53 protein-coding genes and 1 tRNA gene (1 of these 54 running past the window's edge) are annotated in these 56,577 nt (G+C 66.8%); 34 read left to right on the top strand and 20 right to left on the bottom strand.

All coding sequences use genetic code 11. The features are described 5' to 3' along the window. Both ABIC78_RS01825 and ABIC78_RS01820 read left to right on the top strand, forming a co-directional pair. Positions 1-213 carry the final stretch of a TonB-dependent receptor gene (locus ABIC78_RS01825; protein WP_354487483.1) on the top strand. Its footprint begins 2,172 nt before the window's first position, so the window shows 213 of its 2,385 coding nt (coding positions 2,173-2,385); the start codon falls outside the window, past its left edge; its stop codon occupies positions 211-213. 107 nt (positions 214-320) lie between these two features. Continuing rightward, a complete protein-coding gene (locus tag ABIC78_RS01820) occupies positions 321-1,622 on the top strand; it encodes a serine hydrolase domain-containing protein (protein WP_354487481.1) in 1,302 nt (433 codons plus the stop codon). Positions 1,623-1,653: 31 nt separating this feature from the next. Here ABIC78_RS01820 and ABIC78_RS01815 read toward each other — a convergent pair whose 3' ends face one another. After that, positions 1,654-2,976 carry a sensor histidine kinase gene (locus tag ABIC78_RS01815; RefSeq protein ID WP_022674471.1) on the bottom strand — a complete coding sequence of 441 codons (1,323 nt, stop codon included), beginning with the start codon at positions 2,974-2,976 and terminating at the stop codon, positions 1,654-1,656. 202 nt (positions 2,977-3,178) lie between these two features. Here ABIC78_RS01815 and rpmH point away from each other — a divergent pair, with 202 nt between their 5' ends. The 7 genes from rpmH to dapE all read left to right on the top strand — a co-directional run bounded on the left by rpmH (position 3,179) and on the right by dapE (position 8,529). Beyond that, the gene (gene rpmH, locus ABIC78_RS01810) at positions 3,179-3,313 is read left to right on the top strand and encodes a 50S ribosomal protein L34 (protein WP_028657364.1); all 135 of its coding nucleotides are present in this window, start codon (positions 3,179-3,181) and stop codon (positions 3,311-3,313) included. A gap of 20 nt (positions 3,314-3,333) precedes the next feature. Next, positions 3,334-3,813 carry a ribonuclease P protein component gene (gene rnpA, locus ABIC78_RS01805; protein ID WP_502915607.1) on the top strand — a complete coding sequence of 160 codons (480 nt, stop codon included), beginning with the start codon at positions 3,334-3,336 and terminating at the stop codon, positions 3,811-3,813. A 4-nt stretch (positions 3,814-3,817) separates the two neighbouring features. Further along, entirely contained in the window at positions 3,818-4,027 is a 210-nt protein-coding gene (yidD, locus tag ABIC78_RS01800; protein WP_082208922.1) for a membrane protein insertion efficiency factor YidD, read from the top strand. Between the two features lie 43 nt (positions 4,028-4,070). Beyond that, positions 4,071-5,876 (top strand): membrane protein insertase YidC, encoded by a 1,806-nt coding sequence (gene yidC, locus ABIC78_RS01795; RefSeq protein ID WP_171793261.1) that lies wholly within the window; start codon positions 4,071-4,073, stop codon positions 5,874-5,876. A 35-nt stretch (positions 5,877-5,911) separates the two neighbouring features. After that, positions 5,912-6,538, top strand: coding sequence for a ribosome biogenesis GTP-binding protein YihA/YsxC (gene yihA / locus ABIC78_RS01790; RefSeq protein WP_107716539.1), 627 nt, complete (start codon positions 5,912-5,914; stop codon positions 6,536-6,538). 174 nt (positions 6,539-6,712) lie between these two features. Then, the gene (locus tag ABIC78_RS01785) at positions 6,713-7,381 is read left to right on the top strand and encodes a glutathione S-transferase family protein (protein WP_022676808.1); all 669 of its coding nucleotides are present in this window, start codon (positions 6,713-6,715) and stop codon (positions 7,379-7,381) included. Further along, complete coding sequence (gene dapE / locus ABIC78_RS01780) at positions 7,378-8,529, top strand: succinyl-diaminopimelate desuccinylase (protein ID WP_354487477.1); 1,152 nt, start codon at positions 7,378-7,380, stop codon at positions 8,527-8,529. The genes ABIC78_RS01785 and dapE overlap by 4 nt, the downstream gene beginning before the upstream one ends. 112 nt (positions 8,530-8,641) lie before the next feature. On the opposite strand, the gene ABIC78_RS01775 is transcribed toward dapE, so the two are convergent. From ABIC78_RS01775 to gluQRS, 5 genes are read right to left on the bottom strand one after another with little or no spacing between them, the layout of a single operon-like run. Next, positions 8,642-8,962 (bottom strand): hypothetical protein, encoded by a 321-nt coding sequence (locus ABIC78_RS01775; RefSeq protein WP_022676806.1) that lies wholly within the window; start codon positions 8,960-8,962, stop codon positions 8,642-8,644. A 59-nt stretch (positions 8,963-9,021) separates the two neighbouring features. Beyond that, positions 9,022-9,891 (bottom strand): 3-hydroxyacyl-CoA dehydrogenase NAD-binding domain-containing protein, encoded by an 870-nt coding sequence (locus tag ABIC78_RS01770; protein ID WP_354487475.1) that lies wholly within the window; start codon positions 9,889-9,891, stop codon positions 9,022-9,024. Between the two features lie 25 nt (positions 9,892-9,916). Next, entirely contained in the window at positions 9,917-10,477 is a 561-nt protein-coding gene (locus ABIC78_RS01765) for a cob(I)yrinic acid a,c-diamide adenosyltransferase (RefSeq protein WP_054131796.1), read from the bottom strand. An 18-nt stretch (positions 10,478-10,495) separates the two neighbouring features. After that, positions 10,496-10,729, bottom strand: a complete 234-nt coding sequence (locus ABIC78_RS01760; protein ID WP_169041590.1) for an HIG1 domain-containing protein — start codon at positions 10,727-10,729, stop codon at positions 10,496-10,498. Then, a complete protein-coding gene (gluQRS, locus tag ABIC78_RS01755) occupies positions 10,726-11,595 on the bottom strand; it encodes a tRNA glutamyl-Q(34) synthetase GluQRS (RefSeq protein ID WP_354487472.1) in 870 nt (289 codons plus the stop codon). Before gluQRS ends, ABIC78_RS01760 begins: the two co-directional genes overlap by 4 nt. 623 nt (positions 11,596-12,218) lie before the next feature. Here gluQRS and guaA point away from each other — a divergent pair. Then, entirely contained in the window at positions 12,219-13,790 is a 1,572-nt protein-coding gene (gene guaA / locus ABIC78_RS01750) for a glutamine-hydrolyzing GMP synthase (protein WP_354487470.1), read from the top strand. 58 nt (positions 13,791-13,848) lie between these two features. Here the strand turns inward: guaA and ABIC78_RS01745 are convergent, their stop codons facing one another. Next, on the bottom strand, positions 13,849-14,589 hold the full coding sequence (locus ABIC78_RS01745; RefSeq protein ID WP_054131793.1) for a MauE/DoxX family redox-associated membrane protein: 741 nt from the start codon (positions 14,587-14,589) through the stop codon (positions 13,849-13,851). Between the two features lie 88 nt (positions 14,590-14,677). On the opposite strand from ABIC78_RS01745, the gene ABIC78_RS01740 reads away from it, so the two are divergent. The 6 genes from ABIC78_RS01740 to ABIC78_RS01715 all read left to right on the top strand — a co-directional run bounded on the left by ABIC78_RS01740 (position 14,678) and on the right by ABIC78_RS01715 (position 20,606). Further along, positions 14,678-15,106: a MerR family DNA-binding protein gene (locus ABIC78_RS01740; protein ID WP_354487467.1), complete on the top strand. Its 429-nt coding sequence runs from the start codon at positions 14,678-14,680 to the stop codon at positions 15,104-15,106. A gap of 123 nt (positions 15,107-15,229) precedes the next feature. After that, on the top strand, positions 15,230-16,003 hold the full coding sequence (gene otsB, locus ABIC78_RS01735; protein ID WP_354487465.1) for a trehalose-phosphatase: 774 nt from the start codon (positions 15,230-15,232) through the stop codon (positions 16,001-16,003). Positions 16,004-16,029: 26 nt separating this feature from the next. Then, positions 16,030-17,844: a glycoside hydrolase family 15 protein gene (locus tag ABIC78_RS01730; RefSeq protein WP_354487463.1), complete on the top strand. Its 1,815-nt coding sequence runs from the start codon at positions 16,030-16,032 to the stop codon at positions 17,842-17,844. Next, a complete protein-coding gene (locus ABIC78_RS01725) occupies positions 17,841-19,244 on the top strand; it encodes an alpha,alpha-trehalose-phosphate synthase (UDP-forming) (protein ID WP_354487461.1) in 1,404 nt (467 codons plus the stop codon). The genes ABIC78_RS01730 and ABIC78_RS01725 overlap by 4 nt, the downstream gene beginning before the upstream one ends. Before the next feature lie 114 nt (positions 19,245-19,358). Next, complete coding sequence (locus ABIC78_RS01720; protein WP_354487459.1) at positions 19,359-20,174, top strand: siderophore-interacting protein; 816 nt, start codon at positions 19,359-19,361, stop codon at positions 20,172-20,174. Between the two features lie 6 nt (positions 20,175-20,180). After that, on the top strand, positions 20,181-20,606 hold the full coding sequence (locus tag ABIC78_RS01715) for a GNAT family acetyltransferase (protein WP_354487457.1): 426 nt from the start codon (positions 20,181-20,183) through the stop codon (positions 20,604-20,606). Positions 20,607-20,612: 6 nt separating this feature from the next. Here the strand turns inward: ABIC78_RS01715 and pgeF are convergent, their stop codons facing one another. Next, positions 20,613-21,374, bottom strand: a complete 762-nt coding sequence (gene pgeF / locus ABIC78_RS01710) for a peptidoglycan editing factor PgeF (protein ID WP_171793251.1) — start codon at positions 21,372-21,374, stop codon at positions 20,613-20,615. Beyond that, entirely contained in the window at positions 21,371-23,980 is a 2,610-nt protein-coding gene (gene pepN / locus ABIC78_RS01705; RefSeq protein WP_354487455.1) for an aminopeptidase N, read from the bottom strand. The genes pgeF and pepN overlap by 4 nt, the downstream gene beginning before the upstream one ends. Positions 23,981-24,204: 224 nt before the next feature. Here pepN and ABIC78_RS01700 point away from each other — a divergent pair, with 224 nt between their 5' ends. Next, complete coding sequence (locus ABIC78_RS01700; RefSeq protein ID WP_309804926.1) at positions 24,205-25,029, top strand: Rossmann-fold NAD(P)-binding domain-containing protein; 825 nt, start codon at positions 24,205-24,207, stop codon at positions 25,027-25,029. Here ABIC78_RS01700 and ABIC78_RS01695 read toward each other — a convergent pair. Together ABIC78_RS01695 and ABIC78_RS01690 are read right to left on the bottom strand one after the other, a co-directional pair. Continuing rightward, entirely contained in the window at positions 24,939-25,862 is a 924-nt protein-coding gene (locus ABIC78_RS01695) for a DMT family transporter (protein ID WP_062783556.1), read from the bottom strand. The genes ABIC78_RS01700 and ABIC78_RS01695 overlap by 91 nt on opposite strands. Continuing rightward, the gene (locus ABIC78_RS01690; RefSeq protein ID WP_354487452.1) at positions 25,859-26,875 is read right to left on the bottom strand and encodes a threonine aldolase family protein; all 1,017 of its coding nucleotides are present in this window, start codon (positions 26,873-26,875) and stop codon (positions 25,859-25,861) included. Before ABIC78_RS01690 ends, ABIC78_RS01695 begins: the two co-directional genes overlap by 4 nt. 72 nt (positions 26,876-26,947) lie before the next feature. On the opposite strand from ABIC78_RS01690, the gene ABIC78_RS01685 reads away from it, so the two are divergent. After that, complete coding sequence (locus ABIC78_RS01685) at positions 26,948-27,244, top strand: GNAT family N-acetyltransferase (RefSeq protein ID WP_022676789.1); 297 nt, start codon at positions 26,948-26,950, stop codon at positions 27,242-27,244. 37 nt (positions 27,245-27,281) lie between these two features. Here ABIC78_RS01685 and ABIC78_RS01680 read toward each other — a convergent pair. Beyond that, a tRNA-Thr gene (locus tag ABIC78_RS01680) sits at positions 27,282-27,356 on the bottom strand. Between the two features lie 150 nt (positions 27,357-27,506). Between ABIC78_RS01680 and ABIC78_RS01675 the strand changes: the two genes are divergently transcribed. The 11 genes from ABIC78_RS01675 (at position 27,507) to ABIC78_RS01625 (ending at position 38,938) form a co-directional block, all read left to right on the top strand. Then, positions 27,507-27,671, top strand: a complete 165-nt coding sequence (locus ABIC78_RS01675) for a hypothetical protein (protein WP_167542861.1) — start codon at positions 27,507-27,509, stop codon at positions 27,669-27,671. A gap of 75 nt (positions 27,672-27,746) precedes the next feature. Next, positions 27,747-28,433, top strand: a complete 687-nt coding sequence (gene gpmA / locus ABIC78_RS01670; protein ID WP_028657981.1) for a 2,3-diphosphoglycerate-dependent phosphoglycerate mutase — start codon at positions 27,747-27,749, stop codon at positions 28,431-28,433. 32 nt (positions 28,434-28,465) lie between these two features. Next, a complete protein-coding gene (gene purE / locus ABIC78_RS01665) occupies positions 28,466-28,963 on the top strand; it encodes a 5-(carboxyamino)imidazole ribonucleotide mutase (protein WP_054131784.1) in 498 nt (165 codons plus the stop codon). Beyond that, positions 28,960-30,030, top strand: coding sequence for a 5-(carboxyamino)imidazole ribonucleotide synthase (locus ABIC78_RS01660; protein WP_171793247.1), 1,071 nt, complete (start codon positions 28,960-28,962; stop codon positions 30,028-30,030). Before purE ends, ABIC78_RS01660 begins: the two co-directional genes overlap by 4 nt. 3 nt (positions 30,031-30,033) lie before the next feature. Beyond that, complete coding sequence (locus ABIC78_RS01655) at positions 30,034-30,546, top strand: dihydrofolate reductase (protein ID WP_354487448.1); 513 nt, start codon at positions 30,034-30,036, stop codon at positions 30,544-30,546. Further along, positions 30,543-31,472, top strand: a complete 930-nt coding sequence (locus ABIC78_RS01650) for a bifunctional riboflavin kinase/FAD synthetase (RefSeq protein WP_171799254.1) — start codon at positions 30,543-30,545, stop codon at positions 31,470-31,472. Before ABIC78_RS01655 ends, ABIC78_RS01650 begins: the two co-directional genes overlap by 4 nt. Positions 31,473-31,581: 109 nt before the next feature. Then, positions 31,582-32,634, top strand: a complete 1,053-nt coding sequence (locus ABIC78_RS01645) for a glycerophosphodiester phosphodiesterase family protein (protein ID WP_354487446.1) — start codon at positions 31,582-31,584, stop codon at positions 32,632-32,634. Positions 32,635-32,863: 229 nt separating this feature from the next. Continuing rightward, the gene (gene ileS / locus ABIC78_RS01640; protein ID WP_354487444.1) at positions 32,864-35,620 is read left to right on the top strand and encodes an isoleucine--tRNA ligase; all 2,757 of its coding nucleotides are present in this window, start codon (positions 32,864-32,866) and stop codon (positions 35,618-35,620) included. Next, positions 35,617-36,135 carry a signal peptidase II gene (gene lspA / locus ABIC78_RS01635; RefSeq protein WP_022676780.1) on the top strand — a complete coding sequence of 173 codons (519 nt, stop codon included), beginning with the start codon at positions 35,617-35,619 and terminating at the stop codon, positions 36,133-36,135. The genes ileS and lspA overlap by 4 nt, the downstream gene beginning before the upstream one ends. 3 nt (positions 36,136-36,138) lie before the next feature. Beyond that, positions 36,139-36,552 (top strand): DUF3035 domain-containing protein, encoded by a 414-nt coding sequence (locus tag ABIC78_RS01630; RefSeq protein WP_022676779.1) that lies wholly within the window; start codon positions 36,139-36,141, stop codon positions 36,550-36,552. A gap of 322 nt (positions 36,553-36,874) precedes the next feature. Further along, complete coding sequence (locus tag ABIC78_RS01625) at positions 36,875-38,938, top strand: TonB-dependent receptor (RefSeq protein ID WP_062783730.1); 2,064 nt, start codon at positions 36,875-36,877, stop codon at positions 38,936-38,938. 57 nt (positions 38,939-38,995) lie between these two features. On the opposite strand, the gene ABIC78_RS01620 is transcribed toward ABIC78_RS01625, so the two are convergent. Continuing rightward, positions 38,996-39,844, bottom strand: a complete 849-nt coding sequence (locus ABIC78_RS01620) for a DODA-type extradiol aromatic ring-opening family dioxygenase (protein WP_062783536.1) — start codon at positions 39,842-39,844, stop codon at positions 38,996-38,998. 423 nt (positions 39,845-40,267) lie between these two features. Here ABIC78_RS01620 and ABIC78_RS01615 point away from each other — a divergent pair, with 423 nt between their 5' ends. Then, entirely contained in the window at positions 40,268-43,663 is a 3,396-nt protein-coding gene (locus ABIC78_RS01615) for a trifunctional glycoside hydrolase family 18/polysaccharide deacetylase/glycosyltransferase family 2 protein (protein WP_354487441.1), read from the top strand. 108 nt (positions 43,664-43,771) lie between these two features. On the opposite strand, the gene ABIC78_RS01610 is transcribed toward ABIC78_RS01615, so the two are convergent. Both ABIC78_RS01610 and ABIC78_RS01605 read right to left on the bottom strand, forming a co-directional pair. Further along, on the bottom strand, positions 43,772-45,136 hold the full coding sequence (locus ABIC78_RS01610) for a sensor histidine kinase (RefSeq protein ID WP_354487439.1): 1,365 nt from the start codon (positions 45,134-45,136) through the stop codon (positions 43,772-43,774). 49 nt (positions 45,137-45,185) lie between these two features. Next, positions 45,186-45,872: a winged helix-turn-helix domain-containing protein gene (locus ABIC78_RS01605; protein ID WP_107716463.1), complete on the bottom strand. Its 687-nt coding sequence runs from the start codon at positions 45,870-45,872 to the stop codon at positions 45,186-45,188. A 66-nt stretch (positions 45,873-45,938) separates the two neighbouring features. Between ABIC78_RS01605 and ABIC78_RS01600 the strand changes: the two genes are divergently transcribed. Next, entirely contained in the window at positions 45,939-46,691 is a 753-nt protein-coding gene (locus tag ABIC78_RS01600; protein ID WP_354487437.1) for an AcvB/VirJ family lysyl-phosphatidylglycerol hydrolase, read from the top strand. Between the two features lie 23 nt (positions 46,692-46,714). Here ABIC78_RS01600 and ABIC78_RS01595 read toward each other — a convergent pair whose 3' ends face one another. Further along, the gene (locus ABIC78_RS01595) at positions 46,715-47,596 is read right to left on the bottom strand and encodes a hypothetical protein (RefSeq protein ID WP_354487435.1); all 882 of its coding nucleotides are present in this window, start codon (positions 47,594-47,596) and stop codon (positions 46,715-46,717) included. 50 nt (positions 47,597-47,646) lie between these two features. Further along, complete coding sequence (locus ABIC78_RS01590; RefSeq protein ID WP_231627661.1) at positions 47,647-48,213, bottom strand: RNA polymerase sigma factor; 567 nt, start codon at positions 48,211-48,213, stop codon at positions 47,647-47,649. Here ABIC78_RS01590 and ABIC78_RS01585 point away from each other — a divergent pair. The 3 genes from ABIC78_RS01585 to ABIC78_RS01575 all read left to right on the top strand — a co-directional run bounded on the left by ABIC78_RS01585 (position 48,196) and on the right by ABIC78_RS01575 (position 52,036). Beyond that, positions 48,196-48,555 carry a hypothetical protein gene (locus ABIC78_RS01585; protein ID WP_166643336.1) on the top strand — a complete coding sequence of 120 codons (360 nt, stop codon included), beginning with the start codon at positions 48,196-48,198 and terminating at the stop codon, positions 48,553-48,555. The genes ABIC78_RS01590 and ABIC78_RS01585 overlap by 18 nt on opposite strands. 144 nt (positions 48,556-48,699) lie before the next feature. Next, positions 48,700-51,837: an autotransporter domain-containing protein gene (locus tag ABIC78_RS01580; RefSeq protein ID WP_354487432.1), complete on the top strand. Its 3,138-nt coding sequence runs from the start codon at positions 48,700-48,702 to the stop codon at positions 51,835-51,837. Between the two features lie 55 nt (positions 51,838-51,892). Beyond that, entirely contained in the window at positions 51,893-52,036 is a 144-nt protein-coding gene (locus ABIC78_RS01575) for a hypothetical protein (RefSeq protein WP_354487430.1), read from the top strand. 12 nt (positions 52,037-52,048) lie between these two features. On the opposite strand, the gene ABIC78_RS01570 is transcribed toward ABIC78_RS01575, so the two are convergent. From ABIC78_RS01570 to ABIC78_RS01560, 3 genes are read right to left on the bottom strand one after another with little or no spacing between them, the layout of a single operon-like run. Then, the gene (locus ABIC78_RS01570) at positions 52,049-52,990 is read right to left on the bottom strand and encodes a prephenate/arogenate dehydrogenase family protein (protein ID WP_354487428.1); all 942 of its coding nucleotides are present in this window, start codon (positions 52,988-52,990) and stop codon (positions 52,049-52,051) included. After that, positions 52,987-54,144 (bottom strand): histidinol-phosphate transaminase, encoded by a 1,158-nt coding sequence (hisC, locus tag ABIC78_RS01565; RefSeq protein WP_354487426.1) that lies wholly within the window; start codon positions 54,142-54,144, stop codon positions 52,987-52,989. The genes ABIC78_RS01570 and hisC overlap by 4 nt, the downstream gene beginning before the upstream one ends. Positions 54,145-54,185: 41 nt before the next feature. Next, positions 54,186-56,438, bottom strand: coding sequence for a putative bifunctional diguanylate cyclase/phosphodiesterase (locus ABIC78_RS01560; RefSeq protein WP_245652445.1), 2,253 nt, complete (start codon positions 56,436-56,438; stop codon positions 54,186-54,188). Positions 56,439-56,577 lie beyond the last annotated feature (139 nt).

The following is a 56,577-nucleotide window of genomic DNA, read 5'->3' as shown; positions in this document are numbered from 1 at the left end:
GATCCCGGCGCCTATGCCCTGCCCCAGGTGCACTATGCCAGCCTGCGCGCCGGGCTGCGCAAGGGCGCCTATGATCTCTCGCTGTTTGTCGACAACCTGACCAACGAAACCACGATCCTGTCCCGCTCGATCGAGGTGAGCGGCGTTGGCACCTATCGCAACCTGTCACAGCGCCCGCGCACGTTCGGCCTCACCCTGCTGATGCGCCAGTAATGCCGGGTGCCCCGCCAAGGGGCACCCCCTGCACTGGGCCGGAAGCACCCTGATGCTTCCGGCCACTTTTCCCCTTGTTCCTTCCCTGCTGCAAAGGCTGCTTCCCCATGGTTTTCCCCCGCAAGAAGGCCGCGCTCGCGCTGGCCAGCGCCACCCTCGCCCTGGTCCAGGCATTCGCCACGCCCGCCCTGGCGCAAACCGCGCCGCCCCATGTCCTGCCCAATGGCCAGGTACCGCCCAACCTGGCCGCCGCGCGCACCCACATGCTCGAAGCGCCGGAAAACATGCTGACCTTCCACACCATGGATCAGCTGTTCCAGACCCGCCCGGTGCCGCGTTCCGGCCCGATCGCCGCGCTGCCCCGCGTGGACCAGGCCCTGCCCGATGCCGTGCTCGGCACCACGAAAATGACCGAGGACCAGTGGGAAGACCGCACTTTCACCAATGCCCTGCTGGTGATGCGCGACGGCAAGATCGTGCACGAAAGCTATCGCAACAACACCGATGCCAGCACGCACTACATCTCGTTCTCGATGGCCAAGTCGATCACCTCGATCATGGTCGGCATCGCCGTCAACCAGGGCTTCATCAAGTCGATCGACCAGCCCGCCACCGACTATGTCCCCGAACTCAAGGGGTCGGGCTATGACGGGGTGACGATCCGCCAGCTGCTCCAGATGCGTTCGGGCGTGGATTACGAGGAACGCTATGACTTTGGCGCAACGCCCAGCGTGGCCGCCAAGATCTTCCTCAACGCCATCGTTGCCAACACCGAACGCTTTGCCGACACCGCGCCGCGCCTGGGCCGCAAATGGAAGCCGGGCAGCCACTTCAACTATTCCACGCTCGATACCAGCGTGCTGGGCTGGATTCTCGAACGCGCGACCAAGCAGCCGCTGGCCACCTACATGACCAACAACCTGTGGCAGCCGATGGGCATGGAATCCTATGGCTTCTGGCTGGCCGATGGCGCGCCGGGCGTGGGGCGCGAGCTTAACGGCATGGGCTATAACGCCACGCTGCGCGATTTTGCCCGCCTGGGGCAGATGATGCTCGACGAAGGCAAGTTCAACGGCCGCCAGATCCTGCCAGCCGACTGGGTTCGCCAGGCCACAACGATGGTGCCCAATGCCGATCCCGGCACGCCGCCCCCGCCGGCCAGCGTGACCGATCCCTTCGCCCGCTCCGGCTATGGCTTCCAGTGGTGGAAGGTCGACGATACCGGCGCCTATACCGCGCTCGGCCTCCAGGGGCAGTTCATCTACGTCCACCCCGCCACGCGCACGGTGATCGTCAAGCTCAGCTTCTTCCCGCCCGAAGGATCGGACCTGGGCAATCGCGCGCTGGAAGAGACGCTGGCCTATTTCAAGACGCTGGTGAACTGGTCGGCCACCGCGCCCAAGCCGTAAGGCCAGGCGCCCAAGGGATGATCCGGCGGGATCATGCGTGGGGGAACGTAATCTCCACCATGATCCCCTCGGGCGAAAAGCGCCGCACGATGCGCCCGTCGAGCTGGCGTTCGGAACTGCGGATCAGCGCCGAGCCAAAGCCTTCGCGCGCCGGCACGCCGTCTTCGGGCAGCACCAGCGGCGCGGCGGCGCGTTCCTGCCACACCAGGCGCACGGTCTTGTCTGCCGCATGGTGTTCCCAGCGCACCTCGAGCAGTCCGCCCGGGGCCGACCAGGCACCATACTTGACGGCATTGGTCACCAACTCGTGCAGCACCAGGCCCAGCGGCACGGCGTGGCGGCCCGACACCACCAGTGTCCCGCCCGAAAGGTTGCAGCGTTCGCTGTCAGAGCGGTAGGGCGCGATCGCCTTGGTCACCAGATCGGCCAGGTCCACCTCGCCATCGCCATCGTGGCGCCCCTGCGTCACATCGTGCGCGGTGACCAGGGCGTGGATGCGCTTGGCAATGCGGTCCACCGCCGGGGCCGCGGCGGTATCGCCCCGGGCCGACATCTTCACGATCGCCAGGATCACCGCGAACAGGTTCTTCACGCGATGATTAAGCTCGCGCGCCAGCAGGTCGGCGCGGTCGCGCGCCTCGGCGATCAGCGCGGCATTGGCAGCCGCTGCCTGCGCCTGGGCAGTGCGGATCACCTGCCACAGCCCCAGGATCAGCGCGATCGTGATGATCACTGCCAGCAGGCCCAGCGAGGGTATGACGCGCGCCTCGGCCATGGCAGCACTGTCGGTCGCGGCATCCAGCCGCGCGCGCTCGGTACGTTCCAGCCGGCCCACGGCCTGGCGCAGGGCCTCCATCGCCAGTTGCCCCTCGTCAGACAGGGTGCGCACCCGCGCCTCGACCAGTTCGCCACGCCGCACCAGTTCCACCGTGCCGGCCATTTCGGCCCACTTGGCATCGCCCAGGCGCTCGATCTCATCCACCAGGGCGGCCTGCTGCGGATCGATGCCCTGGCCCAGGCGCCGGCGCAGCGCGCGGATTTCCGCCTCATAGGCGGCATGGCCCTGCGTATAAGGCACCAGATAGCGGCGGTCATAGGTGATGTAATAGCCGCGCTGCCCGGTTTCGCCGTTGAGCGTGGCCGCCACGATGCCATCGAGCGCGGCCAGCACCGCGCTGGTGCGCGCCGCCTGCTCGCGCTGCACGCGCTCGGCATCGACCGTGGTAAAGATCAGGGCAAAGGTGCCCAGCAGCGCCAGGGCCAGCACGGCAAACAGCGCCAGTGTCAGCCAGGCCGGCTTGCGGCGCCATATGCGGCCCCAGCTTTGGGCCTGCCCGGTTTCGTCGGCAACCATGCCTTTGCCCTAGAACCTTGTGGGAATTTCGCCAATGGCATTTTCATTGCGGGTTTGCGCCCGCGTGGCACAATCGCGCCTCGGCAAATGCTTGACGGATGGCGCGCCCTCGCTTATCGGCGCACCCCTGATTTCGGCTCGGCGTCGGTTGCGGCGGCGTGCCTGTTATACCGATTCGCCAGACAAGAAGAAGAGCTGAACCATGAAGCGCACTTTCCAGCCCAGCAACCTCGTGCGTGCCCGCCGCCACGGCTTCCGCGCCCGCATGGCCACCGTCGGTGGTCGCAAGGTGCTGCGCGCTCGTCGCGCCCGCGGCCGCAAGAACCTCTCGGCCTGATCGCGCGCCCTTCGGGCACCATGTCGGTTGAGACCGGGGCCGATCCGGCCCGCTCTCCTCGGCGCAGTGCCCGCTTGGCGACGATGGCCCGGCGTGCGGATTTTCTCGCCGCCAATCGCGGAATCCGGGTCGCAAGGCCCGGATTCGTGCTTTTGGTGAACCCTTTGTCGCGCGCCGATGGCTCGCTGCGATTCGGGGTGACCGTCACCAAGAAGATCGGCAACGCCGTGGCGCGCAACCGCATGAAGCGGCGCTTTCGCGCGCTGCTGCGCGAATTGCTGCCCGCCCACGGCATTGCCGGCGCCGATCATGTGTTGATCGGCCGCGAAAACGGGGTGGAGCGCGATTTCGCCCTGCTGCGCAACGAACTGGGCCAGGCCCTGTCGCGCGCTGCTGCCGGCAAGGGCGATCCGCCCCGAAAGCCTGGCGGCAAATCGGGCGGAAAGCCCGGTACCAGGCGCGGGCCACCGCGCGAACCCAAGCCCGCCTACGGCCGCTGACACCATGAAGCGCCTGCTCATCCTCATCGCCCGGGGCTGGCAGCTTGGCCCATCCCGTGTCTTGCCGCCTTCGTGCCGCTTTGCCCCCTCGTGCTCGCAATATGCGATCGAGGCGTGGACCAAGCATGGTGCGATTAAGGGTAGCTGGCTTGCCGCCTTGCGGCTATTGCGCTGCCATCCCTGGGGTGGCTGCGGGTACGATCCCGTCCCCTGAACACCCCTTCCCAAACAGCTTGATTCAACGAACGCGAGGCACAGTGGAGAAACAGCGCAACCTGATCCTGGCGGTGGTCCTGATGGGCCTGCTGCTGATCGGCTGGGATTATGGCATCGCCTATTTCTATCCGCAGCCCAAGGGCAAGCCGGCCGCCACGGCGAGCCAGGCGCCCGTGGCCGCGCCCGCCAGCAGCGGCCCGCCGGCCAAGCCCACCCGCGAAGGCGGGCTGCAGGCCCCGGCCGACGTGGCGCTGGAGCAAAAGGATCTGGCCCAGGAACTGGCCGCAGGCAACCGCGTGCCGATCGATGCGCCGGGCCTCAAGGGCTCGATCAACCTGGTCGGCGGCGTGGTCGATGACCTGACGCTGGTGCGCCATCGCGAAACGATCGACAAGAACAGCCCGCCGGTGCGCCTGTTCTCGCCCGCCGGCACCCCGGCGCAGCATTTTGCCCAGGTCGGCTGGCTGGGGCAGAACGGCGTGGCCGCGCCCAACGGGCAGACCGTGTTCACCGCGCAAGGCACCAAGCTGACGCCGGCCACCCCGGTTACGCTGACCTGGCGCAACCCCACCGGGCAAACCTTCAGCCTGCGTTATGCGATCGACCAGAACTACATGCTGACCGTGACGCAGAGCGTGACCAACGCCGCGCCCACGGCCGCCTCGGTCGCGCCGTTTGCCCGCATCAACCGCACCGACAAGACGATGAGCCAGGATACCTGGCAGGTCCATTCCGGCCCGATCGGCGCGTTCGATGGCTCGGTCAATTTCTCCAACAACTATACCGATGTCGCCAAGGTCGGCTCGATCACGCCGGCAGGCGCTGCCAACTGGATCGGCTTTACCGACATCTACTGGCTTTCGGCGCTGATCCCGGCCGATGGCGCGGCCAAGCCCGCCGCCGATTTCCGCGCGCTGGGCAACAACCTGTTCGCGGCCGACCTGATCTGGCCGGCCGCCAGCGTGGCTCCTGGCCAGACGCAGAGCCAGACCCTGCGCCTGTTTGCCGGCGCCAAGGAAAACAATGTCCTTGAGGCTTATGAAAACCAGGGCGTGACGCACCTGTCGCTGTCGATCGACTGGGGCTGGTTCCGCTGGTTCGAAAAGCCGATCTTCTGGCTGCTCGATTCGCTGTTCCATGGCGTCAAGAACTTCGGCCTCGCCATCATCCTGCTCACCCTGCTGGTGCGCGGCATGATGTTCCCGGTGGCGCAGCGCCAGTTCGCCTCGATGGCAGCGATGCGCGCGCTCCAGCCCAAGATGAAGGCGATCCAGGAACGCTACAAGGACGACAAGGCCCAGGCCCAGCAGGAAATCATGAAGCTCTACAAGGAAGAGCGCGTGAACCCGCTGGCCGGCTGCCTGCCGATCTTCCTGCAGATCCCGGTGTTCTTTGCGCTGTACAAGGTGCTGGTGCTGACCATCGAAATGCGCCACCAGCCCTTCGTGCTGTGGATCAAGGACTTGTCCGCGCCCGATCCGCTCCACGTGCTTAACCTGTTCGGCCTGCTGCCGTTCACCCCGCCGGCCTATCTTGGCATCGGCGTGCTGGCGATCATCCTGGGCGTGACGATGTGGGCGCAGTTCAAGCTGCAACCCGCCGCGATGGACCCTGCGCAGCAGCAGATCATGGGCCTGATGCCGTGGATGATGATGTTCGTCATGGCGCCGTTTGCCTCGGGCCTGCTGCTCTACTGGATCACCTCGAACCTGCTCACCATCGGCCAGCAGCGCTATCTCTATAGCCGCCATCCGCAGTTGAAGGCGCAGGCGGCCAAGGACCAGCAGAACCTCGATCGCGCCGCCGCGCGCGACGCCACCATTACAGCAAAGCCGAAAAAGAAGTGAGCGTCACTGGTCCCGACGAGGAAGGCCTGCGCCTGATGGCCCTGGAAGAGCGCGCCCGCGCGCTCTTCTCCGGCCGCGTGGAATTCCTCAAATCCGCCCCTGAACTCAAATTCCTGCCTGAGCCGGACTTCCCCGAGATCGCGTTTTGCGGCCGCTCCAACGTCGGCAAGTCCTCGCTGCTCAATGCCCTCACCGGGCGCAAGTCGCTGGCGCGTACCTCGGTCACGCCGGGCCGCACGCAGGAGTTGAACTATTTCGAGGTGGGCACCCCCACCCTGTTCCGCCTGGTCGACATGCCTGGCTATGGCTTTGCCAAGGCGCCGCCCAAAGTGGTGGAACAGTGGCGCCGCCTGGTGCGCGACTATCTGCGCGGCCGCGTGGTGCTCAAGCGCACGCTGCTGCTGGTTGACAGCCGCCACGGCATCAAGACGGTCGATACCGAAATGATGCAGATGCTCGACGAAGCGGCCGTGGGCTATCGCGTCGTCCTGACCAAGGCAGACAAGATCAAGGCCAGCGAACTGGCCGACGTGGTGGCCGAGACCCAGACCATCGCGCGCAAGCACATCGCCGCCCACCCCGAAGTCAGCGTGACCTCGTCGGAAAAGGGCCTGGGCATCGCCGCCCTGCGCGGCGCCGTGCTGGACGACGCGGCGGTCTGACCCCTCCACCACCGCTTCGCGGCGGTCCCCCTCCCCGCCGGCGGCAGGGAGGATCACGATCCTCCCCATCCCTGATGGGGAGGTGGCAGCCCGCAGGGCTGACGGAGGGGCCACTCGACAGCCCGTCCCCCAGGCTTTAGGCGGAAAGGCCACGCCCCACGCGAAAGGCCCCGCATGAAGCTGGTCATCGGCAACAAGAATTATTCCAGCTGGTCGTTGCGCGGCTGGCTGGCCGCCAAGCAATCGGGCCTGGCTTTCGAGGAAATCACCGTTCCGCTCTATGGCGATGATTGGGACGAGGCCAAGCGCCGCGATGCCAACCTGGCGCCGTCATCGGGCAAAGTGCCGATCCTGTGGGACGGCGATGCTGTGGTGTGGGACAGCCTGGCGATCATCGACTATCTGGCCGACAAGGTGGGCCGCGATCGCTTCTGGCCCAAGGACGATGCCGCCCGCGCCATGGCGCGATCGATGGTGGCGGAAATGCATTCGGGCTATTTCGCGCTGCGCGGCCACATGCCGATGAACATCCGCCGCCGGCAGGCCCAGCCCGAGGTGCGCGACGATGTGCGCGCCGATATCGTGCGCATCCTGCAACTCTGGGCCGAAGCGCGCGCCCGCTTTGGCCAGGGTGGCCCGTTCCTGTTCGGCACGTTCAGCGCGGCCGACATCATCTATGCCCCGGTGGTCTCGCGCTTCGTCACCTATGGCGTGGGCGTGCCCGGCTTTGCCGTCGCCTATATGCAGGCGCTGTGGGAGCATCCGTGGATGCAGGCCTGGATCGAGGCAGCGGAAGACGAAGAATGGACCATCGAACAGTTCGAGGAAGCCAGCCACACATGAGCGCCGATCCCGTTGCCCTGACCGAACGCCTGATCGACTGCCCCAGCGTGACGCCGGCCACCGGCAGCGTGTTCGATGTGCTGCAAGCCATGGTCGTGCCCATGGGCTTTGCCGTGCACCGCTATATTGAGGGCGAAGCGCCCGATGGGCCGGTGGAGAACCTGTTCGCCATTCGCCAGGGCCCGGCCGGCAGCCGCCACTTCGCCTTTGCCGGGCACCTTGACGTGGTGCCGCCGGGCCAGGGCTGGAGCAGCGCGCCGTTCACCGCCGAGCGGCGCGGCGAACTGCTCTATGGCCGTGGCGCGGTGGACATGAAGGGCGCGATCGCCGCGTTCGTGGCCGCCTTGGCCGATATTCCGCAAGATGCCGGCACGATCAGCCTGATCATCACCGGCGACGAGGAAGGCCCGGCCCGCTATGGCACAGCCGCCCTGATCGAGCGCATGCGCGCGCTGGCTGATGCAGGAGAGGGTAGCCTGCCCGACCTTTGCCTCGTGGGAGAGCCTACCTCGGTCAACCGGCTGGGTGACATGATGAAGATCGGCCGGCGCGGCTCGGTCAATATCTGGCTCACCGTCGATGGCGCGCAGGGCCATGTCGCCTATCCGCACCTCGCGGACAATCCCATTCCCCGGCTGATTGCCATGCTTGGCGAACTCGATGCCCTGGTGCTGGACGAAGGCAGCGACTGGTTTCAGCCATCGAACCTGGAAATCACCGATATCGAGGTGGGCAACCCCGCCACCAACGTGATCCCTGCCCAGGCCCGCGCCCGGCTGTCGATCCGTTTCAATGATCTGCATACCGGCCAGGGGCTGGTCGATCGCGTCAGCGCCATTGCCAGCCGCCATGGCGGCACGGCGCGGGCGGTGATTTCGGGCGAAAGCTTCATCACCCTGCCCGGCGATTTTTCCACGCTGATCGCGCAGGCAGTGCAGACAGAAACCGGCGTCACGCCGGAACTGTCGACCACCGGCGGTACATCGGATGCGCGCTTTCTGCGCGCACTGTGCCCGGTGGTGGAATTCGGCCTGTGCAATGCGACGATGCACAAGAAGGACGAGGCCGTGGCGATGGAAGACCTGCGCGTACTGGCGCGAATCTATCGCCGCATTGCCTTGGCGGCGCTCCAACAACCATCGGCCTGAATTGTAAGCCTCAAGGCTTCGACAAGCTCAGCCTGAACGGAACCAGGGTTGTCCCTATGGTTCCGTTCACCCTGAGCTTGTCGAAGGGCGCTATCACAGCGCCCGGCAAGCCTTATTCCGCGCCGCGCGGGGTATCGTCGTCGATGCCCGCTTCGCCCAGGCCGCCTTCCTCGTCGTCGTCGTTGCGCTCGCCGCGATAGGCGCCCATGTCGATCCGGCCCGAAGAGACCATCTGCTTCATGTGATCGACCAGATCGGGGGTTGAGCCGGGCTCGTCGCCATCGCCAGACACGCGTTCGCTGTCTTCGGCGGCGCCCAGCACGGCGGTGGCACGGCCCAGCGCTTCATCGGCCAGGGTCTGGGCCTGGGACGACGAATCGTCCTGTTCCTGGTTGTGCGCCTCGGGGGCGAGATCGGGGATTGCCTTGCTCATGCGCGTCACTCCTTTGCCGGAACTACGCGCCGCGCGGCACCCCGTTCCCCCGCGCTTACCTATCGCGTGGGGACAGGCACCTCGCCGCTATAGTCATAGAACCCGCGCCCGGTCTTGCGGCCGTGCCAGCCGGCCTCGACATATTTCACCAATAGCGGCGCGGGGCGATACTTGCTGTCACCCGTGCTGGAATGCAGCACGCGGATGATTTCCACGCAGGTATCCAGCCCGATGAAATCGGCCAGTTCCAGCGGCCCCATCGGATGGTTGAGGCCAAGGCGACAGGCCTTGTCGATATCGACGATGCTGGCGGTGCCGCTGCCCAGCACGAAGGCCGCTTCGTTGAGCATCGGCATCAGCACACGGTTGACGATGAAGCCGGCCTCGTCCTGCGAGAGCACCAGCTCCTTGTTGAGCCGCCCGACCAGCGCGCGCATCGTATCGAGCGTGGCGGCCGAGGTGGCGAGGCCCGGGATCACCTCGACCAGGTTCATCACCGGCACGGGGTTGAAGAAATGCAGCCCGATGAAACGCGCCGGATCGGGCGAGGCCGCTGCCATGCGGGTGATCGGGATCGAGCTGGTATTGCTCGCCAGGATCGCGTGCGGCGCAAGGATCGCGCCAGCCGCGGCAAAGATCTTCTGCTTGATATCTTCCCGCTCGGTCGCAGCTTCCACGATCAGGTCGGCCGCGGCCATCGGCGCAAAGTCACCCACCGGGGTGATGCGCGCCACGATCGCATCGGCATCGGCGGCGGCGATCTTGTCCTTGGCTACCAGGCGCGCGAGCGCCTTGGCGATCTTGTCACGCCCCATTTCGGCAGCAGCCAGGTTCACGTCGGCCAGCAGCACGGCCAGCCCGGCCTGGGCCATGACCTGCGCGATGCCTGCGCCCATCTGCCCGGCCCCGATCACCGCAACGGTCTGCATGCCCACTATCCTTCCACACGGTTGATCAGCGGCTGGCGCCCGGCACCCACAACGGATCGCGCCCGGCATTGAGCGCGCGGGCCAGCACGAACAGATAATCCGACAGCCGGTTGAGATAGGCAAGCGCCGCCGGGTTGACCGGCTCCTGCGCGGCGAGCGCCACGGCGGCGCGTTCGGCGCGGCGGGTGATGGCGCGGGCCAGGTGCACGCGCGCGGCGGCCTCGCTGCCGCCCGGCAGGATGAAGCTGGTGAGTGGCGGCAGCGCGGCATTGCGCGCGTCGATCATCGCCTCCAGCCAGGCAACCTGCCCCGGCACCACGCGCAGCGTCATCTCGCCGGGGGCGAAATCGCTGCCGGGCGTGGCCAGATCGGCGCCCAGGTCGAACAGGTCGTTCTGGATGCGCGTCAATTCCGCGCCAGCGTCGGGCGGCACGACCAGTGCGGCCAGGCCGAGCGCGCTGTTGGCCTCGTCCACTTCGCCGATCGCGGCCATGCGCGGTTCGTGCTTGCCCCGGCGCGAGCCATCGACCAGCCCGGTCGTGCCATCGTCACCCGTGCGGGTGTAGATCTTGTTCAGCTTTACCATAAAATGGAACGAACCCGTTCAGTTCTTGCCAGCGACCATCAGCAGCACGATCACCACGACGATGGCCAGCCCCTGGAACTTGATGCGGTTGAACATCATGCGGTTCTGCAGCAGCTGCATCTCGCGCACGCCTTCCTCGCCCCGCTCCAGGCCTTCGCGCGTGGTGCGCAGAAACGCGACCACGCCGCGCAGCAGCGACCAGACGGTCAGCGCCATGAGCACGATCAACAGGGGCACGAGCACATAGGTCATGGCAGCAGGTCTATGGTGTCTGCCAGGCAAATGCCAGTGTCAAAAAGGCCAGCGCGCAATGCAGCGGCCAGCGCCACGCCATCCTCTCCGGCCAGGCGCCGCTCTGCCAGGCCCGGTGCATCGCGACGCTTGGCGAGCTTGCGGCCATCCGCGCCGATCAGCACGGCATGGTGGTGCCAGCGCGGCACCGGCAGGCCAAGCAGCGCCTGCAGCAGCCGGTGCACGTGGCTGGCCCGGAACAGGTCGATCCCGCGCGTGACCACGCTCACCCCGTCAGCGGCATCGTCCACCGTGGCGGCGAGGTGATAGGATGCCGGCGCATCCTTGCGCCATAGCACGACATCGCCGAACATCTCGGGCGTGGCGCGCTGCTCTCCGCGCCGCTCATCCACCCACGACAGCGGGCCGGCCAGTGCAGCGGCCTTGGCCATGTCCAGCCGCCAGGCCACATCCGGGCCGGGCGCCACCGGGTGCTGGCGGCAGGTGCCGGGATAGATCGGCCCGTCCGGCCCCTGGGTCGTGGCGGCAGCGGCAATCTCTGCCCGGGTGCAGCGGCACGGATAGAGCAGCCCCGCTGCGCGCAGGGCATCGGCGGCTTGGCGGTAATGCGCCACGCGCTGCGACTGCGGCAAGACTTCGTGCCATGACAGGCCGAGCCAGGCGAGGTCGGCGCGGAACGCCGCGGCCAGTTCGGGCCGGCTGCGCGCGCCGTCGATATCCTCGATCCGCAGCAGGAACGTGCCGCCATCGGCATGCGCGCGATCGTGCGCCACGAGCGCGGCCCAGGCGTGCCCGAGATGCAGCGGACCATTGGGGCTGGGGGCGAAACGCGTGACGGCAGAAGGCATGGCGGAAGCAGCGATCATCGCCGGATGGGTAGAAGGTTTCCCCAGAGGAACAAGTGTATCCCATAAGACACAATTGTCCGAAACGCAAAACGGCGGCCCCACCGGACCGCCGCTTTAAGACCCGCCGCGATGCGGTGACATCGCGCTGCGGGGCTTTACTTACTATCTTAAAGATATGCCATGGTCGCTTGAGAGGACCGACCAGACATATATCAGTGCTGCCGCCAGCGCTTAGACAAGCGTGGCAGTGAACATCGCGCCGCTGAGACCAGCGGCGAGGATGAGCGGCAGCACAACGGTTGCGATCTTGCGCATGGTGTGCTCCTGATTTCCTGCGAATTGCAAAGTTTATTGTTAAACCTTGCAGGATCCTCTCAGTCCGTCGCGCCGGCAGGGTAAGGCTCGGAGCCGCGAACTGACGCCCACATAAGACGAGGCGGTTTTGTTACAAGTGCGATCCTGGCGCCAGCAGTTGCGCAAAACGCAATCCACATCGTGCAACCGTAGTTATCGTGGCATATGCGCAACAGTTTTGCCACATTACGCGGCCATGACGCCACACTGTGGGGCGCGGCGCAGAATTTACGCCTGCGGCTGGCCAAGTGCTGGACAGTCTGGCCCGCCTTCCTTATCGGCCAGCCATGACTATCCAGCCCGAAGAATCGGCCCCCGAATCGATCCTCATCGTCGATTTTGGCAGCCAGGTGACGCAGCTGATCGCACGCCGCGTGCGCGAGGCCGGCGTCTATTCCGAAATCGCCCCGTTCACCCAGGCCGAGGCGGCATTCCACCGCATGAAGCCCAAGGGCATCATCCTGTCGGGCTCGCCCGCCAGCGTGCCCGCCGATGGCAGCCCGCGCGCGCCGCAGGTGCTATTCGACAGCGGCTTGCCGATCCTGGGCATCTGCTATGGCCAGCAGGTGATGAGCCATCAGTTGGGCGGCGAAGTGCAGCCCGGCGATTCGGGCGAATTCGGCCGCGCGTTCCTGACTGTGACCGAGCCTTGCGTGCTGTTCGATGGGCTGTGGACCGTGGGCGAACGCCACCAGGTGTGGATGAGCCACGGCGACAAGGTGACGCAGTTTGCACCGGGCTTCCGCATCGTGGCAGTGTCCGATGGCGCGCCCTTTGCCGTGATCGCCAACGACGAGAAGAAGTATTACGGTACGCAGTTCCACCCCGAGGTGGTCCACACCCCCGATGGTGGCAAGCTGATCGCCAATTTCGTGCGCCACGTCTGCGGCTGTGCCGGCGATTGGACCATGGCCGAATTCCGCAAGACCAAGATCGCCGAAATCCGCGCACAGGTGGGCGATGCCCGCGTGATCTGCGGCCTTTCCGGCGGGGTCGATTCAGCCGTTGCCGCCGTGCTGATCCACGAGGCGATCGGTGACCAGTTGACCTGCGTGTTCGTCGACCATGGCCTGATGCGCCTGGGCGAGGCGGAGCAGGTCGTCTCGCTGTTCCGCAACCACTACCACATCCCGCTGGTCCACGTGGATGTGTCGACGCTGTTCCTCAAGGGCCTGGAAGGGGTGACCGACCCCGAGGCCAAGCGCAAGTTCATCGGCAAGACCTTCATCGACGTGTTCGAGGCCGAGGCGCGCAAGGTCGGCGGCGCCGATTTCCTCGCGCAGGGCACGCTCTATCCCGACGTGATCGAAAGCGTGTCGTTCACCGGCGGTCCTTCGGTGACGATCAAGAGCCACCACAACGTGGGCGGCCTGCCCGAGCGCATGAACATGAAGCTGGTCGAACCCTTGCGCGAACTGTTCAAGGACGAAGTGCGCGCACTGGGCCGCGAACTGGGCCTGCCCGATATCTTCGTGGGCCGCCACCCGTTCCCCGGGCCAGGCCTGGCCATCCGCATCCCCGGCGAAGTGACGCGCGAACGCTGCGACATCCTGCGCAAGGCCGACGCGATCTATCTGGAAGAGATCCGCAACGCCGGGCTCTATGACGCGATCTGGCAGGCCTTTGCCGTGTTGCTGCCGGTGCGCACCGTGGGCGTGATGGGCGACCATCGCACCTACGATTCGGTGTGCGCCCTGCGCGCGGTTACCTCGACCGATGGCATGACCGCCGATATCTATCCCTTCGACGCCAGCTTCCTCAGCCGCGTGGCGACGCGCATCGTCAACGAGGTCAAGGGCATCAACCGCGTGGTCTATGACTATACGTCAAAGCCGCCCGGCACGATCGAGTGGGAATGATCTGATCCACACCAAAGGGTGCCGCGAACCATAGGTTCCGGCACCCTTTTTCGTGGCGTCAGTGCAGCAACATCCACAGCGCCATGGCCACCATGGCGAGGTTTTCGGTCAGCGAGACGAAGCCCAACGGCACGTTGCTCGATCCGCCGACGCAGGCGCATTTCAGCTCGCGGCGGTCGACATAGACGGCCTTGAAGACCGAGACCGCGCCGATCGTGCCGATGAACAGCGCCACTGGCACCGACAGCCAGGTCCACACCCCGGCGATCATCAGCACGCCGGCCAGCGCCTCGGCAAAGGGATAGATGCTGGCATAGGGCACCCAGCGCTGGGCGAGCAGGTCATAGCCCAGGAACATCGTGGCGAAGCGATCGAGATCCTGCAGCTTTAGCAGGGCCAGCACGGCCATGCTCATGCCGACGAACCATTCCCCCGCGCGCAGGGTGAACGGCGTGCCGAACGCGGCCTGGCTGGCGGCCAGCGCCATCAGCGCGGTAATGGCAAAGAGCACCGCGACGGGCGTATAGCTGGTGGCCTTGGGATCGGGCACCGAAAGGCCGAAATGCCGGCGCAGATCATCATAGCCGCCGATCCGCTCGCCATCGATGAAGACCTGCGGCGTGGTGCGCACATCGTGCGCCGCCTTGAACGCGTCGGTTTCCGCGCGCGTGCGCAGCCAGTGGTCTTCCACCGCAAAGCCGCGCTGGCGCAGCAAGTGCCTGGCCTTGAGGCCAAACGGACAAATGTGCTTGTCCATCACCATGCGATAGAGAACGGCGCGGGGGGCGGAAGTGGTCATGGCAGCGGCCTTTTTTACAACGGACACCGGCTGGAAACAGCGCAGCTGCGCCCCATATAGGATCCGTACCATGGTACGGAGTCAAGGGATGCCTGCGCAAAATGCTGCTTCTTCACCGCCCGGCCGCCTGACGATCGCCGGCCTGGCCAGCGCGGCAGAAGTGGGCGTGGAAACCGTGCGCTATTACCAGCGGCGCGGGATACTCGAAACGCCCGAGCGCGGGGATGGTGCCGGCGGCGCTATCCGCCGTTATGACGAAAGCCACGTGCGCCGCTTGCGGTTCATCCGCGCCGCCCAGACCGCCGGCTTTACCTTGGAGCAGATCAGCGAACTGCTCGCGCTGGATGCCACGAGCGATCGCGCCCGCGTGCGGGCATTGGCGGCGCAGCAGATCGCCACGCTCGATGCCAGGATCGCCGCGCTGGAAGAAGCACGCGCCGCGCTGCAACACCTGGCGCAGGCATGCCATGCTGACGAAGCTGGCCCGTGCCCTATCCTGACGGCATTCGATCTTTAAAAAACAATTACTTGCCGATCACGTCGGGTGACAAACGGGAACCAAAGGGGGTTTTGGCGATTGATAAGGCGCGTCAGCCGACAGCCACAGCCAAGGAGCGCCCCCATTCCATTCGCCGCCACCATGCCCGCCACACTCCCTGCCCCGCGCCCCGGTTTGCTGGACGGCGCGACCGTGTTTCTCGATATCGATGGCACCCTGCTGGAGCTGGCCGACGACCCCGAAGCCGTGCGCGCCGATGGCCAGACCCGGGCTTTGCTGCGCGATCTGGCCGAGTGCCTGGACGGGCGCCTGTCGATGGTCAGCGGGCGTTCGCTCGAACAGATCGACCGCATTCTCGGCCCGATTGCCCAGGCCCTCCCCGTCACCGGCAGTCACGGCCTCGAATACCGCTGGAACGAAGTATGGGCGCGGCCCGAACGCCTGGCCGTGTTGAATGACGTGGCCAGCGCGTTTCATAGCCTGGCGCAAACCTGGCCGGGCTGCCTGGTCGAGGAAAAGTCATACGGCGTGGCGTTTCACTGGCGCCTGGCGCCGCAAGCGCGCCAGCAGGCCGAAACCATGGCGGTGCAACTGGCCGATAGCCACGCTCTCAAGATCCAGCACGGCAAGGACCTGGTGGAACTGCGCATGCCCGGCGGCGACAAGGGGCAGGCGGTACGCCGCCTGATGGCGCGCAAGGGCATGATCGGCACGCGGCCGGTGTTCTTTGGCGATGACCTGACCGACGAGGCCGGGTTTGCCGCTGCCCGCGCGCTGGGCGGCCATGGCGTGCTGGTGGGCGAACGGGCGCTCAACGGCAGCAGCACGGCCGCCACCCTGGCCTTGCCCTCGCCGCATGCGGTGCGCGCGTTCCTGCGCGCCTTTGCCGATGGCACGGCGGAGGTGCCGGAATGACCCAGGCACGCATGCAAGAGACGGAAATGACCGAAGACAACAGCCACGCCGCCAGCGTCGATCTTTGGCCGATCGGCAATTGCCAGGTGGCCGGGATGATCGATCGCAGCGGCAACCTGGTCTGGGGCTGCGTGCCGCGGCTCGATGGCGACCCGACGTTTTGCGCACTGCTCGATGACAAGGCGCCGGACGATCCGGCGGCCAAGGGCTTCTGGTCGATCACCCTGGACGATGTGGTGGCCACCCGGCAGCACTATATCCGCAATACCCCGGTGCTGATCACCACGCACACCGATGCCCAGGGCGGCGCGATTGAGGTGGTCGATTTCTGCCCGCGCTACAAGAACCACGGGCGCATGTACCGGCCGGTGGCATTTGCCCGCATCGTGCGGCGCCTGGCAGGTAGCCCGCGCATCCGCGTGGCACTGCGCCCGGCCAGCGAATGGGGCGCCACCGTCCCGGCGCGCACCAGCGGTTCGCATCATATCCGCTATCTGTTGCAAGACCTGACCCTGCGCCTGTCCACCGATGCGCCGATCGGCTGGGTGAATGACGAGCGATCGTTCCGGGTGGAGCGCACGCTGCATTTCTTCCTGGGGCCGGACGAAAGTTTTGCCAACGATCTGGGCCATGGCCTTGAAGAAATGCTGGCGCGCACGATTGCCGAATGGCGGCACTGGACCCGGGGCCTGGCCACCCCGCTGGAGTGGCAGGACGCGGTGATCCGCAGCGCGATCACGCTCAAGCTGTGCCAGTTCGAGGAAACCGGCGCGATCGTGGCGGCACTGACCACCTCGATCCCCGAGCACGCCGATTCCGGGCGCAACTGGGACTATCGCTTCTGCTGGATTCGCGATGCCTATTACACGATCCAGGCGCTCAATCGCCTGGGCGCACTCGATGTGCTGGAAGGCTATCTGGAATACTTACGCAACGTGGTGGAAGGCGCGCGGGGCGGCCATATCCAGCCGCTCTATGGCCTGGGCGGCGAGGACAAGCTGACCGAGTGGGAGGCAAAGGGCCTGCCCGGCTATCGCGGCATGGGGCCGGTGCGCGTGGGCAACCAGGCCTATGAACAGATCCAGCACGATGCCTATGGCCAGATCGTGCTGTGCAACACCCAGGCGTTTATCGATCGCCGGCTCTATCGCATGGCCGGCATGGCCGATTTCGAAGCGCTGGAAGCGGTAGGCGAGCGCGCCTTCCAGGTGCATGACCAGCCCGACGCGGGCCTGTGGGAGTTTCGCACCCGCGCCGATGTACACACCTATTCGGCGGCGATGTGCTGGGCCGCCTGCGACCGGCTGGCCAACATCGCCGCCGAACTGGGCCTGTCCGACCGCGCCGATTTCTGGCAGAACCGCGCCGATGCCATCCGCGCCACCATCGAGGCGCGCGCCTGGCGCCCGGAAACGCAGCGCTTTTCCGCCACGTTTGGTGGGGACGATCTCGACGCCAGCCTGATCCAGCTGCTCGACATGCGCTTCCTGCCGCCCGATGATCCGCGCTTCCAGGGCACCTTGCGCGCGGTGGAAGAAGGCCTGCGCCGTGGCAGCCATATGCTGCGCTATGCCAGCGAGGATGATTTCGGTCTGCCGACGACCGCCTTCAACGTCTGCACGTTCTGGCTGATCGAAGCGCTCCATGCCACCGGGCGGGCGCCGGAAGGGCGCGAACTGTTTGAGGAAATGCTCGCCCGCCGCACCGCGGCCGGGCTGCTGTCAGAAGATATCGACCCCGTTTCCGGGGAGCTGTGGGGCAATTACCCGCAGACCTACTCGCTCGTTGGCATGATCAACTGTGCCGGCCTGCTGAGCAAGCCATGGAGTGCCATAAGGTGAAGCGCCTGATCGTCGTCTCGAACCGTGTCCAGCCGCCCAGCGAGGATGAGCCGGGCAACCAGGGCGGACTGACCGTCGCATTGTCCACCGTGCTGCGCGAAAGCGACGGCATCTGGTTCGGCTGGTCGGGCGGGGAGACCGAAAGCTTTACCGGCCATATCAATTTCCAGAAATCGGCCGGCGTCACCACCGCCACGGTCGATCTGGAGCCGCAGGACATCCACGAATACTATGATGGCTTTGCCAACCGCACGCTGTGGCCGCTGTTCCACTATCGCGTGAGCCTGGCCGAGTTCGAGCGTGGGTTCGTCGATGGCTATGAACGCGTCAACACCCGCTTTGCCGATACGCTGCTGCCGCTGATCGCCAAGGACGATCTGGTGTGGGTGCACGATTACCACCTGATCCCGCTGGGCCAGCGCCTGCGCGAACGGGGCGTGGCCAACCGCATCGGCTTTTTCCTGCACATCCCCTGGCCGCCGATGCGGCTGATGGTGTCGCTGCCCAATCACCAGGAACTGGTCGAATCGCTGTTCGCCTATGACGTGGTGGGCTTTCACACCCACGATTGGCTGGAAAGCTTCATCGATTATGTCCGCGCGCAGATGGACGCCACCATCGGCGAGGACAATACCGTCACCTGGAATGGCCGCACCCTGCGCGCAGTGGTCTGCCCGATCGGCATCGACGCCCAGGAATTTGCCGACACCGCCAATGGCCCGGTGGCAGAAGCAATGCGCCAGCGCATGGAGGAAAGTGCCGGCGGCCGCGCGATGATCGTGGGCGTGGACCGGCTCGACTATTCCAAGGGCCTGCAGGAACGCTTCATCGGCTATGAACGCCTGCTCTCGCAACGCGAAGACCTGCACGAAAAGGTTTTCCTGCTGCAGATCGCCCCGCCCAGCCGCGAAAGCGTGCAGACCTACCAGGAAATCCGCGCCAGCCTGGATTCGCTTTCCGGGCGGATCAATGGCGAGTTTTCCAGCGTGGAATGGGTGCCGCTGCGCTATGTCAACAAGGGCTATCCGCGCGATGTGCTCGCCGGGGTCTATCGCGCCGCCAAGGTGGGCCTGGTCACCCCCTTGCGCGACGGGATGAACCTCGTGGCCAAGGAATTCGTGGCGGCGCAAGACCCGGCCGATCCGGGCGTGCTGGTGCTGTCGAACTTTGCCGGGGCGGCCGCGCAGATGAGCCAGGCGGTGCTGGTCAATCCCTATAGCCCCGAAGAGATTGCCGATGCCCTGGGCCAGGCGCTGAGCATGCCGCTGGCCGAACGCCAGGAACGCTGGCGCGCGCTGATGGATACCGTGCTTGAGCAGGACGTGATGTGGTGGCTTGCCCAGTTCATGGCCGCGCTTGATCCTGATGAGGCGCCCGAACCAGCGTTGAGCGCGGCGTGATGGTGACCCTCGCGGCCTGACATGCGGGTAGGGCTTGCCAAAGAGCGATCAAAGATATATCTTAGAACTCGTTCACAGCAATTCCCTGCTCCACTCCGCACAGACAGGCCCCCGATGACCAGCCAAGCCAGCCAGACCACCACCCCGCACTCCGATCCTGCCGACGCGCCGGTGCTGCGCCGCATGCGCCACGAAACCACGCTGCGCACCCTGCGTATCGCGCGGCACGAGCGGCTGACCCCCAACATGATCCGCATCGTGGCCGAAGGGCCCGAACTGGCCGGCTTTGTCAGCGGCGCACCCGATGATCACATCAAGGTTTTCGTCGAAGGCGGGCCGGATGAGCGTATCATGCGCGATTATACGCCGCGCCACCACGATGCCGCCGCCGGCACCCTGACCATCGATTTCTTCGACCATGAAGGCGGCCCGGTGTCTGACTGGGCGCGCGCGGCCCAGGTGGGCGATCCCATCCGCATCGGCGGCCCGCGCGGTTCGCAGGTGATCGAGGGGCCGATTGCCCATTGGCTGCTGGTGGGCGACGAAACCGCGCTGCCGGCGATCGGCCGCCGCGTGGAGGAACTGCCCGCCGGGGTGCGTGCCACGGTGATCGGCGCCGTGCCCGGCGCCGCCGACGAGCAGACCTTTGCCACCGCCGCCACGCTGGAAACGCACTGGCTGCATCGCGACGCTGCGGCCGCCACCGATCCTGCGCCGATCATCGCCGCGCTGGCGCAGATCGATCTGCCGCCCGCCACCTTCGTGTGGATTGCGGCCGAAGCCGGCGTGGCGCGCGCCGCCCGCGAATACCTGGTGGAAACGCGCGGCCTCGACAAGCGGTGGATCAAGGCGGCCGGCTATTGGGTGGCGGGCGAGGCGGATTCCTCGGCCAAGAACCTGGGCGAGGCTGACGCGGCCGGCGGGCACTGACCACCCATGGCCCAGCCTGTCTTGCGCGAAACCGGCCCTGCCGATGCCCCTGCCGTGATCGCCTTGTGGCAGGCGGCGGGGCTGACCCGGCCGTGGAACGATCCGGCCACCGACTATCACCTGGCGATGGCAAACCCGGCCTGCACCGTGATCCTGGCCGAGCAGGAGGGGACGCCTGCGGCCACGATCATGGTCGGCTATGACGGCCATCGCGGTTGGGTCTATTATCTGGGCGTCGCCCCGGCGTTTCAGCGCCAGGGGCTAGGCCGCGCGTTGATGCAGGCGGCCGAACAGTGGCTTGCCGCGCGCGACTGCCCCAAGGTGATGCTGATGATCCGTGCCGACAACCTGGCGACCAAGGCATTCTATGCCGCGCTGGGATACGAACCCCAGGCGGTGGAAACCCTGGGCCGCCGCCTCGACGGGCGGTAGGGTGCCCTACTTCAGCCCGATCAGCGAAATCTCGCGGCCATAGCCCGGCTCTCCGGCATGGGTGGCGCGGCGGAACGAGAAGAAGCGGTCGGGCTGGGCGTAGGTATCTTCGTCCAGCATGCCGATCACGCCCACGCCAAACGCGTGGAGCCGATGCGCGACATAGCCAGGCAGGTCGAACCAGGCGTGGCCGGCCTTGCCAGCGCGGAAAAAGCGTTCGTTTTCGGCTGACTGGGCCAGGAAACGGTCTTCGAACCCGGCGTCCACCTCATAGCTTTTCTGGCCGATGCACGGGCCGACCACCGCCACGATCGCCGCGCGATCGGCGCCCAGCGCCTCCATCGCCGCAACGGTGCGATCGGTGACGCCATCGAACGCGCCGCGCCAGCCGGCATGCGCCGCGCCGATTACCCCGGCATGGGGATCGTGAAACAGCACCGGCGCGCAATCGGCGGTCAAAATGCCCAGCAGCACGCCACGCTGGCGGGTGACGAGAGCGTCGCCGCGCGGGCGGTCCGCTTCGTCCCACGGCTGGTCCACGGTGATGACATCGGCCGAATGCACCTGATAGGCGCAGACCAGCGTGGCGCCCGGCAGCACGGCAGCACAGGCGCGGCGGCGGTTTTCGGCCGTGGCGGCCGGATCATCCTCGCTGCCCCAGCCCACGTTGAGCCCGGCATGAATGCCGGCCGAAACCCCGCCGCGCCGCCCGAGGAAGCCATGGGCGGCACCGTCCAGCGCGGGATGGGTGAGAACCTCTACGCTCATCCGTCGAGGCTCTTGCTCACCTGTTCGCGCACATCGCGCGACAGGCGCGGTGCGGCCGCGATCCGCTCCAGCTGCGCACGCATCAGAGAGGCGCGCACCGGCTCGATCCGCCGCCAGCGGCCCAGCGGCGCCACGAACCGCGCCGCCACGTTGCCGTTGATCGGATCAAGCGCCAGGATCAGATCGGCAATCAGCGCATAGCCGGCGCCATCGGCCGCATGGAACGCCTGGGGATTGGCGGCAAACGCCATGTAGAGCGCCCGTACGCGGTTGGGATTGGTCAGAGTAAAATCGGCATGCTGCGCCAGGGCGCGCACATGATCGAGCGCGCGCGGGTGCAGCGAGCCGGACTGAAGCGAGAACCACTTGTCGATCACCAGCCGGTTATCGGCAAAGCGAGCGTGGAAATGCGCCAGCGCGTCGGCGCGCGCGGGCACGTCCAGCCCGCACAGCACCATCAGCGCGCCCTGGCGATCGGTCATGTTGTCGGCCGCATCATACTGCGCCTTGGCGCGCTGCGCCGCCTCGACCGGATCGGCAGCAGCGAGATAGACCAGCGCCTGGGTCTTGAGCTTGCGCGCGCCGCGCGCTGCGGCATCAAGGCCATAGGGCACCGCCGTGCAGCGATCGTGCAGGCCGCGCCAAGCGTCGCCCAGTTCACGGCCCAGCCAGGCCTTGAGCGCTTCGCGTTCGGCATGAACGCGTGCCGGATCGACTGGATTGATCTGCTCGGCCAGATAGGCCTCGCCCGGCAGCATGACCAGTTCGCCGCGCATCAGGTCATCCAGCGCGGCATCGGCCAGGATCGCGCCCAGCGCCCCACCGATCGCGGCGCGACCGGCCTCGCGCGATGCATCATCGAGCCGCCCTTCGACCGCTGCCACCAGATGCTGCACCACCAGTTGCTGCATCGCTTCATAGCGGGCAAAGGCATCGTCATCGTGGCCGGCGAGGAACACCAGGTCTTCCACGCTTTGCGGCGCATTGATCGCCACCGGCGCCGAAAAGCCGCGGTTGATCGACAGCACCGGCGCCTCGGCAAAGCCGTCGAAGGTAAAAGTCTGCGCCGCGTCGGCCAGCACGATGAGGTGTTCGCCGCCATGGCGGCCGGTGGCGCGATCGAACAGCGCCGTGCGCAGCGGGATGACCATCGGCTGCTTGACCGGCTGGCCCGGCGTGGGTGGCACGGTCTGCTTGAACGCCAGGGTCACCGTGCCGCTGGCGGCATCGTGGGTCATGCCCACGTCCACCTGCGGCGTACCGGCCTGCTCGTACCAGCGGCGGAACTGCTTGAGGTCGAGCCCGGCGCCATCCTCGATCGCGGTGACGAAATCCTCGCAGGTCGCGGCCTCGCCATCATGGCGCTCGAAATAAAGGTCCGTCCCCGCGCGGAACCTTTCCGAGCCGGCCAGCACGGTCATCATGCGGATGACCTCGGCCCCCTTGTTATAGACGGTTGCCGTGTAGAAATTGCTGATTTCCTGATAGGAATCGGGGCGGATCGGGTGCGCCAGCGGTCCCGAATCCTCAGGGAACTGGGCGCTGCGCAACACGCGCACATCCTCGATCCGCTTGACCGGGGCAGAGCCCTGATCAGCCGAGAACTGCTGGTCGCGCAGCACGGTGAAGCCTTCCTTCAGGGAAAGCTGGAACCAGTCGCGGCAGGTCACGCGGTTGCCCGACCAGTTGTGGAAATACTCGTGCGCCACCACGCCTTCCACGCCGTCGTAATCGGCGTCGGTCGCGGTTTCCGGGTCGGCCAGGATATAGCGGGTGTTGAAGATGTTCAGCCCCTTGTTCTCCATCGCCCCGGCGTTGAAATCGGAAACAGCCACGATGTTGAACAGGTCGAGATCGTATTCCCGGCCATAGACCTTTTCGTCCCAGTCCATCGAGGCGATCAGCGCGCGCATGGCGTGGGCGGTGCGGGTTTCATCGCCGGCCCGCACCCAGATCGCCAGATCGACATCGCGCCCCGACATGGTGGTGAAGCGGTCGCGCGTGGCAATCAGATCACCGGCGACCAGGGCAAAAAGGTACGACGGCTTGGGCCAGGGATCGTGCCAGATCGCCCAGTGCGTGCCATCGTCTTCCTCGCCGCTGTCCATCGGATTGCCGTTCGACAGCAGCACCGGGAACGCCGCCTTGTCCGCCGTGAGCGTGACGGTATAGCGGCTGAGCACGTCGGGCCGATCAGGGAAGAACGTGATGCGGCGAAAGCCCTCGGCCTCGCACTGCGTGCACAGCAGCCCACCCGAGGCATAAAGGCCGGAAAGCTGGGTATTGGCGGTGGGATCGATCGTGGTCTCGATTGTCACCTGGTGCGCATCGCCCGGCAGTTCCACCACCAGATCGTCGCCATCCATGGCCCAGGCACTGTGCGGCTCGCCATCCACAGAGACGCTCTGCGCCACCAGGCCATCGCCATTGAGGCGCAGCGGCCCGCCATCGCCAGCCGCGTTGCGCTCGACATCGAGCGTCGCCGTCACCTGCGTGGCGGCAAGATCGAGCAGGAAATCGAGCGCGATATCGGGCACCAGCCAGGCGGGCGGGCGATAATCGGCGCGCTGGATCACGACGGGCGGCTGGCTGGCTGAATCCTTCATGGCACAGACTTAGGAAGCCGCAGGCCTTGGGGCAATTGAGCAAATCGGAAACAGGGGATAATTGCCGGTTTTAAGCCCTCTCTGCTTCGTAAGAAGGGGCTGGGGTGGTGGAGGCCTCGCGCAACCAAATGACCGATAGCAAACACAGCGGAACCCCGGATCAAGTCCGGGGTGACGAGGAACAAGCAGATACAGCGCAAGAAGGCCACCTGTTCATCTTCGGCATGGGCTATGCCGCGCAAGTCCTGGCCAAGGCCCTGCGCGCGCAAGGCTGGCAGGTCAGCGGCACTGGCCGCGCCGGCACGATCGACTTTGCCGATAGCGCCGCCGTCCACGCCGCCCTGGCGCAGGCCAGCCATGTGCTGTCTTCGGTCCCGCCTGCGCGCGAAGGCGGCGATCCGGTGCTGGGAACCTATGGCGCGGCACTAGCCAACTGGCCGGGCGCGTGGATCGGCTATTGGTCGTCCACCGGGGTCTATGGCGATGCGCGCGGCGCCTGGGTGGATGAAACCGCACCGATCGGCGGCGGGCGGCGTTCCGCGCGTGTGGCGGCAGACCTGGCTTGGCAGGCGCTCGATCCTCGCGTGCGCGTGCTGCGCCTGCCCGGCATCTATGGCCCGGGGCGCAGCGTGATCGACAAGCTGCGCGAAGGCACCGCGCATCGCATCATCGCCCGCGACCAGGTGTTCAGCCGCATCCATGTGGACGATATCGCCGGCGCCACGATCGCCGCCTTTGCCGGGCCGCCCGGCGTCTATAATCTGGCCGACGACGAACCGGCCAGCCAGAACGCCGTGGTGGAAGAGGCCGCGCGGCTCACCGGCTTGCCCCTGCCGCCGCTGCTCACCGCCGATGAAGCGCAGCTTTCGCCCATGGCGCGGGGGTTTTATGCCGAAAGCCGCCGCGTTGCCGCGGGCAAGGCGCGCCGCGTGCTGGGCTGGCGCCCGGCCTATCCCACCTATCGCGAAGGGTTGCGCGCCTTGAGCGCCATGACCAGCCCGACCATCGCCAGCGCAGAGCCACCTGCCGCCAGCAGCGACCAGCGATAATCCTCGAACACGGTCGACAGCGCCATGGCCACCACCGGCACCAGCACGCCATTATACGCCGCGCGGCCCGCGCCCATGTCTTTCAGCAGCTGGAAATAGAGCGGGAAGGTGATCACCGAACCCACGATCGCCAGATAGAGCACGCCCGAGACATAGGACCAGGTCCAGTCGACCGTCGGCGGCCCGGCCAGCGCCAGCGCCACCAGTCCGTCGATCAGCGCGCCGATGGTCATGGCCCAGGCCAGGATCGGCACCACCGGTCGCGCCCGCGCCGGGCCCGAGGCCTGGATGACGTTGGCCACCGATGCCGCCAGGATGGAAACCGTCACCATGGCGATGCCCAGCCACGGCGTGGTGGTAGCCGGCGCCACGCGCACTTCGTGCAGGACCAGCAGGGCGATCCCCGCCAGCGCCACGGCCGAACCGGCCCAGAACCCGCGTGGCACGCGTTGCCCCAGGAAGACGTGGGCCAGCACGGCATTGGGCACCATGAGCAGGGCATAGAGCACTGCCACCAGGCCCGATGTCAGGTGCTGTTCGGCGGGATAAAGGAACTGGTAATTGATCGTGAAGTGAAAGAAGCCGATGCCCAGGGCCAGGGTCCAGCCCTGGCGATCGAGCGCGAGGCGATCCCTGCGCAGCACGGCCAGCACAAAGGTGCCCAGCGCCGCCAAGGCAAAGCGATAGCACACAGACCAGCTTGGCGGCACGCTGCCGGCCTGTCCCTTGATCACCAGCCAGGTGGAGCCCCAGATCAGCGCCACGGCCAGGAACGGGATAACCACGCGCGGCCGCCACAGGCTTTCCGGCGGGGCGGGAGAGGCTGCGCTCACAGCGTGCGAATCGCGCGGGCCAGCGCGGCAACATGGGCCGGATCGCTGTTCCAGGCCGTCACCAGCCGGGCCGCACCCGGCGTGCCGACTGGCGCGGGCCAATCATAGAAATCAAACCCCATGCCGCGCAGCGTGGTCTTTTCCACATCGCTCAGCGTCACGAACAGCTCGTTCGCCTCTACCGCGTGCAGCAGGCGTCCGGCGCAGGCCGTGGCCAGTTCCTGCGTGGCGGCATTGGCGGCACGGGCATTGGCCAGCCACAGGTCATGCTCCAGCATGGCCAGGATCTGCGCCGCCAGATAGCGGCCCTTGGATTGCAGATGCCCGGCGCGCTTGCGGCGGAAGCGGATCACATCGGCCAGATCCTCGTCGAACAGCACGATCGCCTCTGCCCCCAGGCCGCCGTTCTTGACGAAGCCAAAGCTCAAGGCATCGACGCCCGCCTGCGCGGTGAGCGCGGCAGGATCGCAATCGAGGAACGCCACGGCATTGGCAAAGCGCGCGCCATCCATGTGCAGCATCAGGCCGCGCGTGCGTGCCAGCGAGCCGATCGCGGCCACTTCGTGCGGGCGATAGGCGCGGCCATATTCGCTGGCCTGGGTGATCGAGATGGCATGCGGCTGCACCTGGTGCACACCGGGGCGAATCGGATCGATCGCGGCGGCAATGCTTTCGGGCGTCAACAGCGCGCCATCGCCCTGGGCCAGGATCAGCTTGGCGCCATGGGTGAAAAAGCCCGGCGCGCCGCCCTCGTCCATCTCGATATGCGCCTCGCGGTGGCAGACCACGGCGCCGTGCGGCGGCACCATCGCGCTCAGTGCCAGGCAATTGGCCGCCGTGCCGGTGGCCACCCACAGCGCGGCGCAGGGCGTGCCGAACAGCGCGGAAAACGCCTCGTCCAGCGCGCGGCTCTGCGCATCGGCATCATAGGGAAAGTCGGGCGCGTCGGCGGCCTGCATCGCGGCCCAGACGCGGGGGTGGACGGACGCGGCGTTGTCAGAGAAGAAATGCATGGAAACCGCACTGCCTGCGAAGGCGTTGTGCGGTCAAGCCACCCGTTGTTGCAGGGTGCAGGGAGAACTGCCGTGGACCAGACCGTTTCCATCACCCACGACAACCAGGGCAGCCACGGCGCCTATCATGCCAGCGTGGCCAATGAATCCGCCCAAGGCGTGCTGACCTGGCGCGAGGCGGCGCCCGGCGTGGTCGTGGCCGATCACACCCTGGTGCCCAGCGCCATCGGTGGGCGCGGCGTGGCCGCACGGCTGGTGGACGCGCTCATTGCCGATGCGCGCGAGCAAGGCTGGAAAGTGGTGCCGGCGTGCAGCTATGTTGCCGCGCAGTTCCGCCGCCATCCCGAATGGGCCGACCTGCAGGCCTGAGCGCGAACGTTCTGATCTGGCTGGGTTTGCCGGGAAATGGTGCTGCTGGGGAGGATTGAACTCCCGACCTCAGCCTTACCAAGGATGCGCTCTACCACTGAGCTACAGCAGCACACCATTTCCGCGAAAGCCGGGGCGCCGGGCGCCTGGGCTTCGTGCCATCGGGGCCTTGCCGCCGGTGGAGGCGCGCTATTGGCCGCACGGGTTGGCAAAGTCAAGCGGGGTTGCCGGCAAAAAATTCGCGCGGCAAAGAACCATGGCCATGAACCTGTCGAAAACCCCATCGCCTGCCGCCCGCCGCGAAGAGCGCCTTGCCCAGCGCCTGCGCGAGAACCTGCGCCGCCGCAAAGCACAGGCGCGCGCGCTTTCAGAGACCCAAGAAGAAATGGCGCCGCAGCGCGGGGAGAATGGCGGCGAATCGGCGTGACTCGCCTTTCCAAATCGCCCCCGGCCCGCTAGGGGCCGCGTTCTCTTGTCTCCTTTCTTGCAGCAGGAAGCCTCGATGCCCCGTTTGATCCTGATTCGTCACGGCCAGTCGCAATGGAACCTGGAAAACCGCTTCACCGGCTGGTGGGACGTGGACGTGACCGAAAAGGGCGCGGCCGAAGCCTTTGCCGCCGGCCAGCTGCTGAAAGACAAGGGCGTGCTGCCCACGGTGGCGTTCACCTCGCTCCAGACCCGCGCGATCAAGACGCTGCACCTGGCGCTGGAAGCCGCCGGCCGCCTGTGGGTGCCCGAAACCAAGGACTGGCGCCTCAACGAGCGGCACTATGGCGGGCTGACTGGCCTCGACAAGGCGGAAACCGCCGCCAAGCATGGTGACGAGCAGGTCAAGGTGTGGCGCCGCAGCTTCGACATTCCGCCGCCGGTGCTCGAAGCGGGCAGCGCGTTCGATCTGGCCAGCGATCCGCGCTATGCCGGCATTCCTGTGCCCGCCACCGAAAGCCTCAAGGACACCATCGCCCGCGTACTGCCGGCCTATGAAGAGCTGATCGTGCCCGCCCTCAAGGCCGGGGAAACCGTGATCGTTTCGGCCCATGGCAATTCGCTGCGCGCGCTGGTCAAGCACCTGTCGGGCATTTCCGATGCCGATATCACCGGCCTGGAAATCCCCACCGGCCAGCCGATCGTCTATGAACTGGACGACAACCTGGCCGAAGTGGAACGCTATTACCTGTCGGAGCGCTGAGGAGCGCACCGACACCCGATGGGGGATTTGGGATGAGTGAAAGTGCGCAAGTCGGCGCGCAGGTTGCCATCATCATGGGCAGCCAGTCCGACTGGGAGACGATGAAGAACGCCGCCGCCGTGCTGGAAAAGCTGGGGGTGGCCCACGAATGCCGCATCGTTTCGGCCCATCGCACGCCTGATCGGCTGGTGGACTTTGCCAAGACCGCGCACACCGCCGGCTTCAAGGTGGTGATCGCCGGGGCCGGCGGCGCAGCGCACCTGCCGGGCATGGTCGCGTCGATGACGCATCTGCCCGTGCTGGGCGTGCCGGTGGAATCCAAGGCGCTCAAGGGCATGGATAGCCTGCTCTCGATCGTGCAGATGCCCGGCGGCATTCCGGTGGGCACCCTGGCGATCGGGGCGCCGGGCGCCACCAACGCCGGCATTCTGGCGGCATCGATCCTGGCCACCACCGACGCGGCACTGGCGCAGCGCCTGATCGCGTTCCGCCAGGCGCAGACGGATGCCGTAGCCGAGCGTCCGCAATGAAGACCTTTGGCCCTGGCGCGACGATCGGCATCCTGGGCGGCGGGCAACTGGGCCGGATGATGGCCCTGGCCGCCGCGCAGCTGGGCTATTGCGCGCATGTCTATGCCCCCGAACCGCGCGCGGAATCCGTCGCGGCGCAGGTGAGCGCGGCCTATACCCAGGGCACGTATGACGATGAAGCCGCGCTGGCTGCCTTTGCCGCGCAAGTCGCCGTCGTCACTTATGAATTCGAGAACGTGGCCGCCGCGCCACTGGCAGCGATCCTGCCCCATGCCGCGCTGTTCCCGCCCGCGCGCGCGCTGGAAGTGGCGCAGGACCGGGTGAACGAGAAATCATTCGTGGAAACGCTCGGCGGCCGCCCGGCACCGTGGATGCAGGTGGACGGGGCGGAGGATCTTGCCCGCGCCGTGGCAACGATCGGTGCTCCCGGCATTCTCAAGACCCGACGCGATGGCTATGACGGCAAGGGCCAGTGGCGCATCATGACCCCGGCCGACGCCGCCGGGCTGGACTTGCCCGCCGTGCCGCTGATCTACGAAGGCTTTGTCGAGTTCTTCGGCGAATTTTCGGTAATCCTGGTGCGCGCGCAGGATGGCAGCGTGCAGTTCTGGGACAGCGCCCGCAACGAGCACGAAGACGGCATCCTGGCGCGCTCCACCGTGCCCGCCCCAGCCGAGATCGCCGCGCAAGTGCCCACCGCGCGCGCGCTGGCCAAGCAAGTGGCCGCCGCGCTGGACTATGTCGGCGTGCTGACGCTGGAATTCTTTGCCACCCGCGATGGCCCGGTGTTCAACGAAATGGCGCCGCGCGTGCACAATTCCGGGCACTGGAGCATCGAAGGCGCCATCGCCAGCCAGTTCGAGAATCACGTGCGCGCGATCCTGGGCCTGCCGCTGGGCAGCACCGAACTCGTCACCCAGGGCGCGGTGATGGACAACCTGATCGGCGAAGCGGCCGATGCCTGGCCGCAACTGCTGGCCGATCCGGCCAATCACCTGCACCTCTATGGCAAGGCGGAAACGCGCCCGGGCCGCAAGATGGGCCATGTTACCCGGCTGGTGCAGTAAGCCATGGGCGCGGCGTTGTTCCTGATCGTGGCGCGGGCCCAGGACGGCACGATCGGCGACAAGGGCAAGCTCGCCTGGCACATTCCCGCCGATCTCAAGCGGTTCAAGGCCCTGACCATGGGCAAGCCGATGATCATGGGCCGCAAGACCTTCGAATCGCTGCCCGGCCTGCTGCCCGGCCGCCGCCATGTGGTGCTGACCCGCGATGCCGCCTGGTCGGCGCCGGGCGCGCAGGTGGTACACAGCCTGGACGAAGCGCTGGCGAGCGTGGCCGACGAGGCGGAAGCGGCAGTGATCGGCGGGGCGGAAATGCTGGCGCTGTTTGCGCCGCTGGCCAGCCGCTTTGAACTGACCGAAGTGCATGGCGCGTTTGGCGGCGATACGACGATGCCCTATCCCGATGCCGCCTGGCACGAGATTGCCCGCAGCGAGCATGATGCCGGCCCCGGCCACCCGGCCTTTGCCTTTGTCACGCTGGAACGGGCCGATGCACAACAAGAAGGCAGCACGCCATGATCCGGCTCTATGCACGCGAGCGCGTGCCTGAAAACTGGCGCGGCGCCATCGTGGCGCTGGGCAATTTCGACGGGTTCCACCTGGGCCACCAGGCCGTGGTGGCCGAAGCGGTGCGCTGGGCGCGGGCCGAAGGCCGCCTGGTGATGATCGCCACCTTCGATCCCCATCCGGTCTGCCATTTCGATCCCAAGGCGCCGCCGTTCCGCCTCACCTCGCTTGACCAGCGGCAGGAACTGTTCGCCGCCGCTGGCGCCGATGCCATGCTGGTGTTCGAATTCGACGCCACCCTGGCCCAGACCAGCGCGCAGGATTTCGTGGGCCAGTTGCTGGCCGATCGCATCGGCGCCGCCGGCGTGGTGACCGGCGAGGATTTCACCTTTGGCAAGCAGCGCGGCGGCAACATCTCCGTGCTGCGCGAACTGGGCGCGCAATACGGGCTTTCCGCCCGCGCGGTGGGCCCGGTGCAGCGCGACGGCGTGGTGGTGTCATCCAGCCGCGTGCGCGAAGCGCTCAAGGCCGGCGATTGCGCCACGGCGGCGGCGCTGCTGACGCGGCCCTTTGCCATTCGCGGCATTGTCCAGCATGGCGACAAAGTGGGCCGAACGATCAATTTCCCCACCGCCAACCTGGCCATGGGCAAGTATCTGCGCCCGGCCTATGGCATCTATGCCGTCAAGGGCCGCCTGTGCGACGGGCGCGAACTGCTGGGTGCGGCCAACGTGGGCATCCGCCCCACGTTCGATCCGCCCAAGGAACTGCTGGAGCCGCACTTCTTCGATTTCACCGGCGATCTCTATGGCCAGGAAATCGAAGTCAGCTTCCACCACTTCCTGCGCCCCGAGGCCAAGTTCGACAGCCTGGATGCGCTGGTGGCGCAAATGGCGCGCGATTGCCTGGAAGCGCGCCGGCTGCTGGAAAACGCCTGATTTTTCCTCCGTTTCGACGCGATTGGCGGCTGCCTGGTTGACAGGCCAGCCCGCCACGGCTTGATCGCGCGGGGCCCGATCTTATCGGGCTGGGTGGAAAGGACATGGCATGGTGTGGTTGCGGGGCGCTCTGTTTACCGGGGCGCTGGCCTTTCTGGTGCTCACCTTCGTCAATGCCAGCTGGATCGTCACCGCCGCGCCCGGGCGGCCGCGCCTGATCGCCAACGGCGGCATCACCCAGGATTACAAGCCGGGCGGGCGCAATGCCCCTTGCCCGGCGCGGGAAATCCTGCCCCCACTCCATGCCATTCTCGAAGATACCGCCCGCTCCGTCTTTACCGCGCGGCGCATGGGCGCCGATTACGTGGCGATCGACGTGGTGCGCACGGCCGACAACCACCTTGCGCTCTATCCCGACGCCGATCTGGGCTGCCGCACCGAGGCGACCGGCCCGGTCACGCAGATGACCATGGCCGGGCTGGCCCGGCTCGACGCGGCCTATGGCTATAGCGCCGATGGCGGCAAGACCTTTCCCCTGCGCGGCAAGGGGCGCGGGCTGATCCCCTCGCTCGACGAGATCCTGGCCGCCAGCGCGAGCGGCCGCTTTATCTATCGCTTTCCCGGCAACGACGTGGCCGCCGTGCCGCTGCTGGTCGACGCGCTCAAGCGCAATGGCCATGATGCACGCGCGCTGGGCGAGGGCTTTGTCGGCAATGCCGCGCTGGTGGCAGCGGTGAACCAGGCGCTGCCCGGCGCCTGGACGATCGACCCTGTCCAAAGCCGCACCTGCACCACTGACTATCGCTGGAAAGGCTGGACCTCGCTGGTGCCGGCCAGCTGCCAGGGCGCCACGATGATCGCGGCGCTCGAAGACAGTTTTCCCAAGGGCGCCATCACCCTGTGGGGCTGGCCCAACCGCGTGCAGCAGCGCATCGAGGGCGTGGGCGGCCATGTCATGGCGGTGGCCAGCGAGGGCAGCGGTGATGCCCTGGGCACCGGCCTACGCCATGCGCGCGAATTGCCGCAGGTGCCCGCATCGTTCCACGGCACCGTGCTGATCGACAATTTCTGGACCGTCGGCCCCGCCCTGCGCCCCGACATGGACGCGCGCACCAACGCCGAAGCCGTGGCCGCGCAGGACCGCGACGAGAACACGCCGTGATGGGGGCGGTGTCGCCCCCACTCCCAACCCGTTCGTCACCCCGGACTTGATCCGGGGTCCAGCTTCTTTTGGCCACCTTGCGCTGTTCGTCGAAGAATAGCGGGACCCCGGGTCAAGCCCGGGGTGACGTGGAATGATGGATGTGGGGGGAGTGAGAAGCGGCATGGCCCGCATTTGCCTGCATCCGGCATTTGCAGGAATCCGCACAGATCGCTAAGGCCCGCCGATCATGACCGAAACGCGCGACTATCGATCGACCGTCTTCCTGCCGAAGACCGATTTTCCCATGAAGGCCGGGCTCCCGCAAAAGGAGCCGGGGATTCTCGCGCGGTGGCAGGATGAAGACATTTATGGCCAGCTGCGCGCCGCGCGCGAAGGCCGGGAAAAGTTCATCCTTCACGATGGCCCGCCCTATGCCAATGGCGACATGCACATCGGCCATGCGCTGAACCATATCCTGAAGGACATGGTGGTGCGCACCCAGACCCTGCTGGGCAAGGACGCGCCCTATGTACCCGGCTGGGATTGCCACGGCCTGCCCATCGAGTGGAAGGTCGAGGAAGAATACCGCAAGAAGAAGAAGAACAAGGACGAGGTTCCGCCCAAGGAATTCCGCGCCGAATGCCGCGCCTATGCCCAGAAGTGGGTGGACGTGCAGCGCGAGCAGCTGAAGCGCCTGGGCATCAACGCCGCCTGGGACCGACCCTACCTGACCATGGATTTCCAGGCCGAAGCGACGATCGTGGGCGAACTGCTCAAGTTCGCCGAATCCGGCCAGCTCTATCGCGGCGCCAAGCCGGTGATGTGGAGCCCGGTGGAAAAGACCGCGCTGGCCGAAGCCGAAGTGGAATACGAGGACATCGTTTCCACCCAGATCGACGTGGCGTTTGAAATCACGGATTCGCCGATCGAAGCGCTCAAGGGCGCCTATGCGGTGATCTGGACCACCACGCCGTGGACGATCCCGGTGAACCAGGCGCTCGCCTATGGGCCTGAGGTCGATTACGTGTTGGTGCAGGCCGGCGACAAGCGCGTGCTGCTGGCCGCGCTGCTCGCCGAGGCGGCAGCCACGCGCTTTGGCGTGACACTGGACGCCCCCCTGTGGACCGGCAAAGGCGCTGACCTTGCCGGCACCGTGGCCCGTCACCCGATGCATGCGCTGGGCGGCTTCTTTGCCGAGCCGCGCCCGCTGCTCGCCGGCGATTTCGTCACCACCGAATCGGGCACCGGCCTGGTGCACATGGCGCCCGACCATGGCGAGGACGACTTTGAGCTGTGCAAGACGCACGGGATCGAGCCCAAGTTCGCCGTTACCGCCGATGGCAAGTATCGCGAAGACTGGGGCTGGCTGGCCGGCCAGGGCAGCGTGATCAATCCCAAGTTCAACGCGCCCGATGGCCCGATCTGCGCGGCCCTGGCCGAAGTCGGCGCGCTGATGGCCGCGAGCGCGGACTACAAACATTCCTATCCCCACTCGTGGCGGTCGAAGGCCAAGGTGATCTTCCGCTGCACGCCGCAGTGGTTCGTGCCGATGGACCAGGCGCGCGAGGGCGGCAGCTTGCGCGAAAAGGCCGTGGCGGCGATCGCGGCCACCCGCTTCGTGCCGGAAAAGGGCCGCAACCGCATCGGCGCCATGGTCGAAGGGCGGCCCGACTGGGTGCTGTCGCGCCAGCGCGCCTGGGGCGTGCCGATCACCCTGTTCGTCAACCGCCAGACCGGCCAGTACCTGGCTGATCCCGCGGTCAACGCCCGGATCATCGCCGGGATCACGGCCGAGGGCGTCGACGCCTGGGACGACCAGCGCGCGCAGGAATACCTCGGCGCCGATTACAACGCCGATGATTACGAGCGCATCACCGACATTCTCGACGTGTGGTTCGATTCCGGCTCCACCCACGCCTTCGTGCTGGAATCCGGGCGCTGGCCCGAACTGCGCTGGCCGGCCGATCTCTACCTGGAAGGCAGCGACCAGCATCGCGGCTGGTTCCAGTCCTCGCTGCTCGAAAGCTGCGCCACGCGTGGCCGTGCGCCCTATGATGCCGTGCTCACCCACGGCTTCACCATGGACGCCAAGGGCCTCAAGATGTCCAAGTCGCTGGGCAACACGATCAGCCCGCTGGACCTGATGCGCGATTACGGCGCCGATATCCTGCGGCTGTGGGCGCTGTCGGTGGATTTCACCGAGGATCACCGCATCGGCAAGGAAATCCTCGCCGGGGTGGCCGACCAGTATCGCAAGCTGCGCAACACCTATCGCTATCTGCTCGGCGCGCTCGACGGGTTCAGCGAAGACGAGCGCGTGGCGCCGCAGGACATGCCCGAACTGGAGCGCTACATGCTGGCGCGCCTCGCTGGGCTCGACGCCACCCTGCGCCAGGCCGTGGCGGACTATGACTTCAACACCTATGTCCGCAGCCTGACCGAGTTCTGCAACGAAGACCTGTCGGCGTTCTTCTTCGATATCCGCAAGGACAGCCTCTATTGCGATGCGCCGGCCGATGCCAAGCGCCGCGCCTATCGCACCGTGCTCGACGTGCTGTTCCACGCGCTGGTGCGCTATGGCGCGCCGGTCATGGTCTTCACGGCCGAGGAAGTGTGGCAGAGCCGCTATCCCGGCGCCTCGGTCCACCTGCTGGAATGGCCCGAACTGCCGGCGGCAGAGGCCGACACGGCGCAATGGGAACGCCTGCGCGCGCTGCGCACCAGCGTGAACGAGGCGATCGAGCCGCTGCGCCGCGAAAAGGTGCTGGGTTCGGGCCTGGAAGCCAAGGTCACCGTGCCGGCCGACGCCCCCGAAGCCGAAGGCGGCCTGGCGGAACTGTTCATCAGCGCGACAGTTGCGCGTGGGCAGGAGCTTTCCGTGACCCGAACCGATGACCACAAGTGCGGCCGTTGCTGGCGCCACCTTCCCGAAGTGACCGAAGACGGCGCGCTGTGCGGCCGCTGCGAAAGCGTGGTTGCCGCCATCGACGAGCACGCCGCGTGAGCCTGCTGACGCGCAACCGCCTGGCCGGGTTCGCCCTGGCCCTGGCCACCTTTGCGGTGGACCGGGGGGTGAAGGCGTGGATCGCCGGGCCGCTGGCCCTGCCCGAACAGGGCGCGATCTACATCACCAGCTTTTTCAGCCTGCGCTGGACGCAGAACCTGGGCGTGTCGCTGGGCCTGCTGAGCGCCAGTTCCAGCGAGGGCCGGCTGGCGCTGCTGGCCATGACCGGGCTGATCGCGCTGGGCGTGGCGATCTGGATGCTGCGCGAAAAGGCCATGGGCGAGCTGGCTGGCCTGGCCGTGATCCTGGGCGGGGCGATGGGCAACATCTATGACCGCTTCACCCGTGGCTATGTGATCGACTATGCCGATCTGCATTTCGGTGAGGTTCGGCCCTTCCAGATTTTCAACCTGGCGGACGCGGCAATCACGCTGGGCGTGCTGATCCTGCTTGCCCGTTCGCTGTTTTCGCGCGAAAAGCGCGAGCCGGGCAGCCCCAGCCCAACGGAGATTTAAGTAATGCGCAAAGCCGTCGCCCTTGCCTTTCTCGTTTCGGCCGGGAGCTTTTTGGCTGCGTGCAGCTCCAACAGCTCGCTGTTCAACCGCGTGCGCCCTGACGAATTCGCCGTCAGCCGCCAGGCGCCGCTGGTCGTTCCGCCCGATTTCGCGCTGACCCCGCCCAACCCCGGCGCGCCACGTCCGCAGGATGTCGATTCGTCGAAGCAGGCGCTCGATGCCCTGTTCGGCGGCCCCGCACCGCGCAGCGCGGTGGAGACCGACACCCTGGGCAAGGCTGGCGCTTCGGCCGTCGGCATCCGCAGCACGGTGGGCGATCCGCAGACCAAGACCGTCGCCAAGGGCGCCCAGGTCAAGGATATCCTCGCCGCGCCGCAGGGCGATGGCGCTGCTGCCCGCGCATCCATCCCGGGCTGATCGCGCCGCGCCAGGACATGCATTGCAAAAGGCCCGCCGGCATTCCCGGCGGGCTTTTTCATGCCCCGCCGCGCCGCCGCCCTTGCGGTAAGTGACGCCGGTAGCAGCATTTCCTGACATTGCTTCATGTTACGTTCAGGTAAAATAGGGCCAGAAAGCGCCGCAAGCGGCCCTTGCTGGCTGCAACAATGAAATGTTATATCGTTCCCGAACAAGGGGAACGAACCCGGCGGAGAGGCCGACGAACACCACGCCTGCGTCAGGCGGCGCTGCCAACAGCGCGCCAGCGTGGGTGCATGCAAGGTTTATGGAGGAGATTTCGATGCGTTCCATCCTGATGCTGGGATCAGCGGTCCTGGCTCTGGCCCCTGCTGTGGCCTGGGCCGATGCCCCGTCCCCGGCGGCTGATGCCCCAGCGGCCGACGCGCCTGCCAGCGACGGCGCGGCCGATGGCGGCACGGCGGGCGGCGGCAGCAGCAATGCCATGCCGATCGTGGTCACCGCCACGCCGTTTGGCCACACCATCGATGATACGCCCACGGTTTCCGCGCGCGTCGATGCCGATGCGATCTCGCGCGCTGGCGGTGCCAGCATTGCCGATGCCCTGCGCGATGTGCCCGGCGTGTCGTCCACCGGCTTTGCCTCTGGCGCCAGCCGCCCGATCATTCGCGGCATGGACAGCAACCGCGTGCGCCTGCTCGAAGACGGCACGTCCAGTTCCGACGTGTCGGACATCGGCCCCGACCACGGCATTCCCATCGATCCGCTCTCGGCCCGCTCGATCGAAGTGGTGCGCGGCGCGGCCACGCTGCGCTATGGCAGCCAGGCGATCGGCGGCGTGGTTAACACGATCAACAACCGCGTGCCCACCACCCTGCCGACCGAGGCGATCTCGGCCGAAGCCAGCACCAGCTACACCACGGTGAACAAGGGCGTCGAAACCGCAGCGCTGGTCGATGGCAAGGCTGGCCAGCTGGCCCTGCATGCCGACGGGTTCTGGCGCACCACCGACAACTATGACACCCCGCTCGGCACCCAGCAGAACTCCTGGTTCAACGGCTGGGGCGGCTCTGTTGGTGGCTCGTATTTCCTGCCTGGCGACAAGAGCCACGTGGGCCTGGCCGTCACGCACTATGACGCGCGCTACGGCATTCCCAGCGACACCACCTATATCGACATGCGCCAGACCAAGGTGATGACGCGCAACAGCTTTGCGCTGGATTCGGGCCTGCTCAAGACGTTTACGCTCGACGGCAGCTATGGCGATTACCAGCATTCGGAAAAGAACCCGGATGGGTCGATCAACACCACCTTCAAGAACAAGGAATGGAACGGCCGCGGCGAACTGCTGCTCAATGCCATGGGCCCGGTGCGCAACACTGCGCTGGGCGTGGAATACCAGCACCGCGATTTCTCGGCCGTGGGCGAAGACAGCAGCTACCTGAACCCGGCCACCAGCCAGAACATCGCCGGCTACCTGTTCACCGAAATCCAGCTCGCCGATCCGCTCCACGTGGAAGCCAGCGGCCGCGTGGAACACGTGCGCATCACCGGCACCCCGGCCGATGATGCCTTCACCGTGCGCAAGTACACGCCGGTGAGCGGCGCGATCGGCGTGCTCTATACGCCGATCAAGGCAGTCAAGTTCGGCCTCAACTTCTCCAGCACCGGGCGCGCGCCGGCGCTGACCGAACTGTTCGCACGCGGCGCCCACGATGGCCCGCAGACCTTTGAGACCGGCGATCCCAACCTCAAGATCGAGCGCGCCAATTCGCTCGAAGGCAGCCTGCGCGTGCGCCAGGGCGGCTTTGCCTTCACCGGTTCGGTCTATTACACGTGGTACAAGAACTATATCTATGGCGAGCTGACCGGCCGCACCTGCGATGATGATGGCGTGTGCACCGCCAGCCCCGACGGCGAACTGCGCGAGCTGTTCTATCGCCAGCAGGGCGCGAAGTTCCGCGGGCTTGAAGCGGAAATGAGCCAGGAGCTGGTCAAGACCGACGAAGGCACGTTCACCGCCAAGGTGCTGGGCGATTACACCCGCGCAACGCTCGACAACGGCTCCAACGTGCCGCGCATCCCGCCCTACCGCATCGGCGGCGGCTTTGCCTGGGCGGGCAAGACGCTCGATGCCGGGATCATGTTCAGCCACTATGGCCGGCAGGACAAGGCGGGCGATTTCGACACGCCCACCGCTGGCTACAACAACCTCAACATGAATGTCGCGTGGCGCCCGTTCAAGAGCCACCCCGGCATCGAGCTGGCGATCGTGGGCCAGAACCTGACCGACGATACCCAGCGCCTGGCCACCGCGCTCAACAAGGATCTGGTGGTCATGCCGGGCCGCTCGGTCCGCTTCGTGATCAAGGCCGCCACGTTCTGATGGCCATGGCGTGCGGTTCCCCATGACAGGAACCGCACGCCATCCTTCATCCCGGCTTCAGCGGCCACTGCCGCCGATGCGATCGAAACCGCTGGGCGTGGCATCGCTGCCAAAGCGATAGCTGGACGCGGTAATCGCGCCGCGCAGGTCGTTTTCCGAATAGACGCAGATGCCCGGATCATTTCCGGCCGCACCCACCGCAACCATCAGCGGGATGAGGTGATCGGCCTGCGGATGGCAGATGCGCGCGGCCGGCGCCTTTTCCCATTCCAGCAGCGCCGCCGCGCGTTCGGCCGGCGCCAGATCGATCAGGGCATGGCGCAGCCAGGCATCGAAGGCTGCCGATGGCGCCGCCGCCGCGGCGTTGAACTGGCGCAGGTTGTGATAGCTGAACCCCGACCCGATGATCAGCACGCCTTCGTCGCGCAAGGGCGCCAGGGCGCGGCCCAGCGCCAGGTGCGCCGCGACATCATAGTCGGCGCGCAGCGACAGGCTGAGCACGGGAATATCCGCCTCGGGCCAGATCGGCTGCAGCATCGAGAACGTGCCGTGGTCGAAACCGCGCGTCGGATCGGTGCCCATCGCGATGCCGGCTGCCTTGCCCAGTTCCACCACGCGCCGCGCCAGATCGGGCGCACCGGGCGCGGGATAGCGGATGTGATAGGTGTGTTCGGGAAAGCCGTAATAGTCATAGACCATGCCCGGCTGCGCGGCGGTCGACACGGTGAACTGCGGCTCTTCCCAATGGCCTGAAACCACCAGCACCGCGCGCGGACGGGCAGGCAATTGCGCGGGCAAAGCCTTGAGCGAGGCTTCCAGCCAGGCAAAGCCTTCGCGGAACGGGCCATCGAGCCAGGGCCAGGGGCCGCCGCCGTGCGAGAGAAAGAACACCGGCTGTTGCTGCATGCGAAATCCATCCTTTCCCGTCCTATCTATGGATTGTTGTGGCCAATGACAGCGGCCAAAACCCTGCGCATCTTGTTGGCCCAAGTTGAACGCGCCGCTCCCTTGCGGCAGATGGCCGGATGCAGGGCGCAAAACCGCAGCAAAGGGTGGCACCATGGCCAAACCGTAATGTTTTGATCACGCCCCCGGCAGGGCACACGGGCTAGACCGCTTTTCGACGGTGAGCAGCTTGGACCCGCGACGTGACGGTCCCCTGTTCCGGTTCCGCTTGGGCTGCTCGCCGTCACCCTGCCGCATGGCGCAGACCCCGCTTTCCCGATCCCCGGTTTTCCGGTAGCCGTCGATGCGCACAGGGCCCTTGCCCTTTCCGCGGCATACCATCCAGTACGTCGGAAAACCTCTCGTTTCGGAACATCCCAGGCCGTGTCACGCCCCATCTTCTTCGATCCCACCGGCCAGCGCCGTCGCTGGACCCGCCGCCTGGCCTTTGCCGTATTGGCCATTCTGGTGGGCATGTGCGTGGTCTTTGCCACCACCGTGGCCACGGTTACGCCGCGCGAACCGCTGAACTTTGCCCAGGAACACATGGCGCCGCTGCGGCTCAAGGGCCAGGTCAGCCGCCTGTCCCACCGCCTGGCCGCGCTGCTGGGCCGGCCCGCGACCGTGGTGCCCGCGCGCCAGCAGACCGCACCGATCACCATCGGGTTCTACCAGGCAGAAAGCGATGAAAGCGCTGGCGCGCTGCAACACCACGTCGGCCAGCTCGATTGGGTTGCGCCCACGCTGATGTCGATCGATCACGCCGGCAACCTGACGGTGACCGACGATGCGCCGATGCGCCGGATCATTACCGGGTCGCTGCACCGCCCGCTGGTGGTGCCGGTCTTGCAGAACGTGCGCGAGAACACCGGCTGGGATGGCGCCGGCACCGCCGCCGTGCTGGCCAACCCGGCGCGCCGCCTGGCCCTGGCCACCGCGATCGATGCCGCGCTCGACAAGTCGGGCGATGCGGGCGTGATGATCGACTTCGAAAACCTGCCGCAGACCGCGCTGGCCGGGCTGCACAAGTTCACCGCCGACCTGCACGCCCGCCTCGCCCCCAAGCACCGCGTGGTGGCGATCACCATGCCGGTGGATGACGAGAACTGGCACCCGCGCGCCTTTGCCGATGTCGCCGACAAGATCGTGCTGATGGCCTACGACGAGCACTGGCAGGGCGGCCAGCCTGGGCCGATCGCCTCGAACGGCTGGTTCCTGGGCCACGTGGCTGACATGATCAAGGGCACCGCGCCGGGCAAGGTCGTCGTCGCGCTGGGCAGCTATGGCTATGACTGGCACGAAGGCCATGCCGATGCGCTGACCATCGAAGAAGCCTGGCTGGCCGCGCACGACAGCGGCACCATGCCCGCGTGGGACAAGGCCAGCGGCAATGTCGGCTTTGCCTATACCGACGATGCCGATACCCAGGATGGCACCCCCGCCGTGCGCCACGATGTGTGGACGCTCGATGCCGCCACCAGCTGGAACCAGATGCTGATGCTGCGCCAGTTGGGCCTCGGCTCGGTGGCGTTGTGGCGGCTGGGTTCGGAAGATCCCGGCTTCTGGGACGTGCTCAAGACCTGGCGCAGTGGCAGCAAGACGCTGCCCGATCTTTCGCGCATCACGCAAAGCAGCAACGTCGACGTGGAAGGCAACGGCGAAATCCTGCGCATCGATGCCACGCCCACGCCCGGCACGCGCACCCTCGCCACCGATCACCGCCTCGGCCTGGTGACGGGCGAACGCTATGATTCGCTGCCTACGCCCTATGTCGTGCGCCGCACCGGCGACCGGCCCAAGCTGGTATCGCTGACGTTCGACGATGGCCCCGATCCGACCTGGACGCCGCAGATCCTGGCGATCCTGGAAAAGTATCACGTGCCCGGCACGTTCTTCGTCATCGGCGAAAACGGCGTGGCCAATCGCGGCCTGCTGCAACGCATGGTGGCCGACGGCGATGAGATCGGCAACCACAGCTATACCCATCCCAACATGGCCAACAGCACGCCGACCGGGATCAAGCTGGAGCTCAATGCCACGCAGCGCCTGATCGAGGCCTATACCGGGCGTTCCACCCGCCTGTTCCGCGCCCCCTACTTCGGGGACGCCGAGCCGACCACGGCCGACGAACTCGATCCGGCGCTGGTCGCGCAGAACCAGGGCTATACCATTGTCGGCCTGCACGCCGATCCGGGCGACTGGATGCGCCGCCCGGCCGACGAAGTGGTGAAGCTGACGGTCGATGCGGTCAACGCGGGCAATGCCGATCGCTCTGCCAACGTGATCCTGCTGCATGATGGCGGTGGCGATCGTTCGCAGACCGTGGCCGCCCTGCCGCGGATCATCCAACAGTTGCAGGCGCAGGGCTATCGCTTCGTGCCGGTGTCCACGCTGGCCGGGCTCAAGCGTGATGACGTGATGCCGGCGGTCAAGGGCTGGGATCTCATGGCAGTGCGGCTCGACATCGGCATCTTTGCCGTGCTGGCTGCGGCGCTTGCCACGCTCAACTGGACGTTCTTCTTTGCCATTGCGCTGGGCACGCTGCGCGCTGTCGGGCTGACCGGCCTGGCGCTGTTCCCGCAGCGCAAGCTGGACCTGCCCTGGCTCAATCGCACCAAGGACGGCGGGGAAGATCCCACGCCCTATCAGCCGCGCGTGACCGTGATCATCCCGGCCTATAACGAAGAGCGCGTGATCGAAGCCTCGGTGCACCGCATCCTGGCGAGCACTTATCCCGCGATCAACGTGATCGTGGCCGATGACGGATCCAAGGACGCGACCAGCGCGATCGTGGCCAAGGCATTCGGCGACGATCCGCGCGTGCAGCTGATGACGCTGGTCAATGGTGGCAAGGCCAGCGCGCTCAACCGCGCGCTCGCCGCCGCCGATGGCGAGATCATCGTCGCGCTCGATGCCGATACCCAGTTCGAACCAGCCACCATCGGCAAGCTGGTGCGCTGGTTCGAAAAGCCGGAAATCGGCGCGGTGGCGGGCAATGCCAAGGTCGGCAACCGGGTGAACCTCGTCACCCGCTGGCAGGCGGTGGAATATGTCACCGCGCAGAACATCGAACGCCGCGCGCTGACCCGGTTCGATGCGATCATGGTCGTGCCCGGTGCTGTCGGCGCCTGGCGCCGCGAAGCGCTCAACGATGTCGGCGGCTATCCCGAAGATACCCTGGCTGAAGACCAGGATCTGACCATCGCCATCCAGCGCCACGGCTGGAAGGTGGCCTATGACGAAGACGCCGTTGCCTGGACCGAAGCACCCGAAACCCTGCGCGCCTTGGGCAAACAGCGTTTCCGCTGGGCGTTCGGCACGCTGCAATGCCTGTGGAAGCATCGCGCCGTGGTGGCGCAGCAGCGCCCCTCGGGCCTGGCCTTCGTGGGGATTCCGCAGGCCTGGCTGTTCCAGATCGCCTTTGCCATCGCCTCTCCGCTGATCGACCTGGCGCTTGGCATCTCGATCGTCGGCACGATCGTGCGGGTGATCCAGCACGGCTGGGCCCAGACGCAGACCGACGTGCTGCGCATGGGCGCCTATTGGCTGGGCTTCACCATGATCGACCTCGCCTGCGGCCTGGTGGCGTTCCGGCTCGACGTGCGGGAAAAGCGCCTGCCGCCGTTCCTGCTGCTCAGCCAGCGCTTCGTCTATCGCCAGCTGATGTACGGCGTGGTGATCCGCGCGGTCAGCGCCGCTCTGGCGGGCCTGGGCATCGGCTGGGGCAAGCTGGAGCGTACCGGCCGGGTAAGCGCGCCGGAAGGCAAGAAGACCTCCTGACCCGGCAACCGGCCTCCCGCCCTTCCCGTCGCGGCGCGACGAACGGAAAGGCGGGACGGCTGCGGGCAGGGCCAACTGCCCCGCTTGGCTCGCTGCTGGCGCGCGGCTTTATCGCGGCAGGTGCAGCGTCAGCGACAGGCCCCCGCCGGCCGCCTCGCCCAGTTCCAGCCGCCCGCGATGCAGCCGCGCCACGGCATTGACCATCGACAGGCCCAGGCCGCCGCCGGGCAGAGTGCGGGCGTTGTCGAGCCGTACGAACCGCTCGATCACGCGGGGGCGATCCTCCGGGGCAATGCCCGGCCCATTGTCGGCCACTTCCAGCACGGCCTCCCCCTCTGCCACGCAGGTGCGCAGGGTGATGGCCGTGCCACCATATTTCAGGGCATTGTCGATCGCATTGGCCAGGGCGCGCGAAATCAGCTCGCGGTCGGCCATGATCCAGGCTGGCGCCAGGTCCAGCGTCATGGTCACGCCCGATTGCTCGGCCAGCGGCTCGTACAGCTCGGCCATGTCGGCCGCCACCGCCGCCAGGTCGAGCGAGACGCGCCGATCCTGCGCCGTGCCACCTTCCAGACGGCTGATTTCCAGCGCGGTTTCCAGCATCGCGCGCAGCCCGTCGGCATCGGCGCGCGCGGCCTGCAACGCCTCGATCGCGCCGGGTTCGTCAACGCGGGCCAGCGCCGTGTCGATCGCGGCCGAAAGCCGCGTGACGGGAGAGCGCAGATCGTGCGCCAGCGCGCCCGACACCGCGCCGAGTTCCGCCACCAGGCTGGCGATCCGTTCGGCCATCTGGTTCATCTGCAAGCGCAGGTGGTCAAAGCCATCGCCGCTTTGTCCCTCGGCCAGGCGCATGCCGAAATTGCCGGCGGCCAGTTCCTCGGCTGCCTGGGCGATTTCATGCGTGCGGCTGCTGATCGCCACGCCCAGCACCACCGCGCTCAACAGCGCCAGCGCCACGGCCACGGCAATGGTCAGCCCGATCGCGGCGGCAAACGCCAAATTGAAGCGCCGCTCGCTGGCGCCCATCAATCCCACGGTCAGCTTGGCCCCATCGGGCAGGGTCGTGGCCAGAACCAGCGCTTCCTGATCCGTGGCGCTGTCGCCCCGCCGCACCAGCACCGATTGCGGGCGCGGGCCCGGCGCAATGGCTGGGACGAAATCGATATTGCTGGTCAACGCCGGCGCGCTGCCGCCGGCCAGCGCCACGAAAACACCGGGATCGGCCACGCTGCCGCGCTGATCGCGGATGAAATCATCCAGCGATTCCCGGCCGCCACTGTAGAAAGCGGCGAGCAGATCGTCGCGCACGTCGATCACCTGGTCTTCGCGATCGGCCCGCACCACGTCGAGCATCTGGGTGCGCAGGAAGAAGATCGCCGCCGCGCTCGACAGCAGCTGCAACACGAAGACCGCCGCCACCAGCCGCAGCATGGTGGGCGACAGGCGGCGCTGGTGCATGGCCCGGCCGAACATCGTCACAGCCCGCCTATGTTCGATCTGGGCATCATCGGCCCGGCCATGCTCAGTCGGCCGCCATGCGATAGCCCGCGCCGCGCACGGTGTGGAACAGCGCCTGTTCCTCGCCATCGTCGATCTTGCGGCGCAGGCGGCTGATGTGCACGTCGATCACGTTGGTGCCGGGATCGAAATGATAGTCCCACACTGCTTCAAGCAGCATGGTGCGGGTAACCACCTCGCCCTGGTGCAGCAGCATGTATTCGAGCAGGCGGAACTCGCGCGGTTGCAGCGTGATCTTGCGCGTGCCGCGCTTTACCTGGCGGGTCAGCCGATCGAGTTCCAGATCGGCGCAGCGCAGCACGGTGTCCTGCGCCTTTTGCCGGCCAGTGCCACGCCGGGTCAGCGCCTGGACCCGCGCCAGCAATTCAGCAAAGGAGAACGGCTTGCCCAGGTAATCGTCTGCCCCGGCGGTCAGGCCAGACACGCGATCATCGGTGCTGCCCAGCGCCGACAGCACGATCACCGGCGTCTCCACCTCGGCCGCGCGCAGCGCCTTGAGCACGGCAAGGCCATCCATGCCCGGCAGCATGCGATCGAGCACGACCACGTCGAACTGACTGTCGGTGGCCAGAAACAGCCCGTCCCGGCCGTTTTCGGCGCGGTCCACGGTATAGCCTTCTTCGGCAAAACCGCGCGCGATATAGTCCCCGATCTGGGGATCGTCTTCAACCAGGAGGATGCGTCCGGCCACAAGCCACTTCCATGACAACGAGTTAATCTTGCCCCCACTGCCCGGACAGGGCGTGGGGGCCATGCCATGACCATCATGGCTATTGGCTTTCCCGGTCGCAAGCTGTTTGCCCTTGCCGCCGCCCTGCCCTTGCTGGGAGGCGCGACCATGGCCGCGACCGGGTATTTCGCCGGCTATTTCGATACCCAGGCCATGCACTACCGCCCCGCGCTTGGCCAGCCACGCCAGGATCTGGTGGCGATCTACTTTTCCGGCGACATGGGCCTGCGGCTTGGCGCCGGCTGCCGCACCGTGGCGGCGCTGCGCCGCCAGGGCCTGGCGGTGATGGCAGTGGATTCGCCGGCGCTGTTCCGCCTGACGCGCGATCGCGCCTTTGTCGATGCCCTGGTGGCCGATACCATTCGCGCCGCGCTGGCCCGCAGCCACGCCGCCAAGGTCGCGCTGATCGGCGCGGCGTTTGGCGCGGGCATTCTCGATACCGGGCTGGGCGCCGTGCCGGCCGATCTGCGCAGCCGCATCGCCTCGGTCGTGCTGGTGCAGCCAGGAACGGCGGTCTATTTCCAGGCCAATCCGGGCGGCCTGATCCACCCCGGCGCGCCTGACAGCGACCCGTACCGCACCGTGCGCCTGCTCAACGGGTTGCCGGTGACCTGCATTGCCAAAAGCAGCCAGGACCAGGGCCTGTGCGCGGCCGGCCAGCTTGCCGGGGCCAGCCATGTCCAGCTTGATGCGCTGCGCCCACGCGGCCCGGCGTACAAGGTCGATATCGCCAGTATCGCCGCCAATGCCGCGCTGTTTCCGCCCGAGCCGATGCACTAAATCAGATCAGGTCCTCAATGAGATCAGGGCAGGGAAGGGCCGACCGGAAGATGGCCCGGCATGGGCTGCATCGTGCCGGGCATCGCGCTGCCCGGGCCCATCGTTGCCGGCGCGCCGCCAATGGCGCCGCTATAGCCATAGCCCTGCTGCATGAACGGCCCCATCGCACCGCGGGTGGCACCCAGCGTCGGCCCGACCTGGCCGGGTTGGTCTGGGCCGGGATCGGGCGATTGCGCAGCCAGCCGCTCGCGATCGGTGGTTGCGGCCGGCGGCAGCACCGGATCGGGATCGCTGGTATCGTGGCCTGGAGCGCCGGCGGCCGGCGGCACGATGATCACCGGCGGCGTGGCCGCGGCCAGCGCATCGGCCTGGCCCTGCCCCGGCACTGCCGTGGCGCTGGCCTTGTTCGCCGATCCGGCTGACGCGGGGCTGGCAGATCCTGCCGCGGTCGCTGGCGCCGACGATGCCGCTGCCACCAGGGCGGGCGCACCCGCCGCCTGGCCGGCAACGGCGGCCTGGTCTGAGGCCTGATTCTGAAACGGAGAGCCGAAGATCGCCATCGCGGCAACGCTCGCTGCTACGGCACCGATGCCGGTGCCGCCCAGCATCAACAGCGCGCCGCGCCAGGCCGTGAGACGCGCTGCGATCGGGCGCTTTCCGCCCTGGTCGGTGCCGCCAACCACGCGCAGCGGAACCACCTGCGCGCCGGCGCGCATGGGGGCAATCGCCACGCTGGCTGCGCTGTCATACCCCGGCATCGCCAGTTGCGGGCGCAAGGGCACGTCGCGCAGGATGCGCGCGGTCAGCCCAGGGGGCAGCGCCGGCGCTTCATGCAGGCCAAGAATTTGGTCGAGCGCCGCGTCGGCAGGCGACGCATCGGCATGGCGCAAGGGGGCCGCTGACAAGCCTGCCGCCTGATCCCGGCCCGGATCGGCGATGCGAGGCTGCTGGTCGGTCACGCGCGGGGGCCTGCGCCCGTAGCAAAAGCGTGAGCGGCCGGTGAATTGGCAAAGTCGGCCGCGCCGGCAAAGGCCACATCGCGGCAGGTAATGTCACGCGCTTCAAGCAGTTCACGCATCTGCCGCCTCGCCCTGAACAACAGCGACTCCATCGCCTTGATATTAAGATCAAGCACCTGTGCCGCAAGTGCATTGGAGAAGTTCTCGTAATAGCACAAGACCAAGGCAGCCCGATAGCGTTCAGGCAGATCGGCAAGCGCCGCCGCCACCTGGGCACAGGCCTGGCGCTGTTCGATCAGGCGATCGGCCAGCGGCGCCTGGTCGGCGCAATCGGGCACCTCGTCGGTCACCACCACGCGAAAGCGCCGCTTGCGATCGAAACACAGGTTCATCGCCACGCGATGCAGCCATCCGACCAGGCCAGCGCCGGTCGGCTGCCAGCGCGGCGCGTTCTGCCACATGCGGGCAAAGCAGTCCTGCACCACGTCCTCGGCATCGTGGCCATCGCCCAGCATGCGGGCGGCCACGCGATAGAGCGCAGCGGCATGGCGTTCGACCAACACGGCAAAGGATGCCTGGCAACCCTCGCCCACGCGTCGCATCAGCGCCACGTCGTCGCGCAGGGCCAGGCCCCGCCCATCGCGGGGCGGCTCCGGCTCGGCAACAGGCAGCGCTCGGGGCGAAAGCGCCCCGGCAGTGCCATGTCGATGATCGATGACTGGTCCAGCCGGATGAAGACCGCCAGGATCTTCGACCGGGGAAAGGGGCTCGCCCTGCAAGTCACCGCAAAAGGTCATGCGGTCCACCCGTCGCGCACGATGGTTGCTCCGTCCATTCCCTTGTCCCACAGCCCTGCTGGCGGGTTTTGTCTGAACGGCAAATTTACAGTCACGGAAATTGTCTGAACATTTCTTCATCTTCGCTTGCGACGGATAGTGGTTACGGCGCATTTCAGGCACTGGTAAAGCCGGCCTGCCCCGGATATGAAGCCCGCCATGTTGCCACCGGCCCGCCCCTGCTGGCCCTTTTGCCCAACGAGACGAGAGCCCATGCAGCGCCTCCCCAAGATTCGTTTTCTTTCGACCGTCGCCACCATGGCGATTCCGGCCGCCCTGGTGGCCGTTGCCACCCCGGCGCTTGCCGATACCACGGTGGGCACCAGCACGCTGACTGCCCTCAACACCTCGTCGGCCGGCAATATCACCGTCAACGGCAGCGGCGCGATCAAGCTGCCCAGCGGCGTTCCGATCACGATCGATTCGTCGAACACGGTCAATGTCAATTCCGGTGGCTCGCTGACCGTCGCCGGGGTCAGCAACAGCGCCGGCATCGTCGCCAACGCCGGGGTGACCACCACGATCACCAACGATGGCACGATCACCGTCAGCGAAGACTATACGCCGCCGGTCCTGGGCAACAGCTCGGTCGTCAATGGCTCGGTCTCGCAGCTGACCAACCGCTATGGCATCCACATCCTGTCGGGCAACGCCACCACGGCGACGATCTCGAACACCGGCACGATCGGCGTGGAAGGCAACAATTCGGGCGGCATCGTCGTCAGTTCACCGCTCACCGGTTCGATCACCAATACCGGCACGATCTCGGTCAAGGGTGACAACTCGGTTGGCGTGAGCACCGGCACCGTTACCGGCAACCTCGCCATCGGCGGCACCGTGGCGGTGATCGGCACCGGCGCGCAGGCGGTTGTCGTCAACGGCGACATCAACGGCGCGTTCAAGATCGACGGCGCCATGACCCAGGCGGTCAGCTACACCGCCGACGATGGCACCACGCAGACGCTCTCGCCCACCGCGCTGAGCAGCGGCAAGGCCGCCGTGCAGGTTTCGGGCAACGTTACCGGCGGCGTGATCGTGACCGTGGCGTCGAGCACCAACAACGTCACCGAAACCACCGGTTCGATCCAGTCCTACGGCACCAGCCCCGCGCTGCTGATCGGTGGCGCCGGCAACACCACGATCGGCTCGGTCGTGGCCACTTCGGGCACCTATTCGGTTGCGGTTGACGGCAGCGTCAGCGCCACGGCCTATTACAGCGGCCTCAACGCCTATGGCGTCGTCGTTGGCGGCCAAGGCGGCACCGTCAGCCTGCCCAACGGCATCGGCGTGCACGGCACCGTCACGGCCACCACGGTCAACGGCGATGCCACCGCCATCCTGCTCAACCAGGGTGTCACGGCCACGTCGCTCTACAACGAAGGCACGATCAAGGCGACGGCCAGCGGGGTTGCCTCGGGCAATCTCTATGGCATCCGCGATCTGTCGGGCACGCTCAACACCGTCAACAACACCGGCTTCATCACCATCAGCGGTGCATCGACCGGCAAGACCGCGGCGATCGATCTGTCGGCCAACACCAGCGGCGTGACGATCAAGCAGTACCTCAATGCCACCGGCGTCACCAGCCAGGCATCGGACAAGGCCGCGTCGGGCTACAACGTGGCGACCGCGCCGGTCTACACCGCGATCACCGGTGACATCTACACCGGCAGCGGCAACGACACGGTGGACATCGAATCCGGCAAGGTGACCGGCAACGCCTATCTCGGCACCGGCAACAACACCGTGATCATGGCTGACGATTCCAAGTGGATCGGCAACATCGATTTCGGCACCTCGGGCACCGCCTCGATGACGATGAGCGCCAACGCGCGCTTCACCGGGCAAATGGCGCTCAACGACCAGGTCGGCACGCTGACCATCGGCGGTTCGGCGATCTGGGCCGGCACCATCACCGGCGGTTCGCAGCTCAACGTGACGGTCAATGGCGGCTCGTTCGGCGCCAATGCCGTCGGCACCACCACGATCAACAACCTGACGGTCGGTTCGGGCGGTGCGCTCGGCGTCTATGTGGACTCCACCGGCACGGCTTCCAAGCTGGTGGCCAACACCGCAACCTTCGCCTCGGGTGCCAAGATCAACGTCTCGGTGTCCTCGTTCCTGAGCGCGACCACGCCGCAGACCATCGTCTCGGCCGGCACGCTGACCGGCGGCAGCAATGTCACCACCAGCTCGCTGTCGCTGCCCGTGCTCTATACCGGTTCGATCTCGCAGAACGGCAACGACCTCGTCCTGTCGCTGTCGCGCAAGACCGCCGCGCAGCTTGGCCTGACCACGCCCCAGGCAGCCGCCTATGACGCGATCATCGGCAATGCGGCCAACTACACCAACCTGCAGTCCAGCCTGCTCCAGGTCACCGATACGCCGACGCTGCAGAGCCAGTTCAACCAGCTGCTGCCCGATTATGCCGGCGGGGCGTTCGATTTCGTCACGCGTGGTTCGCGCCAGGCAGCGCTGCACGTGGCCGACGATTCGTCGCTGTTCACGATCAGCAACACCGGCATGTGGCTCGAGCCGCTCTATTTCCGCGCCAGCAAGCACGACGATGATTCGGTCGGCTACAGCCTGAGCGGCGGCGGCGTGTCCTTCGGGCTCGAACGCGCCACCGCGCTGGGCAACATCGGTGCCTACTTCGACTGGACCAGCGGCACGGTGAACAACCACAACCAGCAGTCGCTGGGCGTGAACAACATCGAAATCAACGCGTTCTGGCGCAAGGCGTTCGGCAAGCTCTACACCTTTGCCCGCGTTGGCTACGGCCGCTCGTCGTTCAAGCTTGACCGCACCTTCACCGGCGCGGTCGACTCTGCGACGATCACCTATGCGGCGCACGGCGGCTGGAAGGGCCACTCGCTGTCGGCCACGGGCGGGTTCAGCTATGACATCGATCTGAGCGACACGTTCAAGATCAAGCCCAAGGCGAACATCGAATACTTCCGCCTCAAGGAAAACGGCTACCAGGAAACTGGCACCGACGCGATGATCCTGCTGGTGCGTGACCGCAGCAGCACGGCCGTCAACGCCACCACCACGCTGGGCTTTGCGTGGAGCAGCGGCCCGAGCAGCTACGAAGGCCGTCCGTTCACCGTGGAAGCCGACGTGGGCCGCCGCAGCCACCTGTCGGGCGACCTGGGCGCCACCACCGCGATCTTCGGTTCGGGCCAGCAGTTCACGCTCACCCCGGAAAACGTGCAGTCGGCCTGGATCGGCTCGATCGGCATTCTCCAGGGCGGTCTCGACTATACCTGGAAGATTTCGGCCGGCGCGGAAAAGCCGCAGAACGGTGGCATCGCCGCCAACGTGCGCGCTTCGCTCAGCATCGCGCTCTGATCACGGCGCCTGGCGCAAAAAAGGGGGCGGCAACCACGCGGTTGCCGCCCCTTTCTTGTTTGCACAGGTTGGCCGCGCCGGCCTGACCGTTGCGATCATCATCGCGGCCATCATTCTGGTGATCTTCGTGGGCCGCAACCTGTGGCACGCCCGCGTGCTGCACCAGGAAGAGCGCACCGGCGTCGCCAACGACGCCTGATGGCGCGCTGGCTCAGTCTGGCGTTGAAGGTGTCGCCACGGCGCCGTGATCGCGGCCGAAATCGGGGCGGGCATCGTCCTGGCCCATCGCGATGATCGAGCGGCGGATCGCCCGGGTGCGGGTGAAATGGTCGAACAGCGCGGCGCCATCGCCCTTGCGGATTGCCTTCTGCAGCTCGGTCAGGTCTTCGGTAAAGACCTGCAGCATGGTCAGCACGGCATCGCGGTTGTGCAGGAACACGTCGCGCCACATCGTCGGGTCAGAGGCGGCGATGCGGGTGAAATCGCGAAAGCCGCCGGCCGAATACTTGATCACCTCGCTCTGCGTCACCTCTTCCAGGTCAGACGCGGTACCCACGATCGTGTAGGCGATGAGGTGGGGCAGGTGGCTGGTCACCGCCAGCACCAGATCGTGGTGGGCCGCGTCCATCATTTCGACGCGCGCGCCCAGGCCTTCCCAGAACGCGGCGACGCGCGCTACGGCCGTGGCATCGGCGCCATCGGGCGGGGTGAGGATGCACCAGCGCCCAGCGAACAGCGTGGCAAAGCCGGCGTCGGGCCCGCTCTGCTCGGTGCCGGCAACGGGGTGGGCGGGCACGATCATGGCATGGGGCAGCGCATCGCCCAGGGCCTTGAGCACGCTGGCCTTGCTGGACCCCACATCGCTGACCACGCAGCCGGCGGGCAGATACGGCGCCACGGCAGCAGCAGCAGCGGCCATGGCACCCACCGGCACGCAGAAGACCACGAGGTCTGCATCGGCCACCGCCTGCGCCGGCGTGGCGGCGATGGTGTCGGCCAGGCCGATCTGCGCCGCGCGCGCCCGCACCGCCGCATCGGCGTCATAGCCGGTAACGATCACCCCGGCCATGCGCGCGCGCGCCGCCAGCGCCACCGATCCGCCCAGCAGGCCCAGACCGATGACGGCGATGCGCGTGAAGGGTGCAGCGCTCACCGGGCCATGCCTGGCGCAGCATCTGCCATGGTGCGCAGCGCGCCGGCGATGGCATCCATCTGCGCAGGCGTGCCGATGGTGATCCGCAGGCACTGCGGCAGCCCCTGCCCGGGCAGCCAGCGGGTGATATACCCAGCATCCATCAGGCCCAGATAGGCCGCCTCTGCCGTGAGCGCGCCGGTAAACTCGATCAACACGAAGTTGGCCTGGCTCGGCAGCGCGCGCAGCCCGTGGTTGCCCAGCGCCTCCAACGCGGCGACGAACCGCGCGCGCTCGGCCCGGTTGTGTGCGGCCGATGCCTGGACGAACGCCTGGTCGTTCACCGCCGCCAGCCCCATCGCCTGCCCGGTGAGCGAGACGTTGAACGGCCCGCGAATGCGATTGAGCATGTCGATCACGTCGGCCGGCCCGGTGGCCCAGCCGATCCGCTCTCCGGCCAGGCCATAGATCTTGGAGAACGTGCGCGTGACCAGCACGTTGGCGGCCGTACGCGCCAGATCGAGCGCGCCATCGTCATCGTCTGCCGCGACATATTCGGCATAGGCCTGGTCCACCACCAGCAAGACATCGGGGCGCAGGCCGGCGTGCAGCCGCGCCAGTTCGGCACGGCCGATATAGCTGCCGGTGGGATTGTTGGGATTGGCCAGGAACACCACGCGGGTCCGCTCGGTCACCGCGGCCAGCAACGCATCGACATCGGTGCCGAAATCGGCGTCGGGCGCTTCCACCGGGCTGGCGCCACAGCGCCGTGCCGCGATCGGATAGACCGAAAAGCCATAGCGCACGAACAGCACTTCATCGCCGACGCCGGCATAGGCCTGGGCCGCGATGTGCAGCAGTTCATCCGAACCCGTGCCCATCACGATGCGCGCGGGATCGAGCCCGTGCAGCGCGGCCAGCGCGCCGCGCAGATCCTTGCTGTCAGGATCGGGATAGAGCGCGGCATTGGCCACCTGCGCACGCGCCGCCATGGCCGCCGCGCTGGTGCCCAGCGGGTTTTCATTGGCCGACAGCTTGATCAGCGGCTGCCCATCGAGCCCGGCCGATTTGCCCGGCACATAGGCATGGATCGCCTTGATCCAGTCCTTGGGCTGCGGCCGCGAACGGTCGAGGCTGGCGGTCTGGGCGGATGCGGGCGCGGTCTGGTCGGTCATGATGGCATGGGCTTTACGCCATGAACCGCGCAATTCAAGCGTTACGCAGCATCCGTCCAAGCGAGCCCGGCGCCGTTCCAGTCGGTCGCCATGGCAAAGGCGGGCATGGTCACCTTGGCATTGGGGCCACGGTTGATCTGCAACGGCCCGTTGGGGCCGGCGCCCAGGGTCAGCCCGGCAGCGGAAAGCTGATAGGGCGAGACGCGATAGCGCGTGCACAGGCCGCCATTGCCATCGCTGACCAGTTCCTGTTCGAACTCAAGCCCCTGCTGATGGCCCTGGCTGCGCCGCACGCGCGACACCACCAGTTGCCCATCGCCCAGATCAAGCACGAAGGGTGTGTCGAGCGGCACTTCGAGCAGCCCCTCGATCAGCGCGCCCGATTTAGAGAGGTTGCGCAGCACCACGGGGTAATAGTGATCCTCGTGCACCACGCCCACGCGGCGGAACATCGCCTGCCGCTGATGCCGCTGGCGCGCCGGGCCGGATGGCTCGATGGTCCAATCGCCGCCGGAAAGGCCGGCAACGAACGTGTCGTTGTCGAGCGGCTGGCTATAGATGAAGCCCTGGACATGGCTGACGCACAGCGCTTTCATCAGGTCGAACTGGTCAAAGCTTTCCACGCCTTCAGCCGTGGTTTCCATATCCAGCGCCTGGGCCAGCGCGACGATGGCGGTGATGATCGCACGGTTGCGGTTGCCCGGCTGGGTCGCGCCGCGCACGAACGACTGGTCGATCTTGATCTTGTCGAACGGCGCGCTTTTGAGATAGCCGAGACTGGAATAGCCGGTACCGAAATCATCGAGCGCCAGGCGCACGCCCAGGCCCTTGAGCGCGTTGAACCGCGCATCGGTCTGGCCGCCTTCTTCCAGAAACACGCCTTCGGTGATTTCCAGTTCCAGCCGCGCGGGATCGAGCCCGGATTGCGCAAGGGCCGAGGTGACCAGCGCAGGAAATGCCTCGTCGGCAAACTGCACGGGCGAGACATTGACCGCCACGCGCAGTGGGACTTCCCAGCCAGCCGCATCGGCGCAGGCCTTGCGCAACACCCATTCGCCGATCGTGCGGATGAGATTGGATTCCTCGGCAATGGGGATGAACCGCGCCGGCGATACCTGGCCATGTTCGGGATGGTTCCAGCGCAGCAGCGCCTCCACCCCGATCACCTGGTTGCTCTGCGCCTTGACGATGGGTTGGTAGTGCAGGGCAAACTGGCCCTGCGCCAGGGCATCGTGCAGGTCCTCCTCCAAGGCCTTGCGATCCTCCGCCGCCTTGAGCAGGTCGCTGGAAAAGAAGCGGAAGCGCCCGCGCCCGCTGCCCTTGGCGGCATAGAGCGCAAGATCGGCGCTGCGCACCAGGTCGTCGGCCGCCGCGCCATCGAACGGGGCAATCGCCACGCCGATCGACGCGCCGATCAGGCAGCGGCTGCCATCGATCAGATAGGGCTGGGAAATATCCTCGATCAGGGCTTCGGCCAGTTCGCCCAGATGGCCGCGATCCTCCACCTCGGGCAGGATGATCTGGAATTCATCGCCGCCCAGCCGGCACACGCGGCTGGCATCGCCCACCAGGCGCACCAGGCGATCTGCCACCTGCTTGAGCAGGGCATCACCGGCAGCGTGGCCCAGCGTGTCGTTGACCTGCTTGAAGCGATCGAGATCGATCAGCATCGTGGCGCACCCGCGCCGGGTGGAGGCCAGCGCGGCAAGCTTGCGCGCCAGCGTCTGGTTCATGTGGCGGCGATTGGCGAGGCCGGTCAGCGGATCGTGCAGCGCCATGTGCGAGCTTTCCTCGGCATGGCGGCGTTGGTCGCTGATATCGGCGCAATGGCCGTGGAAGCCGGCAAACTGGCCACGATGGTGCACGGCTTCACCCGACAACGACCACCAGCGCGGCTGGCTGGCCGGCCCGGTGCGCACGGTCAGCCGTTCAAAGCGGGTGCGCCGCGCCAGCACGAAGCGCAGCGAGCGCTCGCTGCCATTGTCGCCCTGGGTTTCATCGTGGTGGAACAGATCGAGCAGGGTGCGGCCCAGCGGGTCGCCTTCGCCCGCAAGCAGCGCGCGCGCGGCAGGGGATAGGTAGGTCAGCCGGCCATCAGCATCGCTCGACCAGAACGCCCCCAGCCCAAGCGCTTCATAGGCGCGGCACAGCGCGGTGGCATGATCGGGCGCGAGGCCAGTGGCCTTGGCGGCATCCCTGGCCGTGGGCGCAGCGGCAGGCGCGCCCGCAACACCATCGGACCGTTCATTACCACTGTTGCCTGGCCTGCCCCAGGCCATGCGCCGGATCACCATCAGAATCTCCGCCCAAGGGACGCTTTCGCTCAGGTGTTCTACGATGGGACGATTGCGTGATCGTTAACTTTGCAAAGCCGCCCGGGGGCTGCCGAGCGAACAAAAAAGAAGGCCGGAAGCGCGTGCGCTTCCGGCCCAG

The organism is Novosphingobium sp. 1529 (genome assembly GCF_040544855.1).
Lineage (GTDB): Bacteria > Pseudomonadota > Alphaproteobacteria > Sphingomonadales > Sphingomonadaceae > Novosphingobium > Novosphingobium capsulatum.
The sequence above is the reverse complement of the archived record's forward strand: the minus strand, read 5'-3'. Positions and strand labels throughout refer to the sequence as shown.

Bases quoted from the DNA above. Each gene is read 5' to 3' on its own strand.
- ABIC78_RS01820 (WP_354487481.1), top strand. From the start codon at position 321: ATGGTTTTCCCCCGCAAGAAGGCCGCGCTCGCGCTGGCCAGCGCCACC.
- ABIC78_RS01815 (WP_022674471.1), bottom strand. From the start codon at position 2,976: ATGGTTGCCGACGAAACCGGGCAGGCCCAAAGCTGGGGCCGCATATGG.
- rpmH (WP_028657364.1), top strand. From the start codon at position 3,179: ATGAAGCGCACTTTCCAGCCCAGCAACCTCGTGCGTGCCCGCCGCCAC.
- rnpA (WP_502915607.1), top strand. From the start codon at position 3,334: ATGTCGGTTGAGACCGGGGCCGATCCGGCCCGCTCTCCTCGGCGCAGT.
- yidD (WP_082208922.1), top strand. From the start codon at position 3,818: ATGAAGCGCCTGCTCATCCTCATCGCCCGGGGCTGGCAGCTTGGCCCA.
- yihA (WP_107716539.1), top strand. From the start codon at position 5,912: ATGGCCCTGGAAGAGCGCGCCCGCGCGCTCTTCTCCGGCCGCGTGGAA.
- ABIC78_RS01785 (WP_022676808.1), top strand. From the start codon at position 6,713: ATGAAGCTGGTCATCGGCAACAAGAATTATTCCAGCTGGTCGTTGCGC.
- dapE (WP_354487477.1), top strand. From the start codon at position 7,378: ATGAGCGCCGATCCCGTTGCCCTGACCGAACGCCTGATCGACTGCCCC.
- ABIC78_RS01775 (WP_022676806.1), bottom strand. From the start codon at position 8,962: ATGAGCAAGGCAATCCCCGATCTCGCCCCCGAGGCGCACAACCAGGAA.
- ABIC78_RS01770 (WP_354487475.1), bottom strand. From the start codon at position 9,891: ATGCAGACCGTTGCGGTGATCGGGGCCGGGCAGATGGGCGCAGGCATC.
- ABIC78_RS01765 (WP_054131796.1), bottom strand. From the start codon at position 10,477: ATGGTAAAGCTGAACAAGATCTACACCCGCACGGGTGACGATGGCACG.
- ABIC78_RS01760 (WP_169041590.1), bottom strand. From the start codon at position 10,729: ATGACCTATGTGCTCGTGCCCCTGTTGATCGTGCTCATGGCGCTGACC.
- gluQRS (WP_354487472.1), bottom strand. From the start codon at position 11,595: ATGATCGCTGCTTCCGCCATGCCTTCTGCCGTCACGCGTTTCGCCCCC.
- guaA (WP_354487470.1), top strand. From the start codon at position 12,219: ATGACTATCCAGCCCGAAGAATCGGCCCCCGAATCGATCCTCATCGTC.
- ABIC78_RS01745 (WP_054131793.1), bottom strand. From the start codon at position 14,589: ATGACCACTTCCGCCCCCCGCGCCGTTCTCTATCGCATGGTGATGGAC.
- ABIC78_RS01740 (WP_354487467.1), top strand. From the start codon at position 14,678: ATGCCTGCGCAAAATGCTGCTTCTTCACCGCCCGGCCGCCTGACGATC.
- otsB (WP_354487465.1), top strand. From the start codon at position 15,230: ATGCCCGCCACACTCCCTGCCCCGCGCCCCGGTTTGCTGGACGGCGCG.
- ABIC78_RS01730 (WP_354487463.1), top strand. From the start codon at position 16,030: ATGACCGAAGACAACAGCCACGCCGCCAGCGTCGATCTTTGGCCGATC.
- ABIC78_RS01720 (WP_354487459.1), top strand. From the start codon at position 19,359: ATGACCAGCCAAGCCAGCCAGACCACCACCCCGCACTCCGATCCTGCC.
- ABIC78_RS01715 (WP_354487457.1), top strand. From the start codon at position 20,181: ATGGCCCAGCCTGTCTTGCGCGAAACCGGCCCTGCCGATGCCCCTGCC.
- pgeF (WP_171793251.1), bottom strand. From the start codon at position 21,374: ATGAGCGTAGAGGTTCTCACCCATCCCGCGCTGGACGGTGCCGCCCAT.
- pepN (WP_354487455.1), bottom strand. From the start codon at position 23,980: ATGAAGGATTCAGCCAGCCAGCCGCCCGTCGTGATCCAGCGCGCCGAT.
- ABIC78_RS01700 (WP_309804926.1), top strand. From the start codon at position 24,205: ATGGGCTATGCCGCGCAAGTCCTGGCCAAGGCCCTGCGCGCGCAAGGC.
- ABIC78_RS01690 (WP_354487452.1), bottom strand. From the start codon at position 26,875: ATGCATTTCTTCTCTGACAACGCCGCGTCCGTCCACCCCCGCGTCTGG.
- ABIC78_RS01675 (WP_167542861.1), top strand. From the start codon at position 27,507: ATGAACCTGTCGAAAACCCCATCGCCTGCCGCCCGCCGCGAAGAGCGC.
- gpmA (WP_028657981.1), top strand. From the start codon at position 27,747: ATGCCCCGTTTGATCCTGATTCGTCACGGCCAGTCGCAATGGAACCTG.
- purE (WP_054131784.1), top strand. From the start codon at position 28,466: ATGAGTGAAAGTGCGCAAGTCGGCGCGCAGGTTGCCATCATCATGGGC.
- ABIC78_RS01660 (WP_171793247.1), top strand. From the start codon at position 28,960: ATGAAGACCTTTGGCCCTGGCGCGACGATCGGCATCCTGGGCGGCGGG.
- ABIC78_RS01655 (WP_354487448.1), top strand. From the start codon at position 30,034: ATGGGCGCGGCGTTGTTCCTGATCGTGGCGCGGGCCCAGGACGGCACG.
- ABIC78_RS01650 (WP_171799254.1), top strand. From the start codon at position 30,543: ATGATCCGGCTCTATGCACGCGAGCGCGTGCCTGAAAACTGGCGCGGC.
- ABIC78_RS01645 (WP_354487446.1), top strand. From the start codon at position 31,582: ATGGTGTGGTTGCGGGGCGCTCTGTTTACCGGGGCGCTGGCCTTTCTG.
- ileS (WP_354487444.1), top strand. From the start codon at position 32,864: ATGACCGAAACGCGCGACTATCGATCGACCGTCTTCCTGCCGAAGACC.
- ABIC78_RS01630 (WP_022676779.1), top strand. From the start codon at position 36,139: ATGCGCAAAGCCGTCGCCCTTGCCTTTCTCGTTTCGGCCGGGAGCTTT.
- ABIC78_RS01625 (WP_062783730.1), top strand. From the start codon at position 36,875: ATGCGTTCCATCCTGATGCTGGGATCAGCGGTCCTGGCTCTGGCCCCT.
- ABIC78_RS01620 (WP_062783536.1), bottom strand. From the start codon at position 39,844: ATGCAGCAACAGCCGGTGTTCTTTCTCTCGCACGGCGGCGGCCCCTGG.
- ABIC78_RS01610 (WP_354487439.1), bottom strand. From the start codon at position 45,136: ATGTTCGGCCGGGCCATGCACCAGCGCCGCCTGTCGCCCACCATGCTG.
- ABIC78_RS01600 (WP_354487437.1), top strand. From the start codon at position 45,939: ATGACCATCATGGCTATTGGCTTTCCCGGTCGCAAGCTGTTTGCCCTT.
- ABIC78_RS01585 (WP_166643336.1), top strand. From the start codon at position 48,196: ATGGCGTTCGACCAACACGGCAAAGGATGCCTGGCAACCCTCGCCCAC.
- ABIC78_RS01580 (WP_354487432.1), top strand. From the start codon at position 48,700: ATGCAGCGCCTCCCCAAGATTCGTTTTCTTTCGACCGTCGCCACCATG.
- hisC (WP_354487426.1), bottom strand. From the start codon at position 54,144: ATGACCGACCAGACCGCGCCCGCATCCGCCCAGACCGCCAGCCTCGAC.
- ABIC78_RS01560 (WP_245652445.1), bottom strand. From the start codon at position 56,438: ATGGTGATCCGGCGCATGGCCTGGGGCAGGCCAGGCAACAGTGGTAAT.